The sequence below is a fragment of the Mycobacterium sp. M23085 genome (assembly GCF_045343915.1).
GTDB lineage: Bacteria > Actinomycetota > Actinomycetes > Mycobacteriales > Mycobacteriaceae > Mycobacterium.
In genome coordinates this window covers 3,310,166-3,365,951 of the sequence record NZ_CP174280.1, presented here as the reverse complement: position 1 = coordinate 3,365,951, position 55,786 = coordinate 3,310,166, and the positions used below count along the sequence as shown (strand labels likewise).

At 65.2% G+C, this 55,786-nt stretch carries 58 protein-coding genes and 2 pseudogenes (2 of these 60 cut by a window edge); 22 read left to right on the top strand and 38 right to left on the bottom strand.

Annotated features, from left to right (window positions below):
- From ACIUM1_RS15580 to ACIUM1_RS15570, 3 genes are all read right to left on the bottom strand, one after another.
- Positions 1 to 108: the 5' portion of an aliphatic sulfonate ABC transporter substrate-binding protein gene (locus ACIUM1_RS15580; RefSeq protein ID WP_406817696.1), read on the bottom strand. It extends 858 nt beyond the left edge of the window; only the first 108 of its 966 coding nucleotides appear in the window; its start codon is at positions 106 to 108; its stop codon lies off the left edge, out of view.
- Entirely contained in the window at positions 105 to 890 is a 786-nt protein-coding gene (locus tag ACIUM1_RS15575) for an ABC transporter ATP-binding protein (protein ID WP_406817695.1), read from the bottom strand. Before ACIUM1_RS15575 ends, ACIUM1_RS15580 begins: the two co-directional genes overlap by 4 nt.
- Before the next feature lie 243 nt (positions 891 to 1,133).
- Positions 1,134 to 1,415, bottom strand: coding sequence for a hypothetical protein (locus ACIUM1_RS15570; RefSeq protein ID WP_406813560.1), 282 nt, complete (start codon positions 1,413 to 1,415; stop codon positions 1,134 to 1,136).
- Between the two features lie 235 nt (positions 1,416 to 1,650).
- On the opposite strand from ACIUM1_RS15570, the gene ACIUM1_RS15565 reads away from it, so the two are divergent.
- Positions 1,651 to 2,868, top strand: coding sequence for an MFS transporter (locus tag ACIUM1_RS15565; RefSeq protein ID WP_406813559.1), 1,218 nt, complete (start codon positions 1,651 to 1,653; stop codon positions 2,866 to 2,868).
- A 16-nt stretch (positions 2,869 to 2,884) separates the two neighbouring features.
- On the opposite strand, the gene ACIUM1_RS15560 is transcribed toward ACIUM1_RS15565, so the two are convergent.
- Positions 2,885 to 3,922 carry an LLM class F420-dependent oxidoreductase gene (locus tag ACIUM1_RS15560; RefSeq protein WP_406813558.1) on the bottom strand — a complete coding sequence of 346 codons (1,038 nt, stop codon included), beginning with the start codon at positions 3,920 to 3,922 and terminating at the stop codon, positions 2,885 to 2,887.
- A gap of 11 nt (positions 3,923 to 3,933) precedes the next feature.
- Positions 3,934 to 4,356: a nuclear transport factor 2 family protein gene (locus tag ACIUM1_RS15555; protein WP_406813557.1), complete on the bottom strand. Its 423-nt coding sequence runs from the start codon at positions 4,354 to 4,356 to the stop codon at positions 3,934 to 3,936.
- A 121-nt stretch (positions 4,357 to 4,477) separates the two neighbouring features.
- On the opposite strand from ACIUM1_RS15555, the gene ACIUM1_RS15550 reads away from it, so the two are divergent.
- On the top strand, positions 4,478 to 5,086 hold the full coding sequence (locus ACIUM1_RS15550; RefSeq protein WP_406813556.1) for a PadR family transcriptional regulator: 609 nt from the start codon (positions 4,478 to 4,480) through the stop codon (positions 5,084 to 5,086).
- Here the strand turns inward: ACIUM1_RS15550 and ACIUM1_RS15545 are convergent.
- The gene (locus ACIUM1_RS15545) at positions 5,073 to 8,048 is read right to left on the bottom strand and encodes an aminotransferase class I/II-fold pyridoxal phosphate-dependent enzyme (RefSeq protein WP_406813555.1); all 2,976 of its coding nucleotides are present in this window, start codon (positions 8,046 to 8,048) and stop codon (positions 5,073 to 5,075) included. The genes ACIUM1_RS15550 and ACIUM1_RS15545 overlap by 14 nt on opposite strands.
- Before the next feature lie 182 nt (positions 8,049 to 8,230).
- Positions 8,231 to 9,286 carry a ketopantoate reductase family protein gene (locus tag ACIUM1_RS15540; protein ID WP_406813554.1) on the bottom strand — a complete coding sequence of 352 codons (1,056 nt, stop codon included), beginning with the start codon at positions 9,284 to 9,286 and terminating at the stop codon, positions 8,231 to 8,233.
- A gap of 89 nt (positions 9,287 to 9,375) precedes the next feature.
- On the opposite strand from ACIUM1_RS15540, the gene ACIUM1_RS15535 reads away from it, so the two are divergent.
- A complete protein-coding gene (locus ACIUM1_RS15535) occupies positions 9,376 to 10,131 on the top strand; it encodes a haloacid dehalogenase type II (protein ID WP_406813553.1) in 756 nt (251 codons plus the stop codon).
- Between the two features lie 73 nt (positions 10,132 to 10,204).
- Here the strand turns inward: ACIUM1_RS15535 and ACIUM1_RS15530 are convergent, their stop codons facing one another.
- On the bottom strand, positions 10,205 to 10,924 hold the full coding sequence (locus ACIUM1_RS15530) for an NUDIX hydrolase (protein WP_406813552.1): 720 nt from the start codon (positions 10,922 to 10,924) through the stop codon (positions 10,205 to 10,207).
- Positions 10,925 to 11,004: 80 nt separating this feature from the next.
- On the opposite strand from ACIUM1_RS15530, the gene ACIUM1_RS15525 reads away from it, so the two are divergent.
- Both ACIUM1_RS15525 and ACIUM1_RS15520 read left to right on the top strand, forming a co-directional pair.
- Positions 11,005 to 11,898 (top strand): SCO6745 family protein, encoded by an 894-nt coding sequence (locus ACIUM1_RS15525; protein ID WP_406813551.1) that lies wholly within the window; start codon positions 11,005 to 11,007, stop codon positions 11,896 to 11,898.
- A complete protein-coding gene (locus tag ACIUM1_RS15520) occupies positions 11,895 to 12,155 on the top strand; it encodes a YdeI/OmpD-associated family protein (RefSeq protein WP_406813550.1) in 261 nt (86 codons plus the stop codon). Before ACIUM1_RS15525 ends, ACIUM1_RS15520 begins: the two co-directional genes overlap by 4 nt.
- Before the next feature lie 33 nt (positions 12,156 to 12,188).
- Here the strand turns inward: ACIUM1_RS15520 and ACIUM1_RS15515 are convergent, their stop codons facing one another.
- The 3 genes from ACIUM1_RS15515 to ACIUM1_RS15505 all read right to left on the bottom strand — a co-directional run bounded on the left by ACIUM1_RS15515 (position 12,189) and on the right by ACIUM1_RS15505 (position 14,314).
- Complete coding sequence (locus ACIUM1_RS15515) at positions 12,189 to 12,542, bottom strand: VOC family protein (RefSeq protein ID WP_406813549.1); 354 nt, start codon at positions 12,540 to 12,542, stop codon at positions 12,189 to 12,191.
- Between the two features lie 107 nt (positions 12,543 to 12,649).
- On the bottom strand, positions 12,650 to 13,165 hold the full coding sequence (locus ACIUM1_RS15510; RefSeq protein WP_406813548.1) for a hypothetical protein: 516 nt from the start codon (positions 13,163 to 13,165) through the stop codon (positions 12,650 to 12,652).
- Positions 13,166 to 13,429: 264 nt separating this feature from the next.
- A complete protein-coding gene (locus ACIUM1_RS15505; RefSeq protein ID WP_406813547.1) occupies positions 13,430 to 14,314 on the bottom strand; it encodes a cyclopropane mycolic acid synthase family methyltransferase in 885 nt (294 codons plus the stop codon).
- A gap of 270 nt (positions 14,315 to 14,584) precedes the next feature.
- Here ACIUM1_RS15505 and ACIUM1_RS15500 point away from each other — a divergent pair, with 270 nt between their 5' ends.
- The 3 genes from ACIUM1_RS15500 (at position 14,585) to phoU (ending at position 17,481) form a co-directional block, all read left to right on the top strand.
- Entirely contained in the window at positions 14,585 to 15,160 is a 576-nt protein-coding gene (locus ACIUM1_RS15500) for a hemerythrin domain-containing protein (RefSeq protein WP_406813546.1), read from the top strand.
- Positions 15,161 to 15,448: 288 nt separating this feature from the next.
- Positions 15,449 to 16,780: an MFS transporter gene (locus tag ACIUM1_RS15495; protein WP_406817694.1), complete on the top strand. Its 1,332-nt coding sequence runs from the start codon at positions 15,449 to 15,451 to the stop codon at positions 16,778 to 16,780.
- Positions 16,781 to 16,845: 65 nt separating this feature from the next.
- Positions 16,846 to 17,481 (top strand): phosphate signaling complex protein PhoU, encoded by a 636-nt coding sequence (gene phoU / locus ACIUM1_RS15490; protein ID WP_406813545.1) that lies wholly within the window; start codon positions 16,846 to 16,848, stop codon positions 17,479 to 17,481.
- Between the two features lie 69 nt (positions 17,482 to 17,550).
- Here phoU and ACIUM1_RS15485 read toward each other — a convergent pair whose 3' ends face one another.
- Together ACIUM1_RS15485 and ACIUM1_RS15480 are read right to left on the bottom strand one after the other, a co-directional pair.
- Positions 17,551 to 18,306, bottom strand: a complete 756-nt coding sequence (locus ACIUM1_RS15485) for a class I SAM-dependent methyltransferase (protein WP_406813544.1) — start codon at positions 18,304 to 18,306, stop codon at positions 17,551 to 17,553.
- Between the two features lie 48 nt (positions 18,307 to 18,354).
- Positions 18,355 to 19,335: a methylenetetrahydrofolate reductase C-terminal domain-containing protein gene (locus ACIUM1_RS15480; protein ID WP_406817693.1), complete on the bottom strand. Its 981-nt coding sequence runs from the start codon at positions 19,333 to 19,335 to the stop codon at positions 18,355 to 18,357.
- Positions 19,336 to 19,494: 159 nt separating this feature from the next.
- Here ACIUM1_RS15480 and ACIUM1_RS15475 point away from each other — a divergent pair, with 159 nt between their 5' ends.
- Positions 19,495 to 20,853, top strand: a complete 1,359-nt coding sequence (locus tag ACIUM1_RS15475; RefSeq protein WP_406813543.1) for a WS/DGAT/MGAT family O-acyltransferase — start codon at positions 19,495 to 19,497, stop codon at positions 20,851 to 20,853.
- Between the two features lie 21 nt (positions 20,854 to 20,874).
- On the opposite strand, the gene ACIUM1_RS15470 is transcribed toward ACIUM1_RS15475, so the two are convergent.
- The 3 genes from ACIUM1_RS15470 to ACIUM1_RS15460 form a co-directional block, all read right to left on the bottom strand.
- Positions 20,875 to 21,696 carry a formate/nitrite transporter family protein gene (locus ACIUM1_RS15470; RefSeq protein WP_406813541.1) on the bottom strand — a complete coding sequence of 274 codons (822 nt, stop codon included), beginning with the start codon at positions 21,694 to 21,696 and terminating at the stop codon, positions 20,875 to 20,877.
- Between the two features lie 175 nt (positions 21,697 to 21,871).
- Entirely contained in the window at positions 21,872 to 22,297 is a 426-nt protein-coding gene (locus ACIUM1_RS15465) for an ATP-binding protein (protein ID WP_406817692.1), read from the bottom strand.
- Positions 22,298 to 22,420: 123 nt separating this feature from the next.
- Positions 22,421 to 23,401 (bottom strand): 2-hydroxyacid dehydrogenase, encoded by a 981-nt coding sequence (locus ACIUM1_RS15460; protein ID WP_406813540.1) that lies wholly within the window; start codon positions 23,399 to 23,401, stop codon positions 22,421 to 22,423.
- Positions 23,402 to 23,652: 251 nt separating this feature from the next.
- Between ACIUM1_RS15460 and ACIUM1_RS15455 the strand changes: the two genes are divergently transcribed.
- Complete coding sequence (locus ACIUM1_RS15455) at positions 23,653 to 24,510, top strand: LLM class F420-dependent oxidoreductase (RefSeq protein ID WP_406813539.1); 858 nt, start codon at positions 23,653 to 23,655, stop codon at positions 24,508 to 24,510.
- Positions 24,511 to 24,522: 12 nt separating this feature from the next.
- Here the strand turns inward: ACIUM1_RS15455 and ACIUM1_RS15450 are convergent, their stop codons facing one another.
- Together ACIUM1_RS15450 and ACIUM1_RS15445 are read right to left on the bottom strand one after the other, a co-directional pair.
- Positions 24,523 to 26,079 carry a SulP family inorganic anion transporter gene (locus tag ACIUM1_RS15450; protein WP_406817691.1) on the bottom strand — a complete coding sequence of 519 codons (1,557 nt, stop codon included), beginning with the start codon at positions 26,077 to 26,079 and terminating at the stop codon, positions 24,523 to 24,525.
- 331 nt (positions 26,080 to 26,410) lie between these two features.
- Positions 26,411 to 26,833: a nitroreductase family deazaflavin-dependent oxidoreductase gene (locus tag ACIUM1_RS15445; protein ID WP_406813538.1), complete on the bottom strand. Its 423-nt coding sequence runs from the start codon at positions 26,831 to 26,833 to the stop codon at positions 26,411 to 26,413.
- Between the two features lie 161 nt (positions 26,834 to 26,994).
- On the opposite strand from ACIUM1_RS15445, the gene ACIUM1_RS15440 reads away from it, so the two are divergent.
- From ACIUM1_RS15440 to ACIUM1_RS15425, 4 genes are all read left to right on the top strand, one after another.
- Positions 26,995 to 27,894, top strand: coding sequence for a class I SAM-dependent methyltransferase (locus tag ACIUM1_RS15440; RefSeq protein ID WP_406813537.1), 900 nt, complete (start codon positions 26,995 to 26,997; stop codon positions 27,892 to 27,894).
- A gap of 126 nt (positions 27,895 to 28,020) precedes the next feature.
- A complete protein-coding gene (locus ACIUM1_RS15435) occupies positions 28,021 to 28,710 on the top strand; it encodes a class I SAM-dependent methyltransferase (RefSeq protein ID WP_406813536.1) in 690 nt (229 codons plus the stop codon).
- Positions 28,711 to 28,878: 168 nt separating this feature from the next.
- Entirely contained in the window at positions 28,879 to 29,046 is a 168-nt protein-coding gene (locus ACIUM1_RS15430; RefSeq protein WP_406813534.1) for a hypothetical protein, read from the top strand.
- A 176-nt stretch (positions 29,047 to 29,222) separates the two neighbouring features.
- A complete protein-coding gene (locus ACIUM1_RS15425; RefSeq protein WP_406813533.1) occupies positions 29,223 to 29,831 on the top strand; it encodes a hypothetical protein in 609 nt (202 codons plus the stop codon).
- A 48-nt stretch (positions 29,832 to 29,879) separates the two neighbouring features.
- On the opposite strand, the gene ACIUM1_RS15420 is transcribed toward ACIUM1_RS15425, so the two are convergent.
- From ACIUM1_RS15420 to ACIUM1_RS15410, 3 genes are all read right to left on the bottom strand, one after another.
- Complete coding sequence (locus tag ACIUM1_RS15420; RefSeq protein ID WP_406813532.1) at positions 29,880 to 30,443, bottom strand: arsinothricin resistance N-acetyltransferase ArsN1 family B; 564 nt, start codon at positions 30,441 to 30,443, stop codon at positions 29,880 to 29,882.
- A gap of 287 nt (positions 30,444 to 30,730) precedes the next feature.
- Entirely contained in the window at positions 30,731 to 31,450 is a 720-nt protein-coding gene (locus ACIUM1_RS15415; protein WP_406813531.1) for an esterase, read from the bottom strand.
- A gap of 113 nt (positions 31,451 to 31,563) precedes the next feature.
- Entirely contained in the window at positions 31,564 to 32,511 is a 948-nt protein-coding gene (locus ACIUM1_RS15410) for a DMT family transporter (RefSeq protein WP_406813530.1), read from the bottom strand.
- Between the two features lie 145 nt (positions 32,512 to 32,656).
- On the opposite strand from ACIUM1_RS15410, the gene ACIUM1_RS15405 reads away from it, so the two are divergent.
- Positions 32,657 to 33,508: a LysR family transcriptional regulator gene (locus tag ACIUM1_RS15405; protein ID WP_406813529.1), complete on the top strand. Its 852-nt coding sequence runs from the start codon at positions 32,657 to 32,659 to the stop codon at positions 33,506 to 33,508.
- 14 nt (positions 33,509 to 33,522) lie between these two features.
- Here ACIUM1_RS15405 and ACIUM1_RS15400 read toward each other — a convergent pair whose 3' ends face one another.
- The 5 genes and pseudogenes from ACIUM1_RS15400 to ACIUM1_RS15380 all read right to left on the bottom strand — a co-directional run bounded on the left by ACIUM1_RS15400 (position 33,523) and on the right by ACIUM1_RS15380 (position 40,034).
- Positions 33,523 to 34,158, bottom strand: a complete 636-nt coding sequence (locus tag ACIUM1_RS15400) for a TetR/AcrR family transcriptional regulator (protein WP_406817690.1) — start codon at positions 34,156 to 34,158, stop codon at positions 33,523 to 33,525.
- A 62-nt stretch (positions 34,159 to 34,220) separates the two neighbouring features.
- A complete protein-coding gene (locus ACIUM1_RS15395) occupies positions 34,221 to 37,088 on the bottom strand; it encodes an RND family transporter (RefSeq protein WP_406813528.1) in 2,868 nt (955 codons plus the stop codon).
- Positions 37,085 to 37,522 carry an MmpS family transport accessory protein gene (locus tag ACIUM1_RS15390; RefSeq protein ID WP_406813527.1) on the bottom strand — a complete coding sequence of 146 codons (438 nt, stop codon included), beginning with the start codon at positions 37,520 to 37,522 and terminating at the stop codon, positions 37,085 to 37,087. The genes ACIUM1_RS15395 and ACIUM1_RS15390 overlap by 4 nt, the downstream gene beginning before the upstream one ends.
- 299 nt (positions 37,523 to 37,821) lie before the next feature.
- The gene (locus tag ACIUM1_RS15385; protein ID WP_406813526.1) at positions 37,822 to 39,489 is read right to left on the bottom strand and encodes an MFS transporter; all 1,668 of its coding nucleotides are present in this window, start codon (positions 39,487 to 39,489) and stop codon (positions 37,822 to 37,824) included.
- A 191-nt stretch (positions 39,490 to 39,680) separates the two neighbouring features.
- A pseudogene (locus ACIUM1_RS15380) lies at positions 39,681 to 40,034 on the bottom strand (UBP-type zinc finger domain-containing protein).
- Positions 40,035 to 40,167: 133 nt separating this feature from the next.
- Here ACIUM1_RS15380 and ACIUM1_RS15375 point away from each other — a divergent pair.
- The 4 genes and pseudogenes from ACIUM1_RS15375 (at position 40,168) to ACIUM1_RS15360 (ending at position 41,795) form a co-directional block, all read left to right on the top strand.
- Entirely contained in the window at positions 40,168 to 40,317 is a 150-nt protein-coding gene (locus tag ACIUM1_RS15375) for a hypothetical protein (protein ID WP_406813525.1), read from the top strand.
- Between the two features lie 240 nt (positions 40,318 to 40,557).
- Positions 40,558 to 41,313, top strand: a complete 756-nt coding sequence (locus ACIUM1_RS15370; protein ID WP_406813524.1) for an alpha/beta fold hydrolase — start codon at positions 40,558 to 40,560, stop codon at positions 41,311 to 41,313.
- 15 nt (positions 41,314 to 41,328) lie between these two features.
- Positions 41,329 to 41,448 (top strand): annotated as a pseudogene (locus ACIUM1_RS15365) (hypothetical protein); the annotation flags it as partial.
- A gap of 65 nt (positions 41,449 to 41,513) precedes the next feature.
- Positions 41,514 to 41,795 (top strand): hypothetical protein, encoded by a 282-nt coding sequence (locus tag ACIUM1_RS15360; protein WP_406813523.1) that lies wholly within the window; start codon positions 41,514 to 41,516, stop codon positions 41,793 to 41,795.
- Here the strand turns inward: ACIUM1_RS15360 and ACIUM1_RS15355 are convergent.
- Positions 41,792 to 42,469: a Crp/Fnr family transcriptional regulator gene (locus tag ACIUM1_RS15355; RefSeq protein WP_406813522.1), complete on the bottom strand. Its 678-nt coding sequence runs from the start codon at positions 42,467 to 42,469 to the stop codon at positions 41,792 to 41,794. The genes ACIUM1_RS15360 and ACIUM1_RS15355 overlap by 4 nt on opposite strands.
- A gap of 423 nt (positions 42,470 to 42,892) precedes the next feature.
- Positions 42,893 to 44,326, bottom strand: a complete 1,434-nt coding sequence (locus tag ACIUM1_RS15350) for an FAD-binding protein (RefSeq protein WP_406813521.1) — start codon at positions 44,324 to 44,326, stop codon at positions 42,893 to 42,895.
- Between the two features lie 269 nt (positions 44,327 to 44,595).
- Between ACIUM1_RS15350 and ACIUM1_RS15345 the strand changes: the two genes are divergently transcribed.
- A complete protein-coding gene (locus ACIUM1_RS15345; RefSeq protein WP_406817689.1) occupies positions 44,596 to 45,237 on the top strand; it encodes a DUF5134 domain-containing protein in 642 nt (213 codons plus the stop codon).
- 7 nt (positions 45,238 to 45,244) lie between these two features.
- Here ACIUM1_RS15345 and ACIUM1_RS15340 read toward each other — a convergent pair whose 3' ends face one another.
- From ACIUM1_RS15340 to ACIUM1_RS15295, 10 genes are all read right to left on the bottom strand, one after another.
- Positions 45,245 to 45,985 carry an SDR family NAD(P)-dependent oxidoreductase gene (locus tag ACIUM1_RS15340; protein ID WP_406813520.1) on the bottom strand — a complete coding sequence of 247 codons (741 nt, stop codon included), beginning with the start codon at positions 45,983 to 45,985 and terminating at the stop codon, positions 45,245 to 45,247.
- Positions 45,986 to 46,028: 43 nt separating this feature from the next.
- Positions 46,029 to 46,313, bottom strand: a complete 285-nt coding sequence (locus tag ACIUM1_RS15335; RefSeq protein ID WP_406813519.1) for a hypothetical protein — start codon at positions 46,311 to 46,313, stop codon at positions 46,029 to 46,031.
- An 82-nt stretch (positions 46,314 to 46,395) separates the two neighbouring features.
- Positions 46,396 to 46,869 carry a GtrA family protein gene (locus tag ACIUM1_RS15330; RefSeq protein WP_406813518.1) on the bottom strand — a complete coding sequence of 158 codons (474 nt, stop codon included), beginning with the start codon at positions 46,867 to 46,869 and terminating at the stop codon, positions 46,396 to 46,398.
- Positions 46,870 to 47,506: 637 nt separating this feature from the next.
- The gene (locus ACIUM1_RS15325) at positions 47,507 to 47,929 is read right to left on the bottom strand and encodes an Hsp20/alpha crystallin family protein (protein ID WP_406817688.1); all 423 of its coding nucleotides are present in this window, start codon (positions 47,927 to 47,929) and stop codon (positions 47,507 to 47,509) included.
- Positions 47,930 to 48,120: 191 nt separating this feature from the next.
- The gene (locus ACIUM1_RS15320) at positions 48,121 to 48,909 is read right to left on the bottom strand and encodes an alpha/beta hydrolase (RefSeq protein ID WP_406813517.1); all 789 of its coding nucleotides are present in this window, start codon (positions 48,907 to 48,909) and stop codon (positions 48,121 to 48,123) included.
- 88 nt (positions 48,910 to 48,997) lie between these two features.
- Entirely contained in the window at positions 48,998 to 50,551 is a 1,554-nt protein-coding gene (locus ACIUM1_RS15315; protein ID WP_406817687.1) for a GMC family oxidoreductase, read from the bottom strand.
- A gap of 70 nt (positions 50,552 to 50,621) precedes the next feature.
- Positions 50,622 to 50,834 (bottom strand): hypothetical protein, encoded by a 213-nt coding sequence (locus ACIUM1_RS15310; RefSeq protein WP_406817686.1) that lies wholly within the window; start codon positions 50,832 to 50,834, stop codon positions 50,622 to 50,624.
- A gap of 93 nt (positions 50,835 to 50,927) precedes the next feature.
- Positions 50,928 to 51,851, bottom strand: a complete 924-nt coding sequence (locus tag ACIUM1_RS15305) for an alpha/beta hydrolase (protein WP_406813516.1) — start codon at positions 51,849 to 51,851, stop codon at positions 50,928 to 50,930.
- Between the two features lie 393 nt (positions 51,852 to 52,244).
- Entirely contained in the window at positions 52,245 to 52,832 is a 588-nt protein-coding gene (locus tag ACIUM1_RS15300; protein ID WP_406813515.1) for a TetR/AcrR family transcriptional regulator, read from the bottom strand.
- An 89-nt stretch (positions 52,833 to 52,921) separates the two neighbouring features.
- A complete protein-coding gene (locus tag ACIUM1_RS15295) occupies positions 52,922 to 53,623 on the bottom strand; it encodes a TetR/AcrR family transcriptional regulator (RefSeq protein ID WP_406813514.1) in 702 nt (233 codons plus the stop codon).
- Between the two features lie 113 nt (positions 53,624 to 53,736).
- On the opposite strand from ACIUM1_RS15295, the gene ACIUM1_RS15290 reads away from it, so the two are divergent.
- A complete protein-coding gene (locus ACIUM1_RS15290; protein WP_406813513.1) occupies positions 53,737 to 54,879 on the top strand; it encodes a VOC family protein in 1,143 nt (380 codons plus the stop codon).
- On the top strand, positions 54,876 to 55,786 hold the 5' portion of the coding sequence (locus ACIUM1_RS15285) for a fumarylacetoacetate hydrolase family protein (RefSeq protein ID WP_406813512.1). It continues 28 nt past the right edge of the window; only the first 911 of its 939 coding nucleotides appear in the window; it begins with the start codon at positions 54,876 to 54,878; the stop codon falls past the right edge of the window. Before ACIUM1_RS15290 ends, ACIUM1_RS15285 begins: the two co-directional genes overlap by 4 nt.

Sequence of the window (55,786 nt, the reverse complement as noted above, 5' to 3'; positions counted from 1 at the left end):
ATCCAGGTGGATGTCTTTGGAGGCCGATGTCGCGGAGTCCGACCCGCAGCCGGACACCGCGATGACACCGGCAACCGCCGAAACGAGGGTCAGGTAGCGACCTTTCACCATGCTTTCGTGTCCTCCTCGGCAGCGGACCGCAGGCTGCCACTGCTGCGTCGGGGGACGCCGAGTTCTTCCAACAGCTGGTCGCGCAGCGCGGTGATACGCGGGTCACCGCGGTGGCGTGGTTTCGGGATCGCGACGTCGAACTCGGCGGCGATGCCGGCGCCGCCGGTCGCGTCGGCGCGCAGCACCAGTACCCGATCGGCGAGAATCACCGCCTCGTCCACGTCATGCGTGACCAAGACGGTGGTGGTGCCCGCCTCTTGTTGCACCTCGTCGAGCAGGTCCTGCATCCGCAGCCGGGTCAGTGCGTCGAGCGCGGCCAGCGGCTCGTCGAGCAGCAGAACCCTGGGGCGCCGGGCCAGCGCCCGGGCCAGGCCGGCGCGTTGCGCCATACCACCGGACACGTGGCGCGGGTAGTGATCACGAAATTTGGTCAGACCGACGACGTCCAGCCAATGCTGCACCGCCGCAGACCCTTTCGCCCGCCCGGTGCCCGGTGTCAGACCGAATTCGACGTTGGCCGACAACGACCGCCAGGGCAACAGTCGAGGCTCCTGGAACACCACGGCGCAGCGCGGGTCGACGCCCCGGACGGCCTGACCATCAACCTCGATGCGTCCGCTGTTGGGCCCGTCCAGACCGGCGATCAGTCGCAGCAGGGTGGACTTGCCGCTGCCCGACGCCCCAAGCAACGCGACGACCTCACCCGGCTCGATCTCGATGTCGACATCGCGCAGCACGATGTGCGTTCCGAACGTGCGGTTGACACCGCGCAGTGACACGCGCGCCGGCGCAGGATTGGTCGTTGTCACCCGCGCAGCCTAGGAACGTCGCGGGCCGGTCGCCAGGTTTGCGTTGTTCATGATTCGAATGCGCCTCATTGCACCCGAACGAATCCCGCGCCTACGGACGGGGCGGTAGCGCGGGCTCGACGCCCGCACGTCGGTCGACCGATCGTAATGGGTCAAAGACGCAGACAGCCGGCTCCCGACCGGGAACCGGCTGCGCGCCGTCGGCAGCCGCCGTCAGCCGTGCGGTGCCTCGGAGATCTTGGTGTCCGGCTTGCCGACCGTCTGGCAGTACGTCATCGCCGAGAGCCGGGTCGCGGAAATCTCCACATTGGTCGGGTCGGTACCGCTCTTGTCTTTGAGCATCTTGCTGACTTCGTCGTTCTGCTTCTTCTCGTCCTGCGTGGTGAAATCTTTGCACTTCGTGTCGCCACCGGTGTTGATCACCTGGGAGGCCGAACACGCGCTGGACAGCAAGACGCAGACCGCGATCGCGGCTGCCGCAATGTACTTCATCATTTGCCTTCCTGGGTGCGAGTAGTGGTATCAGTACACCAAAACGCCTGATTTCAAACCCCGAACAAGGTCCGGGCCGGTGGTTTGCGGTGTTTGCAGGCGGGCGTCGAACCGGTGAAGTCGCGGCGGCGCAACGGTGCGGATCGCTGCCAGCGGGAATAACTGCCCCGGCGACACCGCGTTCTACCATCGTCGGTCGGCCGCGCACGCACCATGGATTCGGGACGGGAGGAGCTTGGTGACCTCGTCGAATGTGCGCACCGGCCACAATTGTGGGGCCAGGTCAACCGGCGATCCGGCGGCGACCCAGGCGTTGTTTGTCAGCGTGTTGGCGCTGCTGCTGGGCACCGGCTGGGTCGCCAACCACTTCGTCGGGCTGATGCCCGTGATCAGTGACCGTGAACACCTCAGCACGGCCACGCTCGACGCGGTCTTCGGCATATACGCACTGGGGCTGCTGCCCGGGTTGCTCGTCGGCGGACGCGCGTCGGACGCCCTGGGGCGCCGATCGGTGGCGTTGGCGGGTGCGGCGGCCGCATTGACGGGTACGGCGGTGATGTTGCTCTCCCAGCACACCGGCGCTTTGCTGCTGGGCCGCCTCATCGTCGGGATCGGTGTCGGCCTTGCGATCAGCTCGTGCACGGCGTGGGCTTCCGATATGCGCGGTCCCGCCGGTGCCGCGACCGCCGGAGCGGTGCTGACGGCCGGTTTCGCCCTCGGGCCATTCGTCGGCGGGTTCATCGTGTGGGCCGGACCATCGGGCATCCAGGTGTCCTTCGGTGTCGCCGCCGGCGTCGTCGTGCTGGCGACGTTCGCCGTCGTCGGCGCTGCCCGACGCGTCGCGGCGACCCGCCCCGCGACTTGGTACCACCCGGGACCGGCGGCACCGGCGGTGCGGGGATTCAGCCGAGCATTGAGTTGGGCCATGCCGCTAGCGCCGTGGGTATATGCCTCGGCGACACTGGGATTCGTCACCATCCCGACCCGGTTGCACACCGCGCTCGCGGCCCCGATGGCCGCCGGCACGGCAACTTTGGTCGTCAACGGTGTCAGCGGTGTCGTTCAAGTTCTGGCCCGCGCCCTTCGGTGGGGGCCGCAGGCCGGTACCGCGGGTGCGGTGCTGGCCGCGGTCGGCTACGCGACAGCCGCGCTGGCGCCGCCCGCCCTGACCCCGGCCATCGGGTTCCCGTTGTTGCTGGTCCTCGGCTGCGCGTCCGGCCTGTGTCTGCGCGAAGGATTGATCGACCTGGAGGCCGCCGCGCCACCGCACCTGCGCGGCGCGCTGACCGGAGTGTTCTACGTCATCACCTACGTCGGCTTCGCGCTTCCGCTGGTGCTGGCCACCGTCGGGTCGGCGGCCTCGGTGCTGATTCTTACCGTGATGGCGGTGCTGGCCTTGGTGACCGCGATCGCCAGAGCGGTGCGGTTACGACGAGATAGCCACCGGCAGAGCTGATTCAGGCGTTCAGCCGTCAAATCAGTTCGCGCAGCGTCTCGATCAGCTTGATCCGCTCTGCGGTGGTGGAGGCGATGGGCGCCACGTTGAGGGTGGTCACCCCGGCCTCGCGGAACGCGGCCAGGCGTTCCTTGACGAACTCGCGGGTACCGATCAGGTTGATGTCTCGCACCAGATCATCGGGCACCACCTTCGCGGCGCCGTCTTTGTCACCGGCCAAGTAGAGCTCTTGAATCCGGTCGGCTTGCGGGCCGTAGCCGTATTTCGTGGCCAGGGCGTGGTAGAAGTTCTTGCCCTTGGCGCCCATCCCACCGATGTAGAGAGCCAGGTGCGGCTTGACGAATTCCCTTAGCGGCTCGACGTTTTCACCGATCGCCAGGACGGGGCCGGCATAGATGTCGAGCTCACCAAGGTCGGGGTCACGGTTGGCCCGACCGGCGGCCAGTGCGTCACCCCACACGTCCTGCGCCTTCTCCGGCAGAAAGAAGATCGGTTGCCAGCCCTCGGCGATTTCGGCTGCCAATTCGACATTCTTGGGTCCCAGCGCGGCCACCAGAATCGGAATGCGTTCTCGGACAGGCTGATTGATGAGCTTGAGGGGCTTGCCCAGCCCGGTGCCCTGGTCGGCGGGCAGCGGGATTGTGTAGTGCTTGCCCTGGTGTTGCACGGTCTCTCGCCGCCACACCTGGCGGCAGATGTCGATTACTTCGCGGGTCCGGCCGATCGGGGCATCGTAGGGTACGCCGTGGAATCCTTCGATGACCTGCGGGCCGGAGGCGCCCAGGCCGAGGGTGAACCGTCCGCCGGAGACGTAGTCCAGGCCGGCCGCGGTCATCGCGGTCAGGGTGGGGGTCCGGGTGTAGAGCTGCAGGATGCCCGAAGCCAGCCCGACGCGTTCGGTGCTCGCGGCCAGGTAGCCGAGCGCGCTCACCGCGTCGAACGAATATGCCTCGGGGACAAAAACAATGTCCAGCCCCGCGCGTTCCAGGTCGGCCACTTCGGCGGCCACGTCCTTGAACCCGCCCGCATAATTGATGCTCAATCCGATCCGCATGGTCATTACTTCTACGCGGTGCCGGATTGATTGGCCAATTCGAGCGCCTCCTGTTGGATGCGATCAAACTGGGCGCCCATCGCCTCGGACAGCGCGGTCGCGCCCGACAGGGGCCGCACCATCACCATGAAGTCGTCGATGAGACCGTCGTCGTTGATGTGCAGGAAGTCGCAGCCGGTGATCTTGACCCCGGGCACCCCGGCTATTCCGGTCTCGAATATGAAGGCGTGATCGCGGCCGCTGGGGTCGTGGATCTCGCGAATGTAGTGGAAATCTTCGAAGATTCGTAACACGCCGCGCAGGATGGCGGCGGTGATCGGCTTGCCGACGTAGGGCTTGAACGCCACCGGGCTGGTGAAGACCACGGTGTCGGCGAGCAGTGCCCGGATGCCCTCCTCGTCGCGCTCTTCGACGGCTTTGCGGAATGGGTGCATCAGCGACCTCGCATAGTCAACTAGTTGAGTAGGTGGGTTCGACGCTAGGGCGGCCGTCGACGGATGTCCAGAGTGCGATTAGTCACTTTGTTGAATAGTCGCATCGTTGTAGCATCGACGAATGTCGCTGCGTGACGCGGTGCTGGCCGCCCTCCTCGAGGGTGAATCGTCCGGATACGACCTGGCCAAAGACTTCGACGCGTCGGTCGCCAACTTCTGGCCGGCCACCCCCCAACAGCTGTATCGCGAACTCGACCGGCTCGCCGAACAAGGCCTCATTCAGGCCCGTGTCGTGCATCAGCAACGCCGGCCCAACAAGCGCATGTTCTCGCTGACCGAGGCCGGCCGTGACGCGATCCGGCAGTTCACGGCGAAGGCGCCGAAGCCGTCGGTCATCCGCGATGAACTGCTGGTCAAGGTCCAGGCCGCCGACGCCGGCGACATCGGTGCGGTGCGCGAATTCATCCGCGAACGGCTGCACTGGGCGACCGCCAAAGTGCAGCGTTACGAACGGTTGCGGGGCCGGATGCTCGGCGGGCTCAGTGAAGCCGAGTACCTGGCACAGACCGAACGGGTTGGCCCCTATCTGACGTTGATGCGCGGAATCTCGTTCGAAGAGGAGAACATCCGGTGGGCCGAACGCGCGCTGACCATCGTCGAACGTCGCCTGTCGACCGACGCTGCGCGGGCGGTGCGTCCACGGCGTCGACGGACTGCTACCGGCCGGTGAGCTCGTCCGCTCCCACCTGAGGGACATCGCTTCCGGTGGGCGGGACGGGCGTGCTGAGCGCGTCGCCGGGGTGCTGCCGACCCAGCAGTTCGTCGTGGCCCACCTCGGGGAGGTTGCCGCCCCGGTCCGGGCCATCGCGCTTGGCCGACTTCTTCTTCGGCGCCTTCGATGACACCGACTCGGCCCCTGTCGGCGCGATGCGGTGGCCGTTGGAGGCCGGTCCGCCCGACCGGCCGGCCATTTCGATGGCCTTCTCCGTGTACACGCGGTAGCCGAAAGCCGGGAGATAGCCATGGATTTCGGGGGTGTCCAGATCGCGCATGAATTGCAGGATCTCGCGACTGAACACCTGCCCGGGGACCAGGACCGGAAATCCGGGCGGGTAGGGCGTCACGTAAGTCGCCGAGACGACGTCGGCACCGGCTTCCAGCCTTTCCTCGATCTGATCGCCGGTGAGGTATTCGCAATTGGTGTCCTCGTAGGACAGGTAGAAGCCGCGACGCACATCCCCTTCGGGCGTCGGTTCGGCTCCGTCGTGGTCCCGGAATACGGCATGGAATCCGCTGAAATCCGGTAGCGGCAAGGCCATTTCGGTGAGCCGGAAGACGGCGCGCTCGAAGTGCTCCCGCTCGCCCAGGCTCATCTCGGAGATGGTCTGATCCAGCTCGCGTGCGATGTTCACCAGCACTTCCACCAGAAAGGCGACCGAGCTGCGGGTGGTGCCGATGTTGGTCATGAACAACACGCTGTTTCGTGACGTCTTGTTGATCTGAATTCCGTAGCGGTCCATCAGCTGCTGACGCTTGAAGGTGTCGCCGTCGTAGCCGGTGAGCCCGATGAACAACGTGATCCGGGACGGATCGAGCACGAACTCGTCCTGATCCCAGGCGGCCATCATGTTGCGCAGCCCCGAACGCAGCGGCTGCGCGATGGCCGACGGCCGGAAGTCCTGTGGGATCAAATCCGAGGTGCGCAGGCATCGCATGTACTTGCTGAGCAGAGGATGGTTGTCGATGGCGTCGCGCAGCTGCATCGCGTTCTCGATCTGCCGCTGCACAAGTTCGACGCCTTCCAGCGCCACCTGCCGCCGGCCGAGATCCAACGACGCCAGGATCTGGTAGTTGGGTGACGTCGAGGTGTGCGCCATGTAGGCCTCGTGGAAAGGCTCGGCCACCTTCTGGTCAAAATCCTGATCGAAGACATGGATCATCGATCCCTGCCGCAACGCGGTCAACGTCTTGTGCGTCGACTGGGTGGCGTACACGCGCACCCGGGCTCGTGCCGGATCGGCAATCAGCCGGCGGTCCAGCAGGTCGTCGTCCGAAGGCGGGTCGGCGGCCTCGGCCGCCAGTTGTTCCTCGTAGCGCCGGATGTAGTCGGGGTCTTGCAATCGCTCACGCAACGCCCGCGCCGACGCCATTGCGGTACGGGTTCGATAGACGGGGTGAAAGCGCGCGAACGCGAACCAGGCCTCGTCCCACAAGAAGACCAGATCGGGTTTGATCGCCAGGCACTCCTGCATGACCCGCTCGACGTCGTAGACGATTCCGTCGAAGGTGCAGTTCGTCAGCGACATCATCTTGACCCGGTCGAGCTTGCCGGCGCGGCGCAGCGCCAACAACTTCGACTTGATCTCGCGCAACGGCACCGCCCCGTACATCGAGTACTCGTTGAGCGGATAGGCCTCCAAATACACGACATTCGCGCCGGCCAGCATCATCCCGTAGTGATGCGACTGATGGCAATTGCGGTCCAGCAGCACGATGTCGCCCGGTGCCACCAGCGCTTGAGTGACGATCTTGTTGGCGGTCGACGTTCCATTGGTGACGAAGTAGGTGTGGCGCGAGCCGTAGGCCTGTGACGCGAGCTGCTGCGCCTCGCGCAGGGGCCCGGTCGGCTCGAGCAGCGAGTCGAGACCACCGCAGGTGGCCGAGGTCTCGGCCATGAACACGTCCAGGCCGTAGAAACCCACCATGTCCTTGATCCAGTGCGAGTTGACGATCGACTTGCCCTGCGAAATCGGCAGGGCGTGAAACACACCCGTCGGCCGGTGGCTGTACTGCTTGAGTGCGCTGAAAAACGGTGTACGGTAACGCGCCGCCACGCCCTGCAGGATGGACAGGTGTAGTTCGAGCATGCCTTCGCGGGCGTGAAAGACCCGGCGGAAGTATTGGCCCAGCCGGCCGGCGATGTCTTCGACCTCGATCTCGGTCATCAGGTAGAGGTCCAGCTCCGGTCGCAACTCGGCCAGCGACAGCGCCAGGATCTGCGCCCGCTCTTCGGGCGATTGGTGGTCGTTCAGCTCATCCGAGACAGCGGTGTCGACGAATTCCGTCAGCGCCGACAAGTCCCGGGTTGACTGGTGGGAAAAGCGCCGCCGGATGACCACCGCTTGCAGGTTGACGTTCAGCCGTGCCGCGATCAGGGCCTCGTCGCCGCTGGCCACCACCACGAGCTCGTAGACGAATTCGTCGTCGGGACGGCGCCATTTACGGACCTCGTTGCGCAGCGCCCGTTCCTGCTCTTCGGTCATCTTCTCGATGACCAGCACCTCGAAATAGGGCCGGTCCCGTTGTGCCGCGGGCTGGTGTTCGAGGAGCTGGCGCGGATCGGACGGGAACATGTCCAGCTCGTCGGCGCCCGCGTTGTCCACGTCCCCCGAGCGATAGGATTCGGTGGTCAATGCGCGGTTGATCTGGGCAACCAGCTGCGCGAACTTGTCGTAACTGCCCGCGGCGAAAAGCCGTTGCACTCGCGCGAATTGGGGTGCACCGGGGTACGCCCAGTACGGCTCCAGCGTGCTCAGCCGAGCCAGCAGCTCCTGGCAGGCGTTCGCCCATTTGTCTTTCAGCTCCCCGGTGGTGGTCGGGCGGGTCAGCCGGTCGGCGGCCTCCTCCAGCCGGCACCAGGAATCGCTGCGGACCTGCCAAAGACTGTTGTAAGCGCGCAAATGTTCGGTCATGGCGGCCCTTTCCCGAGGCGCCGAGACACGTCCGTCCCGAGCGTTGGTCAAGGTTCGCAGAGCCAGCCCGCCCGCCGGTGACCAAAGGGCGAACAACGAGCGTCCGTCACATGACAGCCGCCGCGGAGCGACCGTCACCCGCCGGACGGCTCAGCGACGGTTCAGAGCCCGCGGACCGGGTGCTATGTGGGCCCGCGAGCGCCCGTGTCCAACCCAAGCAGCGCTTCTAACTGCGCCGCCGAGTAGCGCCCCGGGCCCACGCCATCGCGCACCGCCATCCGCACCGCGCGCGCCACCCCCGCATTCAATGGCGCCGTGGTGCCATTGCGGTGCGCGATCCGGGCGATCTCGCCGTTGAAGAAGTCAGTCTCCACATTGCCGGTGTTGCGGGTGAACGACTGCCACGTGGAGTTGCTTGACGCGTTCTGCCATCCGGGCACCGGACGGATGGATGGTCCGTCCGCACGCACCTCCTTCGAGGTCTCAAAAGAGATGAATTCGATTCCCGCAGTGCGCAATACGTCTTCACCCTCGGCACGCAACGCGGCGAGGAGTCGGTCGGCATCTGTCGCCCCGGCGGTCAGCGCCCCCACCCCGTTGCCCAGGTTGCTCAGTAGTTTGTTGTATTTCCAGGCGGCGACGTCGGGCGTGATACGCACCCGGATGCCCGCTGCGCTCCAGATCTCGGCGACCCCGGCCAGCAGGTCGCCGTCCGCCGCGCTGCCGGCCGCTGCGGGCCAGCGTGCGATATGGAACTGGCCGGCCACCGGCCATGACCGCACGATCACCTCACCGGGATCCAGGTGTACGGCGGGCAACCACACGCAGATGCCGAATACCCGCGCGAAATAGCGCAGCGCTTTCTCCTCGGCGGCAACGCCATTGAGCGCGGTCATTGCCGGCAGTAGTTCGCCCGCGGTCGCATCGGTTCCGGCTACCGGGCGGTCCACCCACTCCTGCAGAGCCGCATCGAGTTGCTGTGTCTTGGTGGTGAACACCAGCACGTCATCCTCGGTCAGTCGGACCTGCTCGGGCCGCGACGCGACGGTGACCGGCGTGCGAAACGTGCCGTCGGGCGTCCTCAGCGTCAAACCGTCCGCCGCCAGCACCTCGGCATGCCGCCCCCGGGCTACCAAAACGGCGGGGACACCCGCTCGCGCAAGCAGCCCGCCCAGGGTGCCGCCGATGGCACCGGCACCGATGATCACGTATCGGCGGCGGGTGTCCCGAACCGGCATCGTCGCGCCCTCCTGAAGTTGCAATCCTCATCGGCGAGATTACGTGTCGCTGCGTGGCTGCGCCGCCGAGCGTGACGTTAGCCTGGGGAATGACCGATTACCGCTCACCCTCGACCGGCCGGACAGTGCGTGCCGTTTTGTTCGATACCTTCGGAACGGTCGTTGACTGGCGTTCCGGGATCGCCGCCGCCGTCGGAGATTTCGCCGAGCGCCACCACATCACCGTCGATCCTGCGGCGTTCGCGCTGGAATGGCGCAGCCGGTACCGGCCCTCGATGTCCGAGGTTCTGTCGGGCCGTCGCGAATTCGTATTGCTGGACGTTCTGCACAAAGAGAATCTGCTGGCAACGTTCGAGAAGTTCGGCGTGGCTGCCGAACTGCTGCCCGACGACGAGGTGCAGGCGCTTGCCCGGTCGTGGCGCTGGTTGCCGCCGTGGCCGGACAGCGTCGACGGCATCGCGACCATGAAGCGACACGTCATCGTCGGTCCGCTGTCCAACGGCAACACCGGACTGCTGGTCGATATGGCGAAGTACGCCGGCCTGCCGTGGGATGTGGTGCTCGGTTCCGACGTCGGCAAGGCCTACAAGCCGGATCCGCGTGCATACCAAACGCCCGCGCATCTGCTGGGGCTGGAACCCGGTGAAGTGATGCTGGTGGCGGCACATCCCACCGACCTTGAGGCTGCCCAGAAGTCCGGCCTCGCTACCGGTTTCGTAGCGCGGCCGCAGGAATACGGGCCCGGCCAGGAACCGTCCGTCGAACCCACGGGTGCCTTCGACGTCTCGGGCACATCGCTGGTCGAGCTGGCGAACATGCTGTTCTGTGCGCCGGGACGGCATTGACGACCACTTACTACGCGTTGAACCTGCACTGCGCCATGGTATTTCGCAACGCCGGCCGCGCGGCTCGGGACAGCTACTTCCACGCAAAAACCGGTTGTTCCAAGTCGTCGACCGGGTCGGCTCGCCCTTCCAGGCACAGCCAGCGCAACTGCAACAGCACAGCGCCGGTCGGTGCATGGATGAGGTCGTTGCCCAGCGGAATCTGTACGACCGGCCGGGTGCTCTCCGGGATGGTGACGAACCGCGGCGAGTCAGCCCGCTGGAGTTGGTGTAACCCCACCCGGTAAACGGCCACCACCTCGTCGGGCGCGGGACGGAGTTCGAGCCGTCCCCCTGCCCAGAGCACTACCGGGGTGATCACGTAGCCGGATCGGGTGGGGTAGTCGTCGAGCATTCCCAATACGGCCGAATCGGGTAGCTCGATGCCGACTTCTTCGCGCAATTCCCGCAGCGCCGCCTCGACCGCTGTTTCGCCCGGATCGAGGCGGCCGCCCGGCAGTGCCCACTGCGCCGCATGCGAGCTGAGCCGAGACGCCCTGCGGCACAGCAAAAACGCGGCGCCGCCGGACACGTCGACCATGCGGCCATCCAGATGGGATGCGGGCATCGGGCGCCCGGCATTCCACTCGTCCACCGACACAGGATCGACCCGGTCCTCCCCCACCTCGGAATCGACCAGTACCACCGCGACGGCCGCGTGCCGCTTGGTCGGGTCGATCAGCGCCCGGCGGCGGTGGCCGGCCAGATTGTTCCGGATCCGCGCACGCAATGCCTGGTCATAGGGGATGGTCACTGCTCGAGCCTAGGCTGAGGTGGTTTGCGCGCCGCAGGTCCGTGCTTGGTCGCAGCCGGTACCGGTGGTTAACTGCGTGCATGCGACGACAACCGGAGCTGGCCCGACGCTTCTTCGATCGCTACGAGCCGGTGCATGCGGTCACGTATTTCGCGCCAGAAGCGCGGGCGGCGTTGGACGCGCTGGGTTACCGAGGCTTTTGGATGGGCTATTTCGCGGCTCGCTCGGCACCACTGGGTATGGCACCGCGGGAGGTGGTCGCCGCGGTTTTCTACAACTTCGCACCCGAACGGGTCGCCAAGGCCCTGCCGGCAGCATGGGAGATCGCGGGCCCACCGGCCGCATTGCAGGCTCGCCGGGAGTCCGCGGTGGCGGCGCTACGCCGCTACGGCCTGGACTCGGGTGAAAACATCCGCGTGGCAGCAGAATTGGCCGGCAGGGCCGCCCGCCTCGCGCCGCTCGATGGACGGCCGCTGTTCGCCGCGAATTTGGCGCTGCCCTGGCCGGAAGACCCGCTGTCCGCCCTGTGGCACGCCACCACGCTGCTACGCGAACATCGTGGCGACGCGCACGTGGCGGTGCTGGCCGCGGCCGGCATCTCCGGACGGGAATCCAACGTCTTGCATGCCGCGGCGGGCAACGTCTCTCGCGACTACATCGCCCGTACCCGCGACTACGACGAGACGTCTTGGCGCCGGCATGAACAACGGCTCGCCGAGCGGGGCCTGCTCGACGACGACGGAGCGCTGACCGCGGCCGGACGGGAACTGAAGGACCACATCGAATTGACGACCGACACGCTGGCCCTGTCCGCGCTGGACGCGCTGAGCGACGACGAGGTGGAGACGCTGTTCCAGGCGCTCACCCCGATCACCCGCGCGGTGGTCGCGGGCGGCGATGTTCCGGCTCTCACCCCGATGACGTTGCGCCGCGACGACTTACACGACGGCAGCGCGCATCTGGCGGACCGATGAGCGGCGTGCCCGGCGGCGTCGTGCACAAGTTGCCCGCGGACCTGCGCGAGTCTCTGATCGGCAACCCCACCGCGCTTGCCGCCTGGAAGGACATCACGCCGCTGGCCCGAAACGAGTTCATCTGTTGGGTCGAGGACGCCAAGCAGCAGGCCACCCGCGAGCGCCGCATCCGCCGGACCCGGGAAGAGCTGGAAGAGGGCAAGCGCCGGCCGTGCTGCTGGCCGGGCTGCAAACACCGCGAGCGTACCGGAAAGTAAAGGCGCGCCGAGACTCTCGGTGGCGAAGGTCCGCTACCGGCTCAACGGATGGTAGAACACCAAGCCGTTGCCCTTGTTGTCATGGACCACGGCGCACCGCTCATGGGCATCGTCATAGGGCCCCTTCACGATGCCACCGCCACCGGCGACGACGGCCTTCGCCGCGGCATCGACGTCCGCGGTCTTGATGCCGACGACGACCTGGCCCGGGATGGGGTGGTCGACCGCGGTCGCGAGCGCGAGGGTGACCGGGCCGGCATCGAGGGCCGCGAAGTGTGCGCCGTCGCGAAACTTCAACGGCATGCCCAAGGTCTCGGTGTAGAACCGGATCGACTCATCCAGGTCGTCGGTCGACAAGATGATCATCTTGGCTTCGTGCTCGCTCATGGGGCCTCCTGTGGCCGGGTCGCTACCACATTAGGCCGAGACCACACCCCGGCGGCCAGCGACACCCGGCCTGAGGCAAGCGGGCGGACGTGGATCCGGAGGTGGGCTCAGGCGGCGCCGGATGAAAGCGCTTGGCCGTCAGGGTAATCCATCGGCGGGGCGTCGCCATGCCCTGCACCGCGGTAGGCCACGGCGGTCGCCAGTGCCCTACCGCCCTCGATTGTCCCCACTACCACGACCTTGTCGTTTACCGCGAAATGCGCTGCGGTGGCTATGGGTTGGCGGGCGCCACGGGTGACGACGGTGGTGTCCGGGGTGAACCGGTAGGTCTGAACATGCCCGTCGACGCTGCGCATGGTCACCGAGTCCGCCGACACGGCCACCACGGTCCCTTCCTGACTCACCGGTTGTGACATGGTCGGCGGCTCGAGTTTGGCAGCAACGGTGCGCTTCTCGGCATGGGCTCCGTTGAGCACCAACGCGGTCAGGCAGGCGGCACACAACAGCGAAGCCGAGACGATGTCACATACCGTCGCGGCACCGGACCACCCACGGCGCCGGCCACCGTCGGTCGGCGTAGGGCTTTGCTCGGGGGATTCCGGCAGGCGGTGTTTGGCACTCACGGTCAGTCCTTCCAGCGGCGTTGCACCGAAGGACACCGGCACCCACCGAATCAGGTTGTTGCCGGGAAATTACCCGCGGATCTGGGGCGGTAAACCCAGATCCGCATGCGGGCGCCGTTGTCAAGGGGCGATCGCGGGCGCGGCCAGCAGGCCGGGAGGTCGTCGAGCGTCCCCGCATCGGCGGCCAACTCGTGCCACGGATAGCGCTCACGCGTTCGGTGGTTGTGGCTCAACCGGTTTGAGCCCACGTCCCGCGGGTGTGGGTCAGCCCTTGGTCAGGGTGAACTGCGCGACGTCGGTGTAGCCCTCACGGAACAGATCCGCGCATCCGGTCAGGTACTTCATGTACCGGTCGTAAACCTCTTCGGACTGAATCGCGATGGCCTCGTCCCGACGCGCCTCGAGCGCGGCCGACCAGGTGTCCAGCGTGCGGGCGTAGTGCAGGCGCAGCGGCTGGATCAGCTTCACACCGAAGCCGGCGCGCTCCGCGTGCTCCACCACGCCCTTGGCCTGGGGCAGGTCTCCGCCCGGGAAGATCTCGTCCATGATGAACTTCATGAAGCGCAGCTTGGTCATGGTGATGGGCAGCCCGCGCTCGGCGAACTCCTCGTCGCTGGGCTTGATGATGGTGTGCAGCATCATCACGCCGTCGTCCGGTAGCGCCTGGTAGGCCGTCTTGAAGAATTCGTCGTACCGGTCGCGCCCGAAGTGCTCGAAGGCGCCGATCGACACGATCCGGTCCACCTTCTCGTCGAACTGCTCCCAGCCCTGCAGCAGCACCCGCTTGGACCGCTGCGACGGATGGCTGTCGAGACGGCGTTGGACGTGTGCCTGCTGGTTGCGGCTGAGCGTGAGGCCGACGACGTTGACGTCGTAGCGCTCGAGTCCGCGCACGATGGTGGTGCCCCACCCGCAGCCGATGTCGAGCAACGTCATGCCGGGTTGCAGCCCGAGCTTGCCCAGCGACAGGTCGACCTTGGCGTACTGCGCCTCTTCCAGCGTCATGTCGTCGCGCTCGAAATATGCGCAGCTATAGGTCCGCGTCGGGTCCAGGAAGAGCGCGAAGAACTCGTCGGACAGGTCGTAGTGCGCTTGTACGTCCTCGAAATGCGGTTCCAAGCTGACGGCATCGCCGGGTTTTTCGGACAAGGCACAACCTCTGACTGATTCTTATTGGTTTATCCGGTGCGATCCAAGCTGATCGCCTGACTGACGGGCCTAGTGTATCCGCCCCGATAACTGCGCCCCGGCGAGTTCCTGTTCAGGGTCACCATGCCGACGACGGCGGGCCAGCACCACGGGACCCAAGGCCACCAGCCCGGGGGCACGCGGTTGACGGATCCCCCGTCACGTTGTTACCTCAGCTGATAAATCGGGTAAGCCCCGGGCTGACCGGCGTGCAGAGAGGCGGGCTCTCCGATGGCAGACATCACCATGTTGATCCTTGCCGACCACGAGTGGTTTCGCGAACAGTTCGCGCGGCTGGACGACCTGCAAGCCGGGCGGCCCGACGACCAGGCCGCGCTCAGCCGAGCGTGGCGTCCGCTGGCCGACAAGCTGGATGTGCACGCCTACATCGAAGAAAAGATCTTCTACCCCCAGTTGCTCAAACGCGGGGGTGATGACGCCGAAGGCGAGACCCTCGACGCGATCGGCGATCACAACGACATTCGCGACGGGGTGCGCGCCGCCGACGCCGCCGCGGTCGGCAGTGAGCAGTGGTGGGCAGCGGTCGGGCGGACCCGGCAGGCCAACGACGATCACATGGCCGAGGAGGAACGCGAAGGGCTGTCGGACTTTCGCCGCAACGCGCCTGTCGGGCTTCGGGACGCGCTCGGGCGCCAATACAGCGAGTTCATGGCCGAGCATCCGACCACCGAGGGGTTGCCGATCGTCGATCGTGACCCCCGGCGTTACGTCGAGCAGTTCGAGGATCGGCCGCGGCCTCGACGGACCGACTTCTCGCTGCGCATAGGCAGCCTGAAAGGCCAATGAACGCCGGCGCGGACCGTGGGGACGTGACGCGAATAACCATCTTCGGTTCCGGTGGCCGCGCACTGCAGCCCTCGGGGCGCTGACGAGGCGGGCCTAGCTGGCATTTCTCGGACCCGCCCCGTCCCGCCCACCGCCCGGTGGGATCGTCGCGGCGGCCTCTGGGTGAGGGCGATTACCCGACCCCGCCGGTTCGTCGCGAGATTGTTTCGGGTAAGCCATCAGTCGATGGGTACTGGACGCCGCCGCAGGAAATGGGCACGTAAAGACATCAGGGTCGCCGATCCAGCGATGCGGCAGACCATCATGGGCACCGCGATCGGCAACTTCATGGAGTGGTACGACTTCGGGGTGTATGGCTATATCGCCACCACCATCGCCCAGGTGTTCTATCCCGGCAAAAGCGTCAGCGGCGTACACCTGATCGCGACCTTCGGCACACTCGCGGCGGCATTCGTCGTGCGCCCGCTCGGCGGGTTCATTTTCGGCCCGCTGGGCGACCGGATCGGACGTCACCGGGTGCTGGTGGTCACCATCCTCATGATGACGGTGAGCACCACCATGACCGGGCTGTTGCCCACCTACAGCACCATCGGCATCTGGGCGCCGATCCTGCTCGTCGTCGCCCGAATCTTTCAGGGCCTCTCGACCGGTGGTGAGTATGTCGGCGCGATGACCTATCTCGTCGAGCAGGCCCCCGACCACAAACGCGGCATGATGGTCGGGTTTTTGCCGATGGGCAACCTGGTCGGGTTCGTCCTGGCCGGGTTGCTCGTGACGGGCTTGCAGACCTGGCTGCCCGACGACGACATGCTGGCGTACGGCTGGCGGATTCCGTTGTTGTTGGGCTTGCCCTTTGGCCTCGTCGCGCTGTTCCTGCGGCTTCGGCTCAAAGAGTCCTCCGCCTACCAGAGCGCGAACGAAGGCGGGTCCGAGTCCGCGGGTCAGGGCCGGCAGCAAATTCTGCGCACGGTCGCGGCCCAGTGGCGTCCGATGCTGATCTGCGCGGCGCTGGTGCTGACTTCCCAGGTCGCCGACTTCATGCTGACTGGGTACCTGCCGACGTATCTCCGCCTCTTCGTCCGCGTCGGGCACACCGCCGGCCTGGTCATGATCGTGTCGACCCTGGCGATCCTGATGGTCACCGTGGTCCTGGTCGCCAGCTTGTCCGACCGCATCGGGGTCAAACCCATCATGTGGACGGGCTGCGCGCTACTGATCGTGGCCTCCATCCCGGCGTTCCTGCTCATCCGCTTCGGCGGCGTGTATCCGGTGATCTTCATCGGGGTGCTGTTGATCGGCCTGATGGAACTGTGCTTCGACAGCACCGGGCCGGCCATGCTGCCGGCCTTGTTCCCCACCAACGTGCGCTACGGGGCGCTGGCGATTTCGTACAACATCTCCATTTCACTCGTCGGCGGTATCACGCCGCTGATCGCCCAGGCGCTGGTTTCCGCCACCGGCAATGTGATGGTGCCGGCTTACATGCTGATCTTCGGCGGCGCGGTTGGGGCCATTACGCTGCTGTTCACCCCCGAAGTCGCCGGCAAGCCGTTGCCCGGCTCCGGGCCTGCGGTCGAGACCGAGCGAGAGGCTCGTGCACTCGCCGAGGACATCCGCTAGCTGCCGACCCGCCAGGACTTTGTGCCGTCGGGTTTATTCGGCAGCGGCTGGTTACTCCCTTGAGCATGAGGACCGGTTTCCACCAGCAGCTGGAGATGCTTACCGGCCAGCTCGCGGACATGTGCGCGATGGCCGCCGAGGCGATCAGGCGGGCGAGCGAGGCGTTGCTGGAAGCCGACCTGATGACGGCCGAATGCGTCATTGCCGGCCACCGGAGCATCGTCGCTCTCGACGAGCAAGTCGAGGAAACCGCGTTCGCGCTGCTGGCGCTGCAGGCGCCGGTGGCCACCGATCTGCGCGCGGTCGTCAGCGCCCTCCGGATCGCCGCGGATGCGCGACGGATGGTCGAGCTGGCGGTGCATATCGCCGAGATCGCCCGCCGCCGTCACCCCTATCCGGCGGTTGCCGCCCAGGTGCGGCCGTACATCGCCGCCATGGGTGAGGCGGCCGGGGCACTCGCCCTCGATGCGCGGCAGGTGCTGGTGTCGCGAGACCCGCGCGGGGCCGCCCAAATTCGCCACGATGACGACGCGATGGACGAGCTGCACCACCAGCTGCTGGCGGTGTTGATGGATCCCGATTGGACGCAGGGGGTCGCCGCCGCCGTGGACGCCACCCTGTTGGGCCGCTTCTACGAACGCTTCGCCGACCACGCGGTCCAAATCGCGCGGCGGGTCATCTTCCAGGCCACCGGCCGCTGACGCTGCTCTCCAGCTCGACCACGAGATCCTCGAGGCCGCTTCGCGACCGATGTGGTTTGACCGGATCCGTCAAGCGCGACGCAACACCAGCAATTCGCCGGTCAGGGTCCCATCCCCAAGCAGACGCCCGATCGTCGAGCTTTGACGCTCGGCCACCTGCCACGCCTCTGTGTGTCCGTGTCGACCGCCAAGGACGCTTTCCACGGTGTCGAGACGCTCGTTCCACGTGTCGTCGATCGGCGGAAGGGCCGAGGTGCCAAGCCACTGCTCGACATGAAGTGCCGCCCGAGCAAACATCTCGCGCAATCCGCTCGGCGTTGGAAAGTGATTGCCTTCCAATGAATTCGACGGTACGTCGCGGCGTGCGACGAAAACCAGCAACCCGATGCGCCCACTCGGTCGCACGACGCGGTGAAGTTCCGTGAGCAGCGCGAGTTGATCCGGCGTCGTGCACAACACGCCCAACGACCAGGCGGCGTCGAAACTCGCGTCCCGCACCGGCAGGGCCGAACCCGTTGCGCACACCACCGGAAAGCCGAACAGCTTCCGCGCCGCGCGACAAGCGCCCGTTTCGGGCTCCACAAGCACGGGCCGCACCGCGCCGGACCGGGCGGCGTAAGCCGCGGGACCCCCGACACCGGCGCCGGAGTCCAGCAGCGTGGCATCCGGCGCCAGCTCCATCCGCTCGATGAGCCAGTCGAGCGCCGCCGGACTCCCGCTTCCCCGGCACCCGGCGGGCAGGTAATAGTCCGGCCCGAGTTCCACTGCGACCTGCGCGGTCCATCCCGCGACGGTGTCGAATTCGGCCTCCATCGCATCAGTCATGGGCGGTGCTCCTCCCGATCGCTGCACACTGCACCGTCGGCGGCGCAGTCACGACGCCGCCTCCGCCCGGACCCGACGACCGACCTCCGCCTTGATCTGCGCGCCGACGCGAGGACCCGATGCCGAGGCCAGCCCCGAGATGTTGACACCCTCGACACCCTCGATCGCCAGCAGCGCCCGAGCCTCACGCACCGCCGCCGCGATCCCGGCGGTCACCGGATCCGGCGCAGTCAAAACCTGTTGCTTCACAACGGGATCGAGCTCAAGGCCGGGCAGGCCTTCCAGCACGGCCGCCGAGGTGCTGTCGGTGAACACCGCTACCGCCGCGATCACCGGGATCGTCAAGCCGACCGATCGCGCTGTCTTCACGAAGCCGGCGACCATGTCCGGGGATGGCACGTGATTCAGGACGGCCAGGCTCGCCCCGGCTCGCTGCTTCTCGACCAACCGAGCCGGTCTACGGTGCACGGGCGGAGCGGTGGGCGTTTCGGGGACCGCTGCGGCCATGCCGACCGACGCGGCCAGCGATACCAGCCGTGGCCCGTCAAGATCGAAGGTCTGCGTGACGTCTGGACGCACGTCGTATCCGCGCCCGTCGCCCGTCACGCACAACACCGTGTCAACATCGATGCTGCGCAGCCCCCGCAACTCCTGCTCGAGGACCACACGGTTGCGGTCGCGGCACGACAACGTGATCCACGGCGTCACACCGGCGTCGAGTAGCAGCGACGCCATCAGGGTGGGCGGGAAGTCGGGCTTGTTCTGATGCTCGCCGACGAGGACGGCGTCACACCCGGGTGCCAGGACGTTCGCCGTGGCCGCGATGTCGCCGGGATCGAAGGGAGTGGCGCTGAAGTCGGTGAGCACCCGCGGCGCACGCGCGGGACGGGGCGCGGGCCGAGGGCCCGACCACGGCACCACGTCGTCGAACGCGCATGGACGCGCGATCATCTCGCACTGGCCGTCCGGCCGTACCCCGCCGCACGGTCCGAACTCCATCCGCTTCGGACAACCCGAAACCGCCGGCATGTGCACCCCCTTGAGCGTCAATACCCAAACGACCGCCGACACAAGCGCCGTATACCGCGCGAAGTCCGAATGCTGATCGCGATTAACAACCGCCTCCCGTGGCTAATACGAAAGGGGCGTGTGCTGGATGGACGGCGCAGCGGAGGGAATGGGACGAGTATGGAACCGATATCACCGACGGACGCGTTGTTCCTGATCGGCGAATCACGCGAACACCCGATGCACGTGGGCTCGCTGCAGCTGTTCGAACCTCCGGAGGACGCCGGTCCCCACTTCGTGCGGGAGTCGTATCAGGCGATGCTCGAGTGCACGGACGTGCAGCCGTCCTTCCGTAAGCATCCGGCCTTCCTCGGCGGCCTCACCAACGTCGCCTGGTCTTTCGACAAGGAGGTCGAGCTCGATTACCACCTTCGCCGGTCCGCGCTTCCCGAACCGGGTCGAGTCCGCGACCTGCTCGAGTTGGCGTCGCGGCTGCACGGCAGCTTGCTCGACCGGCACCGTCCGCTGTGGGAGGCGCACCTCGTCGAAGGCCTGCAGGACGGGCGGTACGCGGTCTACACGAAGTATCACCACTCCCTCATGGACGGCGTCTCGGCGCTCCGCCTGGTGCAACGGGCCTTCACGCCCGATCCCGACGACGACGAGGTGCGCGTTCCGTGGAGCCTGGGTCCACGCAAGCGCAGCGGCCGGCGAGACCAGCAGTCCCTCTTTGACCGGCTCGGCCGCACCGCGGGTTCGGCGTTCGCCTTGGCGCCGTCGACATTCAAGCTCGCGCGCGCGGCGCTGGTCGAACAGCAATTGACCCTGCCGTTCCGGGCACCTCGCTCCATGTTCAATGTGCGGATCGGCGGCGCCAGACGGGTTGCGGCCCAATCGTATTCGCTGGAGCGCATCAAGGCGGTCAAGGCGGCCACCGGGGTGACGGTCAACGACGTGGTGCTCGCCATGTCCGCCGGAGCCCTGCGCGCCTACCTCCTCGATCAGAACGCCCTGCCGGACGCACCACTGACCGCCATGGTCCCGGTGAATCTGCGCAAGGACGACGACGACAGCGGCGGGAACAATGTCGGGACGTTCTTGTGCAATCTCGCAACCGATCTCGACGACCCGGCGAAGCGCCTCGAGATAATCAGCGCGTCCATCCGTGAGACCAAAGAGGTGTTCTGGCAGCTGCCGCCGGTTCAGCAGTTGGCACTGTCCGCCTTCAACATCGGGGGGCTGTTCTTCGGTCTGCTCCCCGGATACCTGTCCGCGGCCTCCCCGCCGTTCAACATTGTCATCTCGAACGTATCGACCGGTAATTCCGATCAATTGTATTGGCGCGGGGCGCGATTGGATGGCAACTATCCGCTGTCGATTCCGCTTGACGGTCAGGCGGTCAACATCACCGTGACCAACAACGCGGGCAACCTCGACTTCGGTCTGGTCGGATGCCGCCGCAGCGTCCCGCACCTGCAGCGGATGCTCGGCCACCTCGAGGCGGCCCTGAAGGATTTGGAGCGCGTCGCCGGCATCTGAGGTGCGTGCTCAGGCCATCGGTCAGGCGGCGTCGGTGGCCTCGGCGCGCTCCTCTTCCAGTCGGTCCTTGCTGCGCAGCAACCGCAGCAGCGTCACGAACAGTAAGCCGCCCACCAGGTTGCCAACGACGGTGTAGCCGAACCAGCCCAGCCAATCGAGGTACCCGAACGGGGCTCTCCCGGTGACGAGCGCGCCAAAGATCAGCAGCGAGTCCAGGATTGAATGGAACAACCGCAACCCGGCCAGCAGGAATGCCGCCGCTATGGCTGCGGCTATCTTGCCTGGCACCGAGTCGGTGCCGTGTTGCATCCGCGTCATCAGCGTGATCACCATTCCGCCGAGCAGGGCCAGACAGAAACTCTGCGCCGACAGCGGCGCGGCGGCGAAGTGGGTCGCGGATTCGATTGTCTGCGAATGTAATTCGGGAAATCCGGTCATGATCATCCACATGATCACCCAGCCGCCGACGAGGTTGGCGAACATGGTGCCGCCCCATAGTTTGAGCAGCTGGGCAAGGCTGGCGCGCTTGGCCGCGACCGTCACGACCGGGATGATGAAGCCCTCGGTGAACAGCTCACTGCGGCCCAGCAGCAGGGCCAAAAACCCGATGGAGAATGCCAATCCGGCCAGCAGGGGGCGGTGGGTGGCGTCCAGAACGGCCAGGTACGCGAGCACGCCGAGGGCCACCTCGGTGCCCCCGAAAAATCCGGTGACCAGCACCCCGCGCCAGCTACGGTGCAGGCGCTGGGTCCCCTCGCTCAGCATCCTGCTGAAGGCGTCTTCGAGCTCGTCCTCTATGGGACTGTCGGTTTTGCCGAGCTGTCGTTGGATGGCCTGGTTCATGATGATTCCTCGCAGTAAACGACCGGAGAAAAGGGGTTATACCCATTTCTCGGCGGTGTCGCCGAGGCGCGAGGCGTTAGCTGTGCCACACGCACAGTGCCGGCCCGGCGGCGAGCCGGCCGGTCGCGTTTACGCCCGCGGGGCGGTCAAGCGCCTGAGTCCGCGGCGGGAGGCTTCACTGTTCTTGGTGACCGACAGGCGCCGCATCCGTCGCGTAATCCAGGTAGACGCTGGTGCCATTGGGACGGGCATGGATGGTGCAGTGGTCGGCGAGGCCGTGCATCAGCGTGATGCCGCGCGATGCGCGGGGGTCATTGGAATGCCTCGACGAGGGTTTCCGCCAACTTCCGCGGTCACTGACGCACACCCGGATGGACTCGGCGTCGGGGTCGTAGCTGGCCTGCAGTTTCATCGCGCCGGCCTGGCGATGCGAGCGATATGCGTGCTCAACACAATTCGCCAGGGCCTCATTGACGCCCAAGACAATGTCTTCGCGAATTTCTTCCGGCGCGTGCACCTCGTGCTGCAGCCACCGTTGCAGCGCACGACGCCACTCCGCCACCGTATCGGGGCGGGCTGGGCCGGCCAGCGTCAACCGCACCGGCGCTCCAGTCTCCGGCGGTAGTGGACTCATAGAAAACCGCATACCCAGATGCACTTGGAGCAATAACCTTCCGCGCATATCGCTTCGGCCACAGAAGAGTAGCCATCCAGAATCACCAGGTCATGGCGCCGGATGCGGGCGGCGTGCCGGCAAGACGGGCGTGACCAATTGGCCCGTTCGGAGGTAGCTGTCCAGATTGCGGATCGCCAGCAAGGCCATGGCCCGACGGGTCCGTGCGGTAGCGCTGCCAATGTGCGGAAAAAGCACCACGTTGTCCAGATCTAACAACTCGGCCGGTACCTGCGGCTCGTCGGCGAAGACGTCCAGCCCGGCTCCCGCCAGTTCTCCCGCGACCAGCAGTTCCACCAGCGCGTCCTGGTCGACCACGCTGCCGCGCGCGATGTTGATCAGGTAGCCCTCGGGACCCAAGGCTTGCAGGACAGCGCGGTCGACCAGTTGGCGCGCGTTGCGGTCGCCGGTGGTGGCGATGACCAGCACGTCGACCGACTCGGCCAGTTCCGCGGGCGACTCTGCATAGCGGAATGGCGAACCCTCGACGCGGTGGCGGTTGTGGTAGGCGATGGCGCAGTCGAACCCGAGCAGCCTGGTCGCGATCGCCGAACCGATCCGGCCCAGGCCCAGGATGCCGACCTGCAGGCCACTGACATCTCTGGCGTAGGGAAATTCGCCTTCGCGTGCCCATCGACCGGCCCGTACGTAGCGATCGGCGGCACCGAATCGGCGCAGTGTCATCAAAACCAGGCCCACTGCGGTGTCGGCGACTGTGTCCGACAACACGTCGGGGGTGTTGCTCACACCGATGCCGCGGCGCTTCGCAGCGCCCAAGTCGATCAGGTCCACCCCGTCACCGTTGTTGACGATGACCTCCAGGTTGGGCAGCGCCGCGATGGTAGCGGCGTCCACGCCAGGCGATCCCGACGTCACCAGCACCCGCACGTCGGCGCCATGCGCGGCCAGGAACTGGCTTCGCGCGGGACCGTCGGGCATGTGCCCGATCTCGTACCGCGCAGCCAACTCTTTTTCGAACATCGGCTCCATCGCGCCGACCCTCAACACCCCACTGAGCTTCTTCACCGTCACGACTCCATCATCGCCGAAGCCAATCGCCGCCTCGCTCATCCGGCAGGGGAATATCGCACCAACTGCCGTGGTTGATCAGCTCGGCGGTGTCGGCCATTCCCCCGGGTACCACACCAGAACCGTCGCTTCGAGCGACCACTTGCCGAGAGGTGAGAAGACGACACCGCCCCCCAAACCTGGCCCTGCGGGTTGTCGTGCTGCATCTCCAGTTGCGCGGGAAATAAACCCGACGCGACGTGGTTGCACAGCGAATGCGCATTGGAGTCGTCTTTCCACAAACCGAACTTGGCTCGGACCCCGCCGTGCTGCGCGCGTACGGTCAGCGCGTCGAAGAGCTGGGGTTCACCCACATCCTCGCCTACGACCACGTCGTCGGCGCCGATCCGAGGGTGCATCAAGGTTTTCAGGGCCCCTACGACATCGACTCGACGTTTCATGAGCCATTCGTCATGTTCGGCTACCTGGCGGCGGTTACCTCGCTGGAACTCGTGACCGGGGTCATCATCTTGCCGCAGCGCCAAACGGTGCTGGTGGCCAAGCAGGCCGCCGAAGTGGATCTGCTCACCGGGGGCCGTTTTCGCCTCGGGATCGGTTTGGGCTGGAACGCGGTCGAGTACGAGGCGCTCGGCGAATCGTTCACCAACCGCGGCAAACGCTCCGAGGAACAGGTCGAGGTCATGCGCAGGCTGTGGACGGATCGTTCGGTCACCTACCACGGTAAGTACCACACCGTGACGGGGGCCGGCCTGGCCCCGTTGCCCGCCCAGCGGCCGATACCGGTGTGGTTCGGCGCCGCTTCCGATCGTGCCTACGAACGTGCCGGTCGGCTGGGCGACGGCTGGTTTCCGATGGTGGAGCCCGGCCCCGGTCTGGACCACGCGCTCGAGCAGGTGAATCGGGCGGCCGAGTCGGCGGGTCGTGATCCGGCGAGCCTCGGAATGGAAGGCCGGGTCAGCTGGACCGAAGATCGTGACAAGCTCGCCGCCACCGTCGCCGCATGGAAAGCCGCCGGCGCCAGCCATCTGTCGGTGAACACCATGAAGGGCGGCTTTGCCACTGTTGACGAACACCTCGCCGCGTTGGAGCAGGTCGCCGCGGACCTGAAGTAACGCGCCGGGCGGTTACTTGGCCCCCGCCGCCGACAACTCTTCGACCAGGCTCAAGTGCGCGTTACGGTTACGGCGGTTGGCCTTCGATGACTTCCCTGCCACGCCAACGGATTCCATGGCGCTACTGGTGGCCAGGGCGTCAGATCCACTCGGTTCGACGGTACTGCGAACCTGTACCTGCCCGCCGGTCGCGCAGTGCCGTCGTTGCCAGTCGCTGATCGCCTGGTGTGCCGCATGGTCGAGATAGTTCGTAAGCAGGTGAATGGTGACCGACGTACGTTCGGGCACGGCCGCCAGGACTCCGGTCAGCCGTGGCAGAGCCAGAAATGTGCATGCGCCCTCGACAACGACGTGCCAGCCGTCGCCGACGGGCTCGGCCTCGATCCTGGCTCGCACCACCCGCCATCCGGTCACGGCGACGGCCAGCGCGAGTCCGATCATGACGCCGTGCAACAGGTTGAGGAAGACGACGCCTGCCACGGTCACCAGGTAGACGGCGAGATCGCCGTTGCGCAAGGCGGTTTCGATGTGTGCGGGCTTGAGCAGCTCGATGCCGATGACGATCAGAAGGCCGGCAAGCGCCGCCGTGGGGATCTTCTCCACGAGTCCCGCGAATGGTACGGCGAAAAGCAATATCCAGATGCCATGCATGATCGTCGATGCGCGCGTCTTTGCGCCGGCATTCACGTTGGCCGCGCTGCGCACGATGACGCCCGCGATGGGAAGCCCGCCGATCGCACCCGACGCGATGTTCGCCGCGCCCTGCCCGATCAGCTCGCGGTTGAAATCAGTTCGCGGGCCGTTGTGTATGCGGTCGATCGATACCGCCGTCAGCAAGCTCTGCACGCTGGTGATCAAGGTGACCGTGATGACGGCGATCGCGACGGCTCCCCAATTTCCATGCGGCAGGGACGGCAGCCGTAGCGCCTCGAGGACGGAGCCGTCCAACACGATCCGGGACACATTGAACGGGAAGACGACCGAAACAGCGGTGACCACGACGATGGCAACGAGTGGGCCGGGGACCTTCGCCAGCCGGGCCGGAACCCAGCGCCAGGCAACGAGAATCGCGATCACCAGTAGACCTAGAGCAAGCCCCGGCCGGTGCGCACCCAGAATCTGTGCTGGTAGGCCGGTGACATTGCTCCAAGCCGAGCTTTTCGAAGCGCCGCCCAGTAGCACGTGCACTTGCTGCAGAGCAATCGTTATCCCGATGCCGGCCAGCATCGCGTGCACCACGACCGGTGAGATCGCCAGTGCGGCTCGCGCAATCCGGCTGAATCCGAACAACACCTGCAGGATCCCCGCGATCACCGTAATGAAACATGTTATGCCCCAGCCGAATTGAGATACCAGGTCTGCGACAACAACGGTCAGTCCGGCCGCGGGGCCACTGACCTGTAACGGCGAGCCCCCGAACCATCCGCCGACGACTCCCCCGACAATCGCTGCAATAAGGCCGGCGAGAACCGGTGCGTCCGAAGCGATCGCGATCCCGAGCGACAACGGAAGCGCGACCAGGAAGACCACCAACGACGCCGGCACATCGAATTGCAGGACCTGACGCATCCGGTCGCTGCGTGACCGGTCGGCATCCTCCGCGCCCTGACGTCCCGACTCCTTCACGTGCGGCACTGGCCCTCCCTTGCAATGGTCGTCGGCGGTGGGCTTTCGAAACTCGCCCGATCACAGTGGGCCAAAGACGCTTAAAGCCGCGTAGCGCAAGCGATTACAACTACCACGAACGTCGTTGTTCGGCGGCACATGCCTGGCCTATGCGTTCGAAAGTAGGTGGGCACACACAGGGGGTCAACCGGACGGACCGGGCCCATATGGAATGCAAATTTTTGGGAACCGCGACCGATCGGCAGGGTCGCGACCGATCGGCAGGGTAAAGCGGTTACTCCAAGATGAAAACCGGGATCTGCCGCGCCGCCTTCGTCTTGTATTCCGCGTAGGGCGGAAAGGCCTCGACGGCCCGCTGCCACCACTCCTCGCGTTCGGCACCCTCGAGCTCGCGGGCCGTCAGCGCGACGACCTTGTCCCCATCTTGCAGCGTCACCGCGGGATTCGCCTTCAGGTTGAAGTACCAAACCGGATGTTCCGGGGCGCCGCCGTGCGACGCGACTATGACGTAGCGGCCATCCTTCTCGACCCGCATCAGCGGTACGTAGCGTTGTTTGCCGGATTTCGCCCCGGTGACGGTCAGCAGAACGACGGGCCGGTCGAAGACCTGGACTCCATCGGTTGTGCCTTGGTTCAAGATCTGTTCGGTCTGGTCGCGCACCCAGCCCCTGGGGCTCAATTCGATTTCGTCAGCCATACCCCAAGCGAACACCCGGGCACCGCTACTCCATTCCCCGGGTCTGGGCCCACGCCCACCGATGTCGCTTGGACCGGTGGGCACTGCGAGGAGGCGTACAGTTGACTCGTCGCTTAAATAAGCTAACTAATTGCGCACTTGTTCGAGGAGAGGAGACGGGCGTGGCCCGCACCGAGAACGACACGTGGGATTTGGCGTCCAGCGTCGGAGCCACCGCTACAGCAGTCGCCGCACAGCGGGCGATCGCCTCGCAAGGGCCAGACGCTCTGCTGCACGACCCGTGGGCCGATCCACTCGTCCGCGCGGTCGGCGTCGGCGCCTTGGTCAAGCTTCTCGACAACCAGCTCGACCGCAGCGACGATCCGCTGCTGAACCGCCAGGCCGTGCGGGAGCAGATCACGGTGCGCACCCGGTTCTTCGATGACTTCTTCGTGCAGGCGACCGAATCGGGAATCCAGCAAGCGGTCATTCTGGCGTCCGGTCTTGACACCAGGGCCTACCGGCTGCCTTGGCCGGCGGGCACCGTGGTGTACGAGATCGACCAGCCCGAGGTGATCGAATTCAAGACGCGGACGCTGGCGGATCTGGGCGCCACACCCACCGCCGAGCGCCGCACGGTGTCGGTCGATCTGCGCGACGACTGGCCGGCGGCCCTCGTGGCGGCCGGCTTCGACGCGCGGATGCCGACGGCGTGGAGCGCCGAGGGGCTACTGGTTTACCTGCCGCCCGAGGCGCAAGACCGTTTGTTCGACACCATTGCCACCGTTTCCGCGCCGGGCAGCCGGATCGCCACCGAACACATGGACTTGCGCAACGCCCCCTCGGACTGGGCGCAGAAGCTGACCGAGCGGTCTCAGCGCATTGGCTCCAACATCAATCTGGCCGAGTTGTTCTACATCGGCGAGCGCAACACTGCCGCCGAATACCTGGCCGCACGTGGTTGGCAGATCGATATTCAGACAACCGAGCAGGCTTTCGACGCACACGGCTTCGCGGTACCGAACGACGAATTGGCCTCGTTCGGCGACTCATCCGGCTACCTGACGGCGACGCTCAGGTAGGGGTGCCCGCCGACCGCACCCGCCGGCGCGCCCAGGATCTTCGACAACCGTTCACCGAGGTGACGGTCACTGCCTCATGTATCAGTTTCGTTGACATATATCAGCCGGATTGATATAAATGAGGTCATGACGCAACCGACTCAAGAGATGTTCGAATCCGCCTACCGGGGCGAGGCTCCCGAAATGGGCGAGGGCAACCGGCCGCCGTGGAGCATCGGCGAGCCGCAGCCAGAGATCGCGGCCCTCATCGAGGACGGCAAGTTCCACGGCGACGTGCTCGATGCCGGTTGCGGCGAGGCAGCAGTATCGCTGTACCTCGCCGAGCGCGGCTTCACCACGGTCGGCCTGGACCAGTCCCCCACCGCCATCAAGTTGGCAACCGAGAAAGCCGCCCGGCGAGGCCTGACCAGCGCCACCTTCGAAGTCGCGGACATCAGCGCCTTTACCGGGTACGACGGCCGCTTCGGAACCATCGTCGACAGCACCCTTTTCCACTCGATGCCCGTCGAGCTGCGCGAGGGCTATCAGCGGTCGATCGTGCGGGCCGCCGCGCCAGGGGCGTCGTACTTCGTGCTCGTTTTCGACCGCGCCGCGATGCCCGCCGACGGACCGGTCAACGCGGTCACCGAAGACGAGCTGCGCGAGGTGGTTTCCAAATACTGGGTGATCGACGAAATCCGGCCGGCCCGCATCCACGCCAACGTGCCCGAGCATTTCCTGGCGGGCTTTGCCGCCTTCGCCGGCGCCGATATCCGCGACGAGGACAACGGCCGCAAGTCGGTGGGCGCCTGGTTACTGTCCGCACACCTCGGCTGACGACGCGCCGAAGGGGCCGTGTTCAACCTGACCCCATCGACGTCGCTCGCGACGGATTCCCCGGCGTCGTGAGCAGCGCAATCCACACCACGGATTGGTCGGTGTTTCGACGCCCGCCATTCGGGAGACCCTGCGTGGAGGCAGTGCAGACTTTCAGAGGAGATCTCGGTGGATCAGCAAGTCAACTTCGACCCTCCCCCGGCGCCCGAGGACGCGCGCAAGGCGACCGAGGAACAGCGCAAGCTGCAGGACCAGCTCGAGCACCAGGACGACGATCCGGACGCCCCCGGGTTGCACCAGTCCCGGCACGACCTGCCCGACGAGAGCACGCGGTAATCCGCACGAAAGTCCCGTCGGGCTCCTCCCCGGCGCCTAGCTGGCTAGCGACAGGGGCTCGTGACTTCGTAAGAAGACCCACACTAAGGCCGCGACATCAACGGTCGTTTGGCGACCAGATTGGTCATTCGCTATTCGGTGGCCGCGGGATATCGTATTCCGTGGGGACAGAGCGGATGGATCTAGCGAAATTGCGAATGGCAGGTAGCGGCCTGGCGTTTGCCGGGCCGGCACTCGCCGCCGCATTCGCGCTCTCGGGTTATGCCGCCGCCGACCCCGGCCAGGTCCCGCCGCCATTGCCGGTGTACACGCCGGCACCCAGCGATTGGTCACCGAAGTTCGACATCTGGCCGTACAGCACATTCACGGCACGGGTAACGCCGGAGATGATCGGCGGAATGTCCGACTCCTGCCAATGGTTCAAGTCGCAATTCGATCCGCTGATGGGTCAGATCAACGACTTCAACCGCTATCTCGGCGACCAGCACGACGACTATTCGGTCGGGGGTGTGCAGGGCAACGCTCACGCTGTGGTCGCCAATATCGACCAGTCGACGGCCTTTCTGGCGCCACGTGTCAAGCCGCTGATCATCACCAATCAGCCAGACAACCTCGGGCCGTACTCGCCGGTATACGGCGGTGAACCGATGACCCACTTGGCATTTCAGTTGTCGCGGATCAGCGACAGCATCAAAAGAAAGGATCCGTCAGGAGTGACCCACGCGAACATCGTCTCGGCCACCGACTGGGCGAACGCGCTTCGTGACTCTGGCGCATGCAACTGACGAATTATCCCTTACCCTAGAAAACAGCCAAAGCCGTTGCGCGATCGGCTACCCGGACGACGCGGCGAGCGCCGCACTCACGGTATGGTCGGCGAGCTGGGACCAGGGCAGCGGCTCCCGCGGGGCGCGAGGCGGATCCACCAACCGGCGATGCCACCAGCCGACGTCCCACCACCTTCGGTGCTTGAAACCCACGTCGTGAAAGATGCCTACCGGCGTGAAACCCAGCGCTTCGTGCAACCCCACGCTGGCGGGATTGGGAAGCGCGATACCCGCATAGACGTTGACATAACCCTGCGCGACAAGCACATTGAACAATGCCGTGTAAATGCGACGGCCGTGCCCTTGGCGGTGTATCGATTCGTCCAGGTAAAGCGACACATCAACGCACCAGCGGTAGGCCTCCCGTGACCGGTGCGGGCTTGCGTAGGCGAACCCCTTGACGTGCTCGTCATCGGTGACCACCAGCCAGGGCAAGCGTTCAAGCGTCGTGATGATCCTCGACCGCATCTCTTCGGCATTCGGGGCCGTCGCCTCGAAGGAAATCGCCGTGTCGCGCACATAGGGCAGATAAATCTGCGCCACCGCAGCTGCGTCCTGCGGTGATGCCATTCGTACCCTCATGACCCCACAACGCTAGTCGGGCGGCGATTTCAGGAAAATGATTTCGCCAGAACTTCTTCGGCGAGCCCCCGGTGGGTGGTGCTCTGCGAGGCGGCGAGCCGCCAGCCCTCGTCCGTTCGCACGGCGACACTGGTGTTCACCCGCGCATTATGCCGGATCGCCTGCGGCCCAACCTTTTACCTGCTGATCGACGAGCGCACGAATCGCGTCCTCATCGGCTCGCTGGTCGCCATGTGTCATGATGCCTCCCGCAGTTGCAGCACTATAGCGGTCGGCTACGCGATGTCGGGACTGATCATCGTCGCGATCGCGCTGCGCGGCACCGGTACTTGCGTAGCCTCCATCGCCGGCTGCAACGCGTTCTGATCGAAGAAGAACACGACCGCGTCATTGGTGATCGCGAAACTCTGATAGTTCGCCGCCTGCAGACCGGTGGCCGGCGGAATCGACACGGTCGCACGGTATCGGTCGGCCAGGGTCTTTTGCACGATCGGCAAGATGGTCTGCAGCGGTTGAGTTCCCGGTTGGAACAATGCATCGAAGGTGATCGGCTGCTGATTGGCCAGGTTGTAATTGAAGGACTTGTACCAAACCAGTGGGTGAGCGGTGCCCAGGTTCTGATAGATCTCAGTGACGACCGACTGGGTACCCGTCGCCTGCGGACCGGAGCTGTATCGGGTGCCGGTAACCTTCAGCGCAGTCGGCGATTTCAACGTATTTTGCGATCCCCGGGCGTTGAGAAAATCATCATTGACCTTGGTCAAATAGCCGATCATCGTTTGCTCATCGGGATAGTTGGCCGGAAATACCATGCTGATGTCCGACAGGGGGCCTGAAGCATCGAAGTGACACATTTGATTCGCATCGATGCTCGCCGGATTGCACAATTGCGCGTCGGCGCCGGCTACCGCAGGGCCGGTGAATGCGGCCGCCGACATCAGAATCGCCGCCATCGCCGCTGCCCGTCCGATACGCCGCCCGCTGTCAGAGTTCACCACGCCCCCGTTGAGTAGTCCGCAGGGTGCATTCTCACAGATGCGTTGCGGCGGACCAGCGGATGGTGGACAAGCCCATTGGCAGCGCCGCGTCGTAGCAGGCGCTCATGATCTCATCGCGGTGCGTCCTGCAGCACGACCTGCGGCAGCGTGGTGGTCGGCATGGTCCCGCTCGTTGCTCGGCGCCGGCCTGATGCCCGGGTATTGATCCCGCACGCCAGGCCGCCCAGCACCAGGCCGATCGCAATGCCCCCGTCGGGACGTTGGCCCAGGATGATCCACGACAACACTCCGGCCACCGCGGGAATGACGGCGAAAAGCATCGCCACCGCCGTCGCGCCGTGGGTGTTGATGGCACGCACGTACAGGCTCACCGCCAGCGTGGCATTCAACAGCACCATGCCACTGACCGCGATCACCGCCTTGACTCCGTCGTGCACCGTGAACGGCGTGACGATCGCGAGTGCCAACGCGGGGATCAGTCCAACCGCATTCTGCATGGCACTCGTCACACGAAAGTCAACGCCGCTACAGAATCGTTGTTGATAGATGCCACCCGCCGAAAGGCCAAGCAGCGCAACGACGAGCAGCGCGATCACCGGATCGGCGCCCTGCGTGCTCATCAGTCTGTACGAGCAGGCGGCCAGCACCGCGACGACGCCGAGCACCAGCGCGACGACCCGCAGCGGACCGAGCGCTTCCCGCAGGAACAGCGCCGCCAGGATGGCGGTAGCCACCGGATTCATCGCAATCACCACCGCGCAAAGCACCGCCGGGGCCCCGAGCTCAACGGCCTCGTACAGGCAGCAGAACTGCACGCCCTGAATCAGCAGACCGGTCACCAGGACGTGGCCTAACTGCGCTCCCCGCGGCCAGCGGGCCTTGGCCAGCATCGACCAGATCACGAGAATCGTTGCGGCCAAACTGAACCGCAGCACCAGGGCCGCCATCGGCGTCATGGCCGTTACCGCCAGCGTGCCGATGGGGTATCCGAGCGCGTAGAAAAAGGTCACTGCCGTGGCGGTGGTCGCTGGCATGCGCGGCGAAGGCATGCCACCCATGGTCGCGTGATCGACTGACGCAGTCCAACGATTATTGATGATCGGGATCGATCGTGTGGCCTTATCGGATCTCCAGCCAGAGGCAATGATCCGGGCAATGAGGCCGGAGATTGATTAGCCGAGCTGATCGGAATAGAGTGCGGGGGTGGCCCAAGTGCTCGATATCGCGCCGCTGCGCAGCCTTGTTGCCGTCGCCGACTGCGGCGGCTTCCACCGTGCCGCCGCTGCTCTGCACCTGAGCCAGTCCGCGGTCAGCCAGCATCTGCGTCGAATCGAAGCTGTGGTCGGCGAACCGATCGTCCAACGCTCGGGACGCGGGGTGGTCTTCACCGAGGTCGGCCAGAAGGCGCTGCGGCATGCCCGCACGATATTGGCCGCACACGACGCTGCGCTCAACGACCTGGGCGCCACCGAACACAAGGTCGTGATCATCGGCGCCACCGAACACGGCGCCGACGTGATGCTGGCCGGCCTGTCCCGGGCGTTGCGCGAGCGACTCCCCGACCTGCGGGTGCGCTTTCGGCTCGACCGCAACGTGTCACTGGCCGACTCGATCGATCGCGGTTTGGTCGATCTGGCCATTATGTTGGACGGGGCGGGCCTGGACCGCGCCAACGCGTCGGGACTGGTGCGATTGCAATGGGTTTCAGCCCGCACGTTGACGATCTCACCGCGCGACCCGTTGCCGCTGGTAATTTTTTCCGAGCCGTGCACCCTCCGCGAACCGGCCTACGCAATCCTGGAAAACCACCACATCGAGTATGAGATCGCCGCCGAGTGCAGTGATCTGTCTGGCCTCTATGCGGCGGTGCGATCGGGGCTCGGCGTGGCATTGCTACCGATGATCGGCAAGTTCCCCGATGGGCTCAGCCCGGCCGAGGGACTGCCGTCTGCCAACAGCGCCTCGATACTGGTGCGCGGCCGCACTGGCATCGACCCCGACCTGCTTGGCACGGTCGACAATGCTGTACGTGACTTGTTAGCCGCCACAACCTGATTCGGCTAGCGAAATCACCGCTTTTTCGCGTCGCGCTTGGGATCCGGTGCCTGCACCGCGGGGAGAATCAGCGTATCGATCACTTGCCGGACGAATTTGGCGTCGACGCTCTGTCCGCTGATGACACGCAACAAACTCATTGCGGTTAGCAGGTCAGCAACCAATGACCAGTCGCTGGTGGGGGATATCTCGCCGCGGTCTGCGGCTTGAGCCAAGACGGCCGACAGCATGCGCCTGCCCTTGAACAGAATCAGATCATTCAACGCGGTGGCGAGTTCGGGGTCGTGCGCAGCCTCCAAAGCGACTCGCAGCACAAGATCATTGGTGATCAGGGAGTTGTCGTTGCGCTCGGCGCGCTCAACGACGGCGTCCAGGTCGGCGGCCAGACTGCCGGTATCGGGAGCGTCATCGGTGAGAAGATCGGGTCGCCAGTAGACGAGAGCGTCGGTCATCAAGGCGGCCTTGGATGACCACCGCCGGTAGATTGCCGCCTTGCCGACGCCGGCCCGCGCCGCGATGTCGTTCATGTTCGTCGCGTCATAACCGTGCTCGGCCAGCGCCTCCAGCGCGGCGTCAAGGATCGCGGGGTCGCGGGATCGATCCAGCCGCCCCTCGGTGCGCTGGCGAAGTTTTGATTCCGGTTCTGCCATGGGTCCTGGTCTGTCATCCAACGACATCGTTGACGACAGCTTGGCAGACTGGCGGCTGAGTTTCACGCCTTGGTCAGTTGTGGGATCGGCGCAGTGTGTGCGTCATCGGGTATGGGTGCACTCCGCTTGATGCGGAAGGTGTTGATCGGCCACCAGAACCAGTGTCCGAGTGCGGCGGCGATCGAGGGGGTCATGAACGACCGCACGATAAGGGTGTCGACCAGCAAACCCAACCCGATCGTGGTGCCGAGTTCTCCGATCACGCGCAGTTGACTGACGATCATTGAGGCCATCGTGAATGCGAACACCAACCCGGCCGCGGTGACGACCCGGCCCGAGGCCCCCATGCCGCGGATGATTCCGGTGTTGAGGCCGGCGGGGATTTCTTCTTTGAGGCGAGAGACCAGGAGCAGGTTGTAGTCCGATCCCACTGCGAGCAGGATCACGACCGACAGCGGCAGCACGATCCATTGGACGCCGAGTCCGATGAGGTCCTGCCACAGCAGCACCGACAGACCGCACGCGGTGCCCAGCGACGCGGCAACGGTGCCGACGATGACCAACGCGGCGACCACGCTGCGGGTAATGATCAACATGATCGCGAAAATCAAAATCAGGCAGGAGATCCCGGCAACCAGCAGGTCGATGATGACGCCTTCCTGCATGTCGCTGTACATCGACGCGGTTCCGGCCAGATACAGCTTCGAGCTCTCCAGCGGAGTTCCCTTGATGGCGTCAGCGACCGCGTCTTTGACGCCCGCTACGTGCTTGATGCCCTCGACCGAGGCGGGATCGCCCTGATGGGTGATGATGAACCGCACGGCGGTGCCGTCGGGCGAGACAAACATCTTCAGCCCGCGTTTGAAGTCGGGGTTCTTGAAGACTTCCGGCGGCAAGTAGAACGAGTCGTCGTTCTTGGCTTCGTCGAAGTATTGCCCCATCAGCGTCGATCCCTCAGCCCCCTCCTGCTGATGGGCCTGGATGCCGGCCATCGTGCTGTGCGTCGATAGCATGAAGTTGCGCATCGTCTTCATCGAGTCGATGGTCTTGGGGAAGTCTGCGAGCAGCTGCGGCATCAGGCGATCCAAATGGTCGAGATCCACTGTGAGCCCGGAGAGTTGATCAGAAAGCTCGTCGATCCCGTCGAGGGCATCGAAGAGAGACCGCAACGACCAGCAGACCGGGATATCGAAACAGTGCTTTTCCCAGTAGAAGTAGCTCCTGATGGGCCGGAAGAAATCATCGAAATCGGCGATGTGATCCCGCAATTCGTTGGTGGTGTCGACCATCTCGTGCGTTCTGCCGACCATGCTGTGCGTCGTCGCCGTAAGCTCTTTCATGACGCCGTACATATGCTCCATCACGGCAATCGTCTTGTCCAGCTCGTCTGCCTGCTCGAGCATATTAGCCATCGTGTCGTTCATGAACTTGGCCGTCTGCAATGTGCCGGAGTTCTGCATCGCGATCTGAAACGGAATCGAGCTGTGCTCAATCGGCGCACCGAGAGGCCTGGTGATCGTCTGAACCCGCTCGATACCGCGAAGATGGAACACGCTCTTGGCAATTCGGTCGATCACCAGCATATCCGCCGGGTCGCGTAGATCATGATCGGCTTCGACCATCAACAACTCCGGATTCATCCGCGCCTGCGAGAAGTGCCGTTCGGCCGCGGTCATCGCGGCGTTGGCGGGCATATCTTTGGGGGTGAATTTCTGGTCGTCATAGTTCGGCACATAGGTCAACAGGCTGATGAATCCGATGACCGCGATAGCGGCTGTGACGACGATGATCGGCTTGGGCCAGCGCACCACGGCGGTGCCCACTTTGCGCCAACCACGCACATCGACAGGGCGTTTCGGATCGAACAAACCGAAGCGAGAGCCGACGGCCAGTGTCGCCGGCGCCAGGGTCAGTGCCGCGAACACGATCACCAGTAGCGCGATGGCGCAAGGCAATCCCATCGTCTGGAAGTACGGCAATCGGCACGCCGTCAGGCACAGGCAGGCGCCCGCTATGGTCAGGCCCGAGCCCAGAATGACGTGTGACACGCCGTGATACGCCGTATAGAAGGCCTCCTCGCGGTCCTGTCCGATAGAGCGCGCCTCGTGGTAGCGGCCGAGCAGGAAGATGACGTAGTCGGTACCCGCGGCGATGCTGAGCATGGTGATCATGCTGACCGCATACGGTGTGAGACCGATAATGTTGAGATTACCCGCGGTGGCCGCAACGCCCTGGGCCGCAAAGAGTTCGATGCCGATCACCACCAGGCAGAGGAGGGTAGTGACGATCGACCGATAGACCACTAAGAGCATTACGAAGATGACACCGATCGAAACCAACGCCATCGTCGCCATGCTCTTGTGGCCGACGACGCTGGTATCGGCGTTGAGCACGGTGGTGCCGGCCACATAGGCCTTGACTCCCGGTGGCGCGGGTGTGTCGGTGACGATCTTGCGCACGGCTGCGACCGATTCGTGGCTTGGCGTTGTGCCTTGCGCACCATTGAGGAAGACCTGCACATAGGCCGCTTTGCCGTCCGGGCTTTGCGACCCGGCGGCGGTTAGCGGGTCGCCCCAGAAGTCTTGGACATTTTGCACATGGGCGCGATCGTCTTTCAACTTGCTGACGATGCGGTTGTAGAAGTCGTGCGCGCTGTCACCGAGTTTGTCCTGTCCTTCCAGGACCACCATCGCCGTCGAGTCGGTATGAAATTCGTTGAACTTGTCACCGATGTGCATCATCGATTTGAAGGCCGGGGCATCGCGCGGAGTCATGGGCACCGAGTGCTGGTCCGCAACGGCGTCAAGGGAGGGCGACAGCACGCCCAACGCGACCGCGATGAACAGCCAGGCCAACGTGATCGGTAGTGCGAGGACTCGGATCAGACGCGGAATGATCGGGAGCCTGGGCTGCAGATGCGGTGTGCTCATACGGATTTCACCAAGCAATAGATGAACGGTTGGTAGTCATTGGTATTGCGGTCGTCGCGAACCTGATCATCGACGATGACGCGGCACCGAAGCGCGTGTACCGCTGTGCTGGCCTGAGCGACGATATTGGCCGACATCGACGGCAGCGTGGTGACGATGGTGAACGACCACGGCAGCGGCGCAGCTTCGACGAGGTGCGGCTGTCCGTTTTCGTCGAGATAGTTGGCATTCACCGTGCCGCTTGGGGCACCGGTTATTTCATACGTGATGTGCTTCGGGTGAAACGGTTTGGTGTTGTCGCCGCCGCCCTCGCCGCTCGTGACGGCGCCTTGGCTGCCGAACGTGTCGCGGATACGCACAACGGCGTACGCACCGACGGCGACCACGACGACGAGAAGCAGGGGCATCCATGCTTTTCGCAGAATGCCGACCATTCGCTGCCTCCTTCTTCACACTTCGCAGCCGCTGGAAGCGCGCGGCGGGGCACAACTGCCGAACGCCACCCGCGAACCAGAACTTAGAGACGGAACTCGAGTTCCGTAGGCCGGTCGTGGAGAACTGTACAGCAAGCCTCCGCGGATTTCGCGCTGGAGCCGGCTAGCGAAATGCACGGCATTCCCACCGCGGCTTGACGGCGGGTTGGGCCGGTGGTAGCGCAGTTCGCACTGGCGATGCCGCGCCCTCGCCGAGCGGTGGCTTAAATCTCCTGCCGCCGACCGTTGTCCGTTTCAGGTCAACTGGTTTTGCGACTCCGCGACCGAGACCCGGACGATCGGCGCAAGCGGAGCGCGAGGAAGTACTCGTGCTGCCGGGCATGGTCGGCGGTGTAGCCGATCGCCTTGGTGACGCCATCGGTGTCGTATTCCAGCCAGCGTTCGGTGCGCTGGCGCTCGAATTCGGTCCACGACGTCACCGTGAACCTCTCGAGGAACGTATCCGGTTGTCCGACACTGTGATACAGCCGCCAGCTGTGGCCGCCCGTTCGCAGGCGTGACAGCCTGACCGCGCGCATCGCTTCGGTGAAGTCCTGGAGGTTGGCGGGCGGAACCTGGTAGCGAACGGTCACCAGCACCGGCCCGTCCTGCGGGCACGGTTCGAACACGAGCGTGGGCGACGGCCAGGCAGTGGAAACATCGACGCTCAGCGTCCCGGTGCAGGGCAACAACGGCAGGACGAGCACGCTGAGGGCGACAACGCCGAGCACCACCGCCGACCCGATTAGCGCGGTCTGCAGTCCCGCCCGCGTGGCGACGGCACCCCAGACGTAGGAGCCGATCGCCTGAGATCCCGTCGCGACAAGCAGATATACCGCCAGGCCGCGAGCGCGCACCCAGCGCGGCAACGAAAGTTGAGCCGCGGCGTTCAGCGTCGTCAAGGTGATCAGCCATGACATGCCGGACAGCACCAAGATTGGGGTGGCCGCAGCGAATGGTAGCCAGGCCACCGCCAGTGGCGCCAACCCGTACACGGCCGCGGAGCCGGCGAGCAGCACGTTGTCGGACACCCTCCGGTGCAACCGCGAGGCAAACGCCACCGAAAGTACGGCCCCCAGGCCGATCGCCGCCATCGCCACCCCGTAGCCGCCGGCACCCAGGTGCCATCGGTGTGCCGCGGCCACCGGCAACAGAGCCGGCACGGCCGACGCCGGGAAGAGGAAAAGAACTGCGCGCAAGAGGATCCTGCGGAAGATGGGACTGTGGTTGACAAAGAACAGTCCGGTCAGGATGGCGTGGCCGAAATGCTCTCGCTCCAGCGGAGCGAATTGCTTTGGCCGTTTCCACGCCACCAGGGCGACAATGATTCCCGCGAACGATATGGCGTTGATCGCGAAGGCCGCCGCGGGACCGGACAAGGCCACCACAATGCCGCCGATAGCCGGTCCAATCGCTCGGGCCGCATTGCCCGCGACGCTGCCCAGGGTCGAGGCTGCTGGTATCTGCTCGCGCGGGACGACCTCCGGCTGGATCGCCTGCCAGGCCGGCCCGGCAAGGGCGGACGCGCAACCGATGGCTACGGTGAACAACAGCAGCGACGTCGGGGTCATCCGGCCGAGGTAGGTCAAGATCGCTAACGCTGAGGCCACCAGCACCGCATACGACTGCAGAACGAACAGCAACCGCCGGCGATCGAACAGGTCGGCCAGTACGCCGGCGAACAAACCCAGCAGCAGCGTCGGCCCGAGACTCGCGGTCTGGACCAATGCCACGACGACATCGCTGCTGTGCTTTTCCACCAGGAACCATTGCGCGGCAACACTTTGCATCCAGGTGCCGATATTGGAGGCCAGCTGTGCGATGAACAAGCCGCGGTATACGCGGTTGCGAAGCGGTGCCCAGGCCGATGGTTGCCAGGCGTCGGCACGCTCTCGATACCGGATCACCATCGGATCGGTTGCGGGCATCCACCGTGCTCGAGGTGCACGGGACGGCCAAGCTGATCGACGGCGTCGTACGCGCTGGGGTTGAGCCATACCAACCGCGGGCCGAGGCTGATCGCTCGCATAAGAGAACGCCTTTCGCGCGGGGCCGGGATATGAAGCTTAATCCGGGCCCCACGCACCCGCCACGCGAAAGCAGGACGGGGAGAACCTGGTCAGCGGTCTCGTTGCCGGAGCAGCTCGAACCAGTTATGTGGAACCCGGCCGCGTGGCCCGGGAACCGACTGGTCCTCCGGACGGCTCTGCGGAGGTGCGAGCAGGGGGCCTTAGTAGTAGTCGTTGGCCTCGTAGTTCCAGAACCAATCCTCGCCCGGCTCGAACGACCGGATAATCGGATGCCCGGTCTGCTGCCAGTGCCTGGTCGCATGACGAGAGAGCGAGTCATCGCAGCAACCGATGTGTCCGCATGCCGCGCAGCGCCGCAGATGCACCCACCATCCGCCGACCTCATCGCATTCGACGCACCCCATACCGCTCGGCGGCACCGACGGGTCGACAGGAGCAGTCATCAGCACCATCTTCCTCGCCCATGGTGTCCCGCCAGAGCATCTGGTCGGGATGCTACCTCCATGCCCGTCCGGTCGGCGACAGGGTGAATTCGTGATGACTACTCGCTGGAAATTTGCTGCGATACTTTCTCGCGTGAGTCTGAACAAACTCGGCCGCTACCCGATACGAGCCGCACCCGCGGTGCGGCTTGACGGAACGGAGCACGCCGGGCACGCCGTCGCCAAGCAGGACGAAAAAGGTCAGGTCACCGTCACCGTGTGGCTCGCCGCGCCGAATTCGTGAATTCCACATTCTCCGTCCCGGCGACCAGCCATGACGGCAACCAGCGAAAGCTGGATCAAGACAACGCGTTTGAACCCGCGACATACGGAGGTTGAGACACTGTTTTCCCGTTCGCGCCAGGTGGCGAGCACCCCATCCTGGTTCACCACGGCACTCGATCAAAAGCCAGACCACTGTGACATCGACGTCGACGGGTGCCGCATACACCTGCGCATTTGGGGCGCAGATCACCAACCTCCGGTGGTACTCGTGCACGGCGGCGCCGCGCACTCAGGTTGGTGGGATCACATCGCGCCGTTCTTTTCGCGCACCCATCGGGTGATCGCGCCGGATCTGTCCGGGCACGGTGACAGCGAAGCGCGTGTCGGTTACGACCTGCGAACCTGGGCAACCGAAGTGATGGCGGCCGCGGCAGCTGCCGGACCCGCCGGACGCCCGACGATCGTCGGCCACAGCATGGGCGGTTGGGTCGTATCCACCGCCGCAATGCACTACAGCCCGCAGATCAACAGCATGCTGGTGATCGATTCGCCGTTGTGGGAGCGGGCGCCGGAGGAAGGGCGCCTGCGCAGGCACAAACATACTCAGTACCGCACGAGAGATGAGATCCTGGACCGCTTTACGGCCGTTCCCTCGCAAGAGTTGGTCCTGCCGTACGTGCGACAGCACATAGCGGGCGACTCAGTACGCAAAACCGAAGAAGGATGGATCTGGAAGTTCGACCCGGCGGTCTTCGGCGGCGAGTTTCTCGACCCGACGCCCGCCGACGAGGAATCGTTGGAGACCATGCTGGCCGCGATGCGTTGTCGCGTAGGGTATTTGCGCTGTGAAGCCGGACTGGTGCCACCCGAGATGGCCGAAAGGATCCGATCCCTGCTTCAGCTGCGTGGCCCCTTCGTGGAGTTGGCCCTGGCCGGCCACCATCCCATGCTGGACCAACCGCTCCCCCTGGTCGCGGCGTTACGGACCCTGCTGGAATTTTGGTCGATTACCTAGGGCGTGGCCTCGGTTATGCGTTCGGGAAGGGACCACATGGTTGAGATGCCAAGTGCCGGCAGGTGGCCGGCGGAGTTACCGGCCGTGCAGGTGCGAGTGGCGCGTCCGACCAGCCGGCTCGAGCGAATAGTCGAGTTTTACCAGGACGTATTGTGTTTGCCCCAACTGTATTCACGGATGACGACGAATGGTCCGTCGTCATGTTCGGCCTGCCGGGCGATCAATACAACCTCGAATTCGTGGCCCATTGCGACGGGATCGACGGGACCGCACCGACGCGGGAAAACCTGTTGGTGTTCTACTTCAGCTCGGCGGCCGAGCAGCAAGCCGTCGCGCTTAGGTGCCGCGACGCAGGCGCCGAGGAGGTCGCCCTCGACAATCCGTGGTGGGGGCGCAACAGAGCGGCCGCCTTCCTTGACCCAGACGGTTGGACGGTCGTGCTGATGCCGGCCCCCGTGCCCCTGATGCATCCGGGGCGTTAAGCCCTTGCGCGGCGCGCGAGTTTCGCGGGCTGGTCGATGATGAGCGCCTTGCCTTGCTGCCGGATCCATCCGCGTTGGGCGAAGTCTGACAGCGCCTTGTTGACGGTTTCACGCGAGGATCCCACGAGTTGCGCGAGTTCCTTCTGCGTGAGGTGATGTTCGACCAGCACCGAGCCCCCGTTGCTGCTGCCGAATCGCATTGCCAGATCAAGGATTTGCTTGGCCACCCGGGCGGGGACATCGGTGAAGATCAGGTCACACAAGGCGTTGTTGGTATGCCGGAGCCGGCGTGCCAGCACCCGCAGCAGCTGTTCGGCGATTTCGGGGCGTTCGGCGATCCACGTCCGCAACGCCTGACGGTCCATCCGGACGGCTTCCACCTCGGTCAGCGTGATGACCGTCGAGGTGCGCGGGCCGGGATCGAACAGGGCCAACTCACCGAAAACATCGCCGGGGCCCAGCACCGCGAAGACGGTTTCGCGGCCATCTGTTGTTTGGTGGCGGATCTTCACCGCGCCCGACAAGATGACGTAGAGGTCGTCACCCGGCTCACCTTCCACGAAGACGGTGCGCCGGCGCGGGAACGATATGTGTTGCAGGTGGCGAGCCAACGCGTCGACCGCATCGGGCGAAATCCCCTGGAAGATGCCGGCCCGCGCCAATACTTCGTTCACGCCGCCCCTTTCACCGCGTTTTGCACGGCGTATGCGCGCACGAGGCGCTGTTCCGGTGTGGGGCGTCTTGGCTCGCGGTCCAGACCTTACACCAGGAGCGATTTTCGTAATGTAGCAGGTCAGCGCGCCGCGTCTGGGCGCAACGACGGTGGAGCGAGCCGCTCAGGCGGCCGGTGACGCGACGGTCACCTCGGAGTACAGGTTCCCACAGGCATCGCAGTGCACCTGGTACTCGAGCCTGTCGTCATCGCGCTCTAGAAACCGGTACTGCGCCCACGCCATGCACCGTGGGCAGCGTGCACGACCGTGCTCGATTGCCATTCACCAACCCCTATAACTCGCCACAGACACACTGCAAGTACCCAGTGCCGAGTCGGGCTAACCATCAGAGTCGCGGCGCCCGCGTCCGCTGTCCTTTGGCGGCTAGTAGTTCAGCCCCGAATACATCACGCGACCGGGATCGTATTTCTGCCGTACGGCGCTCAGCCGGGACAGGTTCGGGCCGAAATATCGGGACGGCGGCTGGTTGGCCTCGATGTAGTTCACGTAGCCGCCGACCGAATACTGTTGCACCGCTTGATGTGCCGTGTTGAGCCAGGTGGTCGCGGCGGCGGGATCGCCCGTTTCCACATACCACTGCACCAGTGCCGACTGCCGGCGCCACGGAAACGCGGTGGCGCCCGGCGCCACCGTCGCGAGGGCGCCGTCCAAAGCGTGCATGATGGCCAGCATGCGGCCGGCGCCGCGGGGAAAGGCATTGACCGCCGAGGCGATCCCCTGTGCCACGCCCGCGTTGACGGTGGTGAAGACGTCGGATCCGCCGACATACCCGAGCGGCGACGGGTTGAGATTCCCGACGGCCAGATAATTGACCAGGTCCAGGTAGTTGAAGGTGTGGTTCTCGGTGCCCGACGGTTGCAGGCCCACGGCTTGGGTGATCGCGGCCGCGGCGCTGTTACCCGACCCGGCCGGGCAGGTCGCCAGGATCCGGCAATGCACGCCCATCGCATCGACGGTGGCGTCCGCCAGCGCCCAACTGCTGCGGTCGGCGGTGCGTAGCCAGTTCTGCCAACCGACGAGGACCTGCGCGAACGACTGTGGCGGGAAGTTGAGGTTGACCACGTCGACGTCCTTGGTGGGGAACGTGGCGAAGGTCAGCGAGGTCGTCACGCCGAAGTTGCCGCCACCGCCGCCGCGCAGTGCCCAGAACAGGTCCGGATTGCTGGCGGCGGACGCGGTGACCGCCTGGCCGCTAGGCAGCACCACCGACGCCGACGTCAACTGGTCACACAGCAGGCCGGCATGCCGGGATTGGGCTCCCATGCCACCACCCAGCGCATGCCCCGCGGCACCGACCGACGGACAGGTGCCGGTGGGGATGCCCCGGCCGGCCGCGGCCAAGGTCCGGTGCACGGTGTACAGACTGGTGGCCGGCGTCACGGTCACCTGGCCTGTGGCGGCGTCGTAATTGGCGTCCCCGGGCAGCTGGCGCAGGTCGAGCACCATGGCGCCGTTGGCGGTCGACGCGCCGATATAAGAGTGCCCGCCGCTGCGTGGGGCGACCTTGAGGTTGTGCGCGGCGGCGAATGCCATCGCCTTCTGCACGTCGGCCGCCGATGTCGGGGTGACGACCGCCGCCGGTGTCAGCCCGTTGTAGTTGGTGTTGAAAACTTGTTTGGCCCCGGCGTATTGGGGATTGTCCGGCAGCAGCACCTTGCCCCCTAGGGCCGAAGACAGGCCCTCCCAGCCGGTGGGTTTCGGATCGGCAGCGACTCGGGGTGCGCCGAGAACCGCGCCGGTGGCCAGCGCACCGACGGCGCCTCGCAGAAACGCCTGCCGCGAGATTTCACGCGCCATCGTCGGACTCCCGCGATTGCGTCATGCCCCGAATTGTCAACCAGGCGAAGGTTGGTGCCCCGCGACATGTCGGGGGGTGACCGAAACGTGCCTTAACCGTTACGACATGCGAGAACGCGGACTGGCTGCCCGACCATCGACGACACCCTCGACTACCGTTGGATCAGATACCCCATATGGGTACGGTAGCGGCATGGGTGCAGCGCACGTTCGTCAATGCACCGCCGCGGCTTGGGCCGTGGGATCCATCGGTCACGGTGGTGCATGCCTTGATCGGTGACCCGCTGCTGCGCTGGGCCGTCACCGTGCTGTTCGGCCTGAGTGTTGCCGCGTATACGTATCTTGCGGTCGCACAACGTGGCCGATGGACGTGCAGGGTCAGTGACCTGCTGCACCTGGCCATGTCGGTGGCGATGATTCTGATGGTGTGGCGTGTGGGGTCCGAGCTGCCCGCGATCGGGCCGATGGCCTTCTTCCTTCTGGCTGGAATCTGGTTTATGTGCGTCGCCGTGTGGGCCTCGTCGGCATCTCGTCAGCGACTGAAAACGTGCTACTACGCGGCGATGATGGCGGCAATGGCGTGGATGTACGCGCTGATGGGCGGCGCTGTGCCGGGCACGCCCGCACACCTCCACGCGCGGCCGGATTCTGCCGTCATGGACATGCCTGGCATGAAGCTGCCGTCGCACGACATGTCCTCGGCGTCGGCCGGATTCCCCTGGGTCGCCACCGCGAACTGGATCGGAGTGGCGGGGTTCGCGGCCGTCGCACTGTATTGGGCCTACCGCTTCGTCGGCGAACGGCGCACCGCCCGGGCGTCGATCACCGCGCCGTTCGGGCGGTGGGAGCCGCTGTACGAGGCGTCCACCGCCGCCGGCACAGCGCTCATGTTCGACGCTCTGGTCTGGTAGCGAGCGGCTATCCGGCGCCCTTGCCGTTGTCGACCCGGTAGATCGCGCCATGGATGGCGGCCGCGGAATCGCTGGCCAGGAAGGCGATCACGTTGGCGACATCAAGGGGCTGCATCATGCCGCGTGGTGAGGCTGTGCGCATGATCAGGTCGTAGTTGGGATCCTCCGGCGGGGTGAACTGTTCGATCTGCGGGGTGAGCATGCCTCCGGGGCATACGGCATTGATGCGCAACCGATCCGCGGTGTATTCCACGGCCATCGCGCGGGTGAGCCCGACCAGGCCGTGTTTGGCGGCGCAGTAGCCGGCCGAATACGCTTGGCCCTCGACTCCGGCGATGGAGCTGACGTTGACGATGTTCCCACCGCGATCCAGCAGATGTGGCAGCGCCGCCCGGCACAGATAGAACGGCCCGTTGAGGTTGACCGCGAGGTCTTGTTCCCAGTCTTCGTCGGTCATCGACTCGGTCCGGCGCATCTGGTGGCGCCCGGCGACGTTGACGAGGACGTCCAGACCACCGAAATCACGGACACACTGCTCGACCGCGTCCCGGCAAGCCTGCACGGAACCGACGTCCGCCGCCGCAAATCCGCCACGTTCGACGTCGGCGAACACGTCGCGCAGGCGAGCGGTATCGCGGCCGATGCCGAAAACCGTTGCGCCCTCACGGGAGAACAACCTTGCCGTTTCAGCACCCAGACCGGACGACGCTCCGGTCACCAACGCCACTTTGTCCCGCAATGCAGCCATGCCGGGTCCCGTCCTTTTGCGCGAAAGTTGAACTTGGTGCGCTCTAATAGGAGCGCAACCGCACCAAGCTACCGCGTCGAACATATAGTGGCGCAATCACTCTCACCCCGCGCCGGCAGGCCCAATCGGAGAAGGCCGGCTCGGCACGGAAGCGCTGCTGGATCCGGCGCACCGTGATCATCGCGAGCAGGCTTATCGCCTGCTTGCCCAGTGCGATTCGACTCGTGCGCTTCTTCCAGCTGGACGGCGTCGAAGCCGCACGCCGGCCAAAGTAGTAGCCGATGCACGTAGCTGTCGCGAGCGCGACGAAGGCCGCTGTTACCGTCACGTGTCGAGCGTCCTTTGTCACCGTCGCGGAGAGATCACGCGCGGGCTACACCTCGGCCAACAACCGCGGGTCGGCTCACAGTTCAGCGGCGGAAGACCACCCACCGCATCGCGCTGTACATGTACACCGCTTCGCAGACGCCCGCCGCCAGCCGCGAGAGCTGGTATTGCACCCCAACGGCCGTCAGGGCACTGGTCAACCCGAGGATGAACGCCAAGTAGTTGACGACCACCACCACGACATAGGCCACCACCTGCGGTCCGACGGGTGCGTGGGACCGGAAATTGAGCATGCGATTGAGTAGGTAGCTGAGCGCGAACGCGCATCCGTACGCGGCCGTGACAGCGACCGGCACCGGAAGGCCCAAGGCGCCACGCAGACCCGTGAGGAGCGTCAGATCGAGGCCGAAGGTGAAGCCGTTGATCACACAGAAGCCGACAAACGTCGGTGCGACGAAAGCGCCGAGCCCGAACGGCAGCCGCCCGACGAACGCCTCACACCAGGTATGGAACCGGCCGGCCAGGCGGGGCTGGCCGGCCGACGGTTCCGCTCGCACGTGAGCACAGTGACATGACCAGGTATCCACCGCATGATCAGATGGCCAACTGCGGTGAACGGCGCACTCCCAATGCGGTCAGTGTCGAGACACACCCGACGCGCCTACCAGATACGGTAGGCGCCCCCGGCATGGGGATATTCGTCTTCGGGCAGCGGAACCGACTGTTGCTGTTCGGCCCAGTCGGCAGGATCTGCCTCTACCGGGCGAAAGTCGCGCAGCGCACCCCAGTTTGTGCGCGCAGCGCCATTCCGGATTGCTTGTGTTATCACGGCTACCCCTTCCTTGTCCGCTGGCGAAATAGCGCAACTAGCAATATCTTTGCTCCCATGCCCTCATGGCTGGTTATGTGCGGGCCGCCCGCCCCGAGACGAGTTGCCTGGCTGCGGCAGTGGCGCGCCTCATCCGCGTCAGGATTCAGGTAGCGCCCACGGTGTTGCCCGGCCGGCGGAACTGGCCCGGTCATCCTCGTTCTGATGCCATCACCTGCCTTCCCTCACACGTTGTGTCGACCTCGGCGATCAACACTGACAACTTCGGCACTGGTCCAGGAGCGCGGGTGACCAGCCCGCTACCGCTGCCCCCGGTGCCGCATTGCTTCAACTAACCCGCGTTCCCGCAGTACCGGACCGGCCGATCACGCGCTGATGGCGGCGTGCTGCCTGTCCTCGCGCTTGACCGCGATCTTGCGTGGCTTGGCTTTTTCGGCCACCGGAATACGCAGTCGCAAGACACCCGCGTCGTAGCACGCGTCGATGTGGTCGGTGTCGAGATTGTCGCCGAGCACCAGTTGCCGACTGAACACCCCCCGCGCTCGTTCGGTAGCCAGCATTTCCCGGCTTGGATCGACATCGGGGCGTTCCGCGCGCACCGTCACCACATTGCGCTCGATGTCGAGGTCCAGCGACTGCTGATCGATTCCCGGCAAGTCGAATTCGACGACGAACTGCTCGCCGTCGCGCCAGGCATCCATGGGCATCACCGCCGGACGCGCCGCGGTACCAGAAACCTGCTGAGTGAAGCGATCGAGGTCACGAAACGGATCGCTACGCACCAACATGGTCGTCACCTCCAACACTCCCATCTGTCTGTCTGCGCACATCGATTATCTATGCCTTGCGGCATACATTTCTATATAGCTCGGATGGTTCGCCTTGGCAAGAGCGTCTGGAAAATTCTTGCCGCCAGGTCATCCCCAGCTTCCGCCGCTTAGGACTGCCTCGTGGGCCCCGAGGACCGCTGACGTGGGGGTCATAGTCGCTGTTTGCCCAGCCAGGACATAAGGGTGTTGGCGACGGCGACCCATCCTGGCTCCAACATGAGCTCATGGCCCATATCTGGGAAGAACACGGGTGCTGTGTTGTAGGCCTTGGCGGTTCGGCGTATGTCGCTGACGGCATAGACCTGGTCGCTTTCTCCGCCGATGACAAGGGTCGGCGTGCTGATCTTCCTGGTGTTGACTAAGTCAGCGGCCACCATGTCCAAGAAGATGGCGCGTGTGCTTTCCGGTTGGAGCCGCGTGGTGACCGCTTCGACGAGAGAATCGGGAGCCTTGCTGCCGAAGAAGAGTTCTCGGGCTCCGGCCGTTGACCCGTACAGCCGAGCGGGATTGCCGGTAAGCGCAAATTTTGTGCTGCGGCATGGATGTCGGCGCATCGACCGCATCAAGGAACGCAGGTGTCCCCGCGGCGGCGCCGAGGCAATGAGCACCGCGGCGGGAATTTCATGAGTCTCCAGATACTTTTGGACCAGGAAGCCGCCAATGGAATGACCGACTAGCACCGGGGGTGTTGGAAGATTCTGTGCGACCGAGCTCAGGTCGGAAAGGAAGTCTGAAATCGAGCACGCGCGCAACGATTTCTCAATCGGGCTAGTGCCGTGGCCCCGCAGGCTCAGCGCTAGGGCGCGGAAGCCTCGGCCGGCGAAAAAGTCGAGAAAGTGTTCATTCCAACACCATCCGCCATGCCAGGCGCCGTGGACGAAGAGCAGAGGGTGTGGATGCGCGTCGCTGGCTTGTCCCTTATCGATCATTTCCAGCATGCGCCTGCTCCTTCGCATGTGATGTTTGGCTTCTCGGCTAACCGGTGAGCGCGTTGAGCACGGCTCGGGGCAGTTTAGGGCCTGCCTGTCAGATTCGGTGTGCGGCTCGGATGAATTGTGCGGCGCGCTCGCCGATGACGACGCAGGGCGCCATGGTGTTGGCGCTGCTGATGCGGGGCATGATGGATGCGTCGGCGACGCGCAGGTTTTCGATGCCGTAGACCTTGAGGTGTCCGTCGACCACCGACATTTGATCGCGGCCCATTTTCGCTGTTCCCGACTCGTGCCAGTAGGTGGTGACCGCGTCGCGCAAGTAGGTCTCCAACTCGGCGCCCGTCAATTCACCCGGCATGACCTCGCGTGCGACGAAAGGTCGAAGCTCTGGGGAGTTACCGATCTCGCGCAGGGTTTCGATGCAGGCGATGGCGGTCTTGAAGTCCCCGGGGTCCGAGAGCGCATTGGCTTTGATCCGAATGGGGTCGGTCGGGTCAGGCCCTGACAACCGTAGCCGACCGCGGCTGTGGGGGTGGGTGGGTGAGCCGAACAGGACCCAACTGTTATGCGGCAGGCCATACTTCGCAGCGTTTTCGGCAGTAGCTTTCGGAAATGGCCCTGAACATGCGAACAGGTCCGGTCCCTCGACATCGGCAGCCCCGGATTCCCAGAACAATGTTGCCCCCACCTGCGTACTGCCCTGGACGTTCTCGGGAAACTCCCACACACAGTCGAACCCGAAGTGGTCCTGAAGGTTACGCCCGACCCCGGGCAGGTGCTGGCGAACGGTGACACCGACTCGACGCAATTCATTTTCGTCTCCGATGCCGGACTGCATCAGCAGCTTCGGTGTGTGAATGGCGCCCAGTGACAGTACGACCTCCGCGTCGGCGGCTACACGATGCACCGTTCCGCCATGGACGACCTCGACACCGGCGGCCCGGTTGCCGTCGAAGATCACACGGGTGACCAGTGCGTGCGGGACCACCGTCAGATTCGGCTGCTGCTGATAGGGAACGGTGTAGGTGCGAAACACCGAGAGGCGTTTTCCGTCACGCCAGCGCAGATCGGCGATGGCGGCTCCGCGGGTCTCCTCCATTAGGCGGCCGTTGGGGCTCTGGTAGGTGGGGATTCCGATCGCCCTGGCCGCCTCAAGGGTTGCCGCGGCGAGCGGATGGGCGTCGGGTGCCGGCTGTACGAAAACCCGCCCGCCCCTGCCCCGATGATTCGGCTCGCCCACGCCGTGCCAGTCCTCGATCTGCCGGTAGAGATCGAGGACTGACTCGTATTCCCATGCGGGCTCACCGGATTCGGAAGCATAGTGGTCCCAGTCGCTGCGGTGTCCTCGCGCCCAGATCATCAGGTTGACGCTGGACCCGCCGCCGAGCACTTTGCCCATCGAAAACGCGATCGCGCGGCCATGGAGACGCGGGTCCGGCGCGGAGATGAATCCCCAATCGCGTTCGCTGCCAAGGTTAGACGGCCATTGGCTTGCGTCGGTCACGCTCGGGACCTCGTCGCTCCCGCCGGCCTCCAAAAGTAAGACCTGGATGTCAGGGTTTTCGGCCAACCGGCCAGCGACCACCGAACCCGATGACCCAGCACCACACACGATGACGTCGTAGCGCGGCTTCAACACAGTGTTCACAGCGTCTCCTGAATCGTCAGCTGAGTATGTTGTTTGATACCTAGAGTCACGCCCGGAAAGGGTGCGCGGTTCAATGACACTCAGAAAAAGGCGGAATAGTAACCCGCTCGCCCGCAACGCTTTCCGCGCGGACTCCCCGCGGGTCGAACCGCGGGGGCCACGATGGCCAATCAGCTGCGGATTGGTAGGCGTGGCCGACGCGCAGCACAGTGGCTTCAGCGAAGGGCTTGCCAACTACTTGCAGGCCGATCGGTAGGCCGGCGGCGGTGAAGCCGCAGGGCACCGACAATGCCGGCAGGCCGGCGAGGTTCGCGGGGGGCGGAGAACCGGATGTACGCCTGCACCGGCTCTTCGGTTTCGAACGGCTGCATATCTGTCAGGCCACCGCTGTTTGGAGCCCGAGTGTGGAGCGCAGCCAGCGACCCATTTCGGCGATCGCGCGGTCGACCTCCTCGACGCGGCCCGCCCCCATGATGAAGGAGTGCTGCCCTTCGTCGACCCGCCGGATGAGGACGTCATTGCCTGCCTCCTTCGCACGCCGCGCGAAGGCGATGGCGTCGGACGCGAGTAGCTCGTATTCGCCGTAATACACCGCGGTCGGTGGCAGCCCGGACAGGTCGGCCCCGAGCAGATGCACTCGCGGATCGGTGAATTCGACACCGGTGCCGTCGAGCCAGCACGACCGGAAAAGCTCAAGCAATCCGCGGGTGAGCAGCTTGTCCCGCTCGGCGTTGATCTCGATGGAGTCCCCCGACAACGTGGCATCGGTCCAGGGCGAGATGGACAGCACGGCGCCGGGCAGCGCCTCACCCCGATCACGCAGCCGCAGCGCGAGTTCCACCGCCAGATAGCCGCCGATCGAGTGGCCGACACTGCCAATCTTGTCGGGCCGGTAGCCTTGGTCGAGCAGCCAACGGTAGGCGGCATCCACGTCTTCGACCTGTGCCGGGTACTTGTGCTCCGGGGAACGCCGGAAGTTGAACACCAACGACCGCACGCCGGCAGCTTTCGCGATGTGCGCCGCCGCCTTTCGGTCCGAATGCATGGACATCAGCACGCTGCCGCCCATGTGCGTATGCAGCAGCACCGACTCGGGATCGCTGTCGACCGGGATGCACCACAACGCCTCGACCCCGCCGGCGTCCACTTCCGCGTAGGTCACACCGTCGGGTTCCTTCGTCGCCAGATGGATGTTCTCCGTGACGTCACGGATCGTCTCCAGGCCGAAATCGGGATTCGAGGATCGCCTGCCGATCTCGGCGAGGAAGTCGGCGAACTCGACCGCTTGCTGGCTTGCCATGCGTTATTCCTTCCGTGGGACGTTAAGATAACGATCAATATATAACGGTCGCTATTCTATGGCCAGCCCTCTGCTCGGTGCTTATCCTCAAGACGGCAACGACCGTGCCGCGGGCTGCTCAAACCACGAAGGCGTACGAGTTGTTCATCGATGTGCGCCCAAAGCTGGATCCGCAGTGGCGCGGGCCGCGAGGACTACCGGAGTACCTCGGTTAGATGGTCCAGACGATGTCGGGGGTGGCGTGTTCGGTGATTCCCGCATGGTCGTCGTGCACGATGGCAGTCGCGAACGCGCCCGAATTGCCGGCCGTCACAACGCAAAACGAAGGCCACGCGATACGCGAACCTGCCAGGGCAGCGTTCCGAGCACTCGAAGCCCGGTTGCCGCCTTCGGTCACTTGCGTCGCTTGCCCGGTGAAAGAAGCCTGTCCGCGGTCTCACTCGCGGCGTCGAGTACCTCTGCCTGCGCGGCGGGGTCGGACATCGCGCGCGAGATCGACACCGCCCCCACCATCAGCGCGACGACGCTCCACGCCCGGCGCTCGCGATCGGCGCCGTCGAGCACCTCGGCCACCCGCCTCGCCAGCGCGGTGATCTTGTGTTCGTACGCATCCCGAGTGGACGCTCCCGCCCGCGCCACGTCGGCGCTAAGGGTCGGCATCACACACCCGTCTCCCGGATTTTCCACATGGTAGGCGCTGAGGTATTCCGCAACAAAGCTTTTGAGTTTCGACCGGCGCTCGGCCTTGCTGCCGGACTCGGTGTCGGATAGGAACGGCTCACCGACAGCCGCATCGATAATCGCCTCGAGCATCGCTTCCTTGCTGGCGAAGTTCGAATAAAACGCACCGGAGGTCACGTCCGCCGCGGCGGCGAGCCCGTCCACCCCGATCCCGTTGAAACCGGCGACCTTCATCGAACGCGTCCCGGCCCGCAGCAAGGCGGCGCGTGCCTTGGCTTTCTGGTCTGCCGGATATCTCATACACCAACTCTATAGCATAACCATCGATATGTTATCCCCCGGAAAGCCAACTTGAAGCCCAGCGATTGTCAGGGACGAGCGTCGAGATGTCACCCGATGAGCGGTTTTGGCCAATCGATCGGCGATATGTGTAGCGAGGACAAACCAGGCAGCGGTTTTTGGCACAGTTCGTGCGCTTGTTGAGCGGACATGCCGAACAGCCGCAGGAGGTTTTCGGTGGCCGCGTCAACGGTGGCTTCGGCGTCGCGGTCGGGGCGTTCGTGTAACAGGGTGCCCAACCCGAACAGTGCCCCGCCGGCGAGGGCGAGGCCGAGTTCGGGGTCGGCGATGGTGAAGCGGCCTTGCTCGATCGCGGTGGTGATGTCGCGCAGTGCGCGCGGGGACAGGCCGCGGTCGGACAAGATCAGCGAGCTGCCGTTGGCTCGCAGCAGCGAAGCTTCCAGAGGGCGGTGGCGCAGCAGGCGTCCGGTGAGGCGGAAATTGGCCGCGAAGGCCTCAGCGGGATCGGCGATGGAGGCGGTGTACCCGTCGAGCAGCGCGCCGAGGTCGTCGAGGGCGTCGGTCACGGCGGCCGCGAACAGTTCGTCTTTGGTGGCGAAGTGGTTGTAAAAGGACCCCATGCCCACATCGGCGGCCTGGGTGATCTCCAGGACCGGCACGGCGAGCCTGCCTTCGGCGATGAACCCCTTGGCAGCGCGGATCAACGCGGCGCGGGTGCGCATTTTGCGGCGTTGGAGCCGGTTGATTGGGGCGTCTGGCGGCTCGTGGTTGTCACGGTCAGGCGCATCCATGACCTGCAGGATACCAGCCTTGCGTCACTAATGACGGTTTCATCAGAACCCCTTGACTGAGGATCCAGTCTTGTGTGACGATTTCGTCATTCGAGAAAAGGAGGTGGTTCGGCGTGCCGGAGACGGTGACACCCGTGGCTGACGGGCATAAGAACCTGCACAGCGAAGGTGGTGCGCGGCGCGGTGAACATCCCGGCCGGGCCCGTGACCCGATCATCCGGGTCACCGACATCGCCTGGCTGGAGTTCGACAAACCAGACCTGGTGCGCGCGGAGGCTTTCGCTTGCGCGTTCGGCTTCGGCGTCGCGCTGCGCGAACCGCAGTGCCTTCACTTGCGCGGCACGTCAGCGGGCGCGCCGTGCGTGATCCTGCGTCGCGGGCCCCGCACCAGCTTCGCCGGGCTGGCCCTGCGCGCCGCCGGCGAGGTCGACGTGCTGCGCCTGGCCGACAAGACCGGCGCACCGGTCTACCGGCTGCCGGAAACGATCGGCGGGACGGCGGTGCAGCTGCGCGACCCCAGCGGGATGGCCGTCAAGGTGGTCGCGGGCCTGCATGAACTACCCGCCCAGCCGACTCAACACCCGCAAATGTTCAACACCGGTCTCGTCGACCAGCGGATCAATGCGACCGTCCGGCCACCGCGAGTGCCCGCGCGCGTCCAGCGTCTCGGTCACGTGGTGCTGCAGTCGACCACCTACCTGCAGACGTTGAACTGGTACCTGGACACCTTCGGCATGATCGTCAGCGATTTCTTGTTCTTTCCCGGGCAACGCGACCGGGGCCCGACGATGAGCTTCATCCGCTGCGACCGGGGCAGCGTGCCCGCCGACCATCACACCCTGGCGTTGACGCTGGGGCCGGCCAACCGCTACGTGCACTCGGCGTACGAGGTCGTCGACCTCGACGCGCTGGCCGCCGGCGGCGAATACCTGCGCGAGCGCGGCTACTTCCGGTCGTGGGGCATCGGGCGCCACATCCAGGGCAGCCAGGTGTTCGACTACTGGCGCGATCCCGACGGCTTCCTGGTCGAACACTTCACCGACGGCGACATGTTCGACAACACCCTCGAACCCGGCTGGGCCCCGTTCACCGCGTCCGGCTTGGCCCAATGGGGACCCCCGGCAACGCGGGACTTCCTCGACACCAGTCCACGCTCGGCGCGCCACCAGGTGACCTCCATGCTGTCCGCGCTACGCAGCGACAACGAATTCGATTTCAATCGCCTCATCGGCCTGCTGAAAGTAGCCACCTCATGACCACTTCCGTCCTGCGCACCGCCGATGGCTGGTGGGTGCACACCCCCACCGGCGCCGCCCCCATCACCACCACCGCCAGCACCACGGCCGAGCTACTTTCCGATCGGGCCGCCATCGACGCCGCCGCGGCCACCGACGGGACCGTCGGGGTCGATGAGCTGGAGTTGCTGTCGCCGGTGACCGCACCGTGTCGGGTGGTGGCCCAGATGACCAACTTCGAATCCCACGTCAAAGACGCCGGTATGGACCCCAAAACCGTGCCCCTGACGTTCTTCCGCAAATCCTCGGCGTCGATCACCGGACCATTCGGGGAAATCGTGCGGCCATCGCACGTGCGGCTGCTTGACTACGAAGTCGAGATCGGCTTGATCATCGGGCGCGCCGTCCCGGTCGGCACCACCATCACCGACGCCAACCTCGCCGACTACATCGCCGCCCTGACCGTCACCAACGACGTCTCCGCCCGCGATATCCAGCTTCCGCAAACCCAGTTCTACGAAGCCAAGTCCTACCCGACGTTCACCCCGGTGGGGCCGGCCCTGGTGCTTGTTGACGCCGCCGAGCTGGCCCGCTTCGGCGACCTGCGGCTGCGTTTGAGCGTCAGCGGCGAACAGCGCCAGAACGCCGTGGTCGAAGGCGACATGCTCTACCGTCCGCTGGCGGCGCTGCAAGCGTTGACCCGCTTCCAGGACCTCGCGGCCGGTGACCTGATCCTCACCGGCACCCCGGTCGGCACCGCACTCAGCGCGCCCCCGAAGCCGATCGAATTTATCGGCAACTTGCTGCCCCCGGCACTGAAGTGGAAGGCGTTCTTTGCGCGGCAAGCCCGGAATCCGAAGTACCTGCAGCACGGCGATGTCGTGGAAGCCTCCATCGGTACCGACGACGGCACCCTGGATTTGGGCAC

Bases quoted from the DNA above. Each gene is read 5' to 3' on its own strand.
- ACIUM1_RS15435 (WP_406813536.1), top strand. From the start codon at position 28,021: ATGACGCAACCGACTCAAGAGATGTTCGAATCCGCCTACCGGGGCGAG.
- ACIUM1_RS15485 (WP_406813544.1), bottom strand. From the start codon at position 18,306: ATGACTGATGCGATGGAGGCCGAATTCGACACCGTCGCGGGATGGACC.
- ACIUM1_RS15515 (WP_406813549.1), bottom strand. From the start codon at position 12,542: ATGAGCGAGCACGAAGCCAAGATGATCATCTTGTCGACCGACGACCTG.
- ACIUM1_RS15470 (WP_406813541.1), bottom strand. From the start codon at position 21,696: ATGAACCAGGCCATCCAACGACAGCTCGGCAAAACCGACAGTCCCATA.
- ACIUM1_RS15390 (WP_406813527.1), bottom strand. From the start codon at position 37,522: ATGGTCGGCATTCTGCGAAAAGCATGGATGCCCCTGCTTCTCGTCGTC.
- ACIUM1_RS15445 (WP_406813538.1), bottom strand. From the start codon at position 26,833: ATGGCTGACGAAATCGAATTGAGCCCCAGGGGCTGGGTGCGCGACCAG.
- ACIUM1_RS15450 (WP_406817691.1), bottom strand. From the start codon at position 26,079: ATGCGTCAGGTCCTGCAATTCGATGTGCCGGCGTCGTTGGTGGTCTTC.
- ACIUM1_RS15325 (WP_406817688.1), bottom strand. From the start codon at position 47,929: ATGTTGGTGCGTAGCGATCCGTTTCGTGACCTCGATCGCTTCACTCAG.
- ACIUM1_RS15420 (WP_406813532.1), bottom strand. From the start codon at position 30,443: ATGGCATCACCGCAGGACGCAGCTGCGGTGGCGCAGATTTATCTGCCC.
- ACIUM1_RS15475 (WP_406813543.1), top strand. From the start codon at position 19,495: ATGGAACCGATATCACCGACGGACGCGTTGTTCCTGATCGGCGAATCA.
- ACIUM1_RS15385 (WP_406813526.1), bottom strand. From the start codon at position 39,489: ATGCCCGCAACCGATCCGATGGTGATCCGGTATCGAGAGCGTGCCGAC.
- ACIUM1_RS15395 (WP_406813528.1), bottom strand. From the start codon at position 37,088: ATGAGCACACCGCATCTGCAGCCCAGGCTCCCGATCATTCCGCGTCTG.
- ACIUM1_RS15425 (WP_406813533.1), top strand. From the start codon at position 29,223: ATGGATCTAGCGAAATTGCGAATGGCAGGTAGCGGCCTGGCGTTTGCC.
- ACIUM1_RS15560 (WP_406813558.1), bottom strand. From the start codon at position 3,922: ATGCGGATCGGATTGAGCATCAATTATGCGGGCGGGTTCAAGGACGTG.
- ACIUM1_RS15320 (WP_406813517.1), bottom strand. From the start codon at position 48,909: ATGCTGGAAATGATCGATAAGGGACAAGCCAGCGACGCGCATCCACAC.
- ACIUM1_RS15480 (WP_406817693.1), bottom strand. From the start codon at position 19,335: ATGCCGGCGGTTTCGGGTTGTCCGAAGCGGATGGAGTTCGGACCGTGC.
- ACIUM1_RS15455 (WP_406813539.1), top strand. From the start codon at position 23,653: ATGCGCATTGGAGTCGTCTTTCCACAAACCGAACTTGGCTCGGACCCC.
- ACIUM1_RS15535 (WP_406813553.1), top strand. From the start codon at position 9,376: ATGACCGATTACCGCTCACCCTCGACCGGCCGGACAGTGCGTGCCGTT.
- ACIUM1_RS15500 (WP_406813546.1), top strand. From the start codon at position 14,585: ATGGCAGACATCACCATGTTGATCCTTGCCGACCACGAGTGGTTTCGC.
- ACIUM1_RS15360 (WP_406813523.1), top strand. From the start codon at position 41,514: ATGTTCGGCCTGCCGGGCGATCAATACAACCTCGAATTCGTGGCCCAT.
- phoU (WP_406813545.1), top strand. From the start codon at position 16,846: ATGAGGACCGGTTTCCACCAGCAGCTGGAGATGCTTACCGGCCAGCTC.
- ACIUM1_RS15340 (WP_406813520.1), bottom strand. From the start codon at position 45,985: ATGGCTGCATTGCGGGACAAAGTGGCGTTGGTGACCGGAGCGTCGTCC.
- ACIUM1_RS15520 (WP_406813550.1), top strand. From the start codon at position 11,895: ATGAGCGGCGTGCCCGGCGGCGTCGTGCACAAGTTGCCCGCGGACCTG.
- ACIUM1_RS15350 (WP_406813521.1), bottom strand. From the start codon at position 44,326: ATGGCGCGTGAAATCTCGCGGCAGGCGTTTCTGCGAGGCGCCGTCGGT.
- ACIUM1_RS15550 (WP_406813556.1), top strand. From the start codon at position 4,478: ATGTCGCTGCGTGACGCGGTGCTGGCCGCCCTCCTCGAGGGTGAATCG.
- ACIUM1_RS15495 (WP_406817694.1), top strand. From the start codon at position 15,449: ATGCGGCAGACCATCATGGGCACCGCGATCGGCAACTTCATGGAGTGG.
- ACIUM1_RS15570 (WP_406813560.1), bottom strand. From the start codon at position 1,415: ATGATGAAGTACATTGCGGCAGCCGCGATCGCGGTCTGCGTCTTGCTG.
- ACIUM1_RS15300 (WP_406813515.1), bottom strand. From the start codon at position 52,832: ATGAGATATCCGGCAGACCAGAAAGCCAAGGCACGCGCCGCCTTGCTG.
- ACIUM1_RS15295 (WP_406813514.1), bottom strand. From the start codon at position 53,623: ATGGATGCGCCTGACCGTGACAACCACGAGCCGCCAGACGCCCCAATC.
- ACIUM1_RS15545 (WP_406813555.1), bottom strand. From the start codon at position 8,048: ATGACCGAACATTTGCGCGCTTACAACAGTCTTTGGCAGGTCCGCAGC.
- ACIUM1_RS15555 (WP_406813557.1), bottom strand. From the start codon at position 4,356: ATGCACCCATTCCGCAAAGCCGTCGAAGAGCGCGACGAGGAGGGCATC.
- ACIUM1_RS15305 (WP_406813516.1), bottom strand. From the start codon at position 51,851: ATGGCAAGCCAGCAAGCGGTCGAGTTCGCCGACTTCCTCGCCGAGATC.
- ACIUM1_RS15525 (WP_406813551.1), top strand. From the start codon at position 11,005: ATGCGACGACAACCGGAGCTGGCCCGACGCTTCTTCGATCGCTACGAG.
- ACIUM1_RS15410 (WP_406813530.1), bottom strand. From the start codon at position 32,511: ATGGGTGGCATGCCTTCGCCGCGCATGCCAGCGACCACCGCCACGGCA.
- ACIUM1_RS15400 (WP_406817690.1), bottom strand. From the start codon at position 34,158: ATGGCAGAACCGGAATCAAAACTTCGCCAGCGCACCGAGGGGCGGCTG.
- ACIUM1_RS15540 (WP_406813554.1), bottom strand. From the start codon at position 9,286: ATGCCGGTTCGGGACACCCGCCGCCGATACGTGATCATCGGTGCCGGT.